Source organism: Bacillus sp. B4EP4a (assembly GCF_006680105.1).
GTDB classification, from domain to species: Bacteria; Bacillota; Bacilli; order Bacillales; family DSM-1321; genus Peribacillus; species Peribacillus simplex_E.
Genome location: NZ_VHIK01000001.1, coordinates 1 through 57,671 on the forward strand (window position 1 = coordinate 1; position 57,671 = coordinate 57,671).

Consider the following 57,671-nt stretch of genomic DNA (forward strand, 5'->3'; position numbering starts at 1 on the left):
CGCATCTTCTTCTTTGATGTTTTTTCCGCGCTTTCCAATCACCAAGGCTACTTCCCCTTCGAGTTCCACTTGGTTGGATAGATCGTTTGGAGGAAGGATAATTTTCTCCTTGTCTGCAATAAGCGAAGATAATGGCTTTAAGAAGAGAAATGGTTCTACAAGGTTTGCCTCTCCCCCGGTTTCCTTTGCATGACCTGCATATGTCCAGCCGAAATTAACAACTTTCGATGGTTTTACAGGTTCCAGAATTTTTACGTCACTATATTTCAGCTCTACCCCGTCATACTTTATTTCCTTGTTGACAAGTTCAGCAAAACTGCTAGACAGTTGTAATATCATCTCATCCTCAACAATACCGTAATGTATATTGCCTTGTTGATTCTGATAGCGAACTATTTTTTGTAGCACATGCATTATGAAAAAACTCCTTTGATAATTAAGGTATACTGACCTTAGAAAATATAAAATTCGGGTCTCCACCGAAGATTCCAACTCCATAACAGATAGCTCAACAATGAGCTCAGAAAGTGCTGCCCTGGTGGTAGATTATTTTATTCGATTTCATCGAAAAGTTCAATAATGAGCAATGAAATGTAGTTGAAGCACTGATACTTACTTTAAAACAGTCAGACGGAAACGTATGCGGTTGATAGTTAATATGTCTGAAGATCTTTTTTTATATGTTTACATGGTTTTTCTTTTTATAAAAGTGGCAGCATCTTGAGAAAACTCCCAACATTCAAGATTTTCAAGACCTTTAATGCTGTCTTTATAAAAAACAGGATCTTGACCAGCTTTTTTCTGTTTCATATAATCACTTAATGCTGCAAAAGCTACTTTTGATAATAAGAAAACAGCAATTAAGTTTACGATAACCATCAAGCCCATAAATAAATCCGCTAAATCCCATACAAGCTCGACCTTTGCAATCGAACCGAATACAATCATGGAGAACGCGCCTATTCGATATAGAACTAACCATGCTTTACCTGAGTGTAAAAATCGAATATTTGTTTCCCCATAATAATAGTTACCAATTAACGAACCGAATGCAAATAGGAAAACAAAGATAGCAAGACAACCTGATGCCCAGGAACCGATGTGTTCACTTAATGAAGTTTGTGTAAGTGCAATGCCAGTTAGCCCTGGTTGTTTATAAGCATCCGAAAGTAAAATAATAAATGCTGTGCTTGTACAGATGATCAGTGTATCCGTCAATACGCCAAATGCCTGAATAAGCCCTTGTTTCACCGGATGACTTGTTTTTGCCGTTGCGGCAACGTTTGGCGCACTCCCCATACCAGCTTCATTCGAGAATAATCCACGTTTAACTCCATTCATGAACGCAGCGCCGATTGAACCGCCTGCTAGTTGTTCAAAGCCAAACGCGTTATTAATAATAAGAGAAAGAATTTCCGGCATTTTGGTTATGTTCATTACAATGACAAATAATGTCATTCCGAGATATAACACACCTAGAATCATAACCTTGTATTCAGCAATTTTTGCAATACGCTTCACACCGCCAAAGATAATCGCAGCGAAAGCAATTGTCATGAGAATCCCTACAGTTAAACGATCTGCACCAAATGAGTTCTCAAAAGCAATTGTAACGGTATTTGATTGTACTGAATTGAATACAAGTCCGAAAGAAAGCGTAATTAAAATGGAGAATAATACTCCCATCCAACGTTTGTTTAATCCTTTTTCCATATAATAGGATGGACCACCTCGGAAACCAGTTTTATCTTTTACTTTATATACTTGCGCTAACGTACTTTCAATAAAGCTGGTTGCCGAGCTAATAATTGCAATAATCCACATCCAGAATATCGCTCCAGGACCGCCTAATGCAATCGCAATCGCAATTCCTGTGATATTTCCTGTTCCAACGCGAGCGGCCATACCGATACAGAACGCTTGAAAGGGGGAAACGCTGTCTTTAGAACCCTTTCTTCCTTCCATTAATACACGGACCATTTCCTTTAACATTCTAACCTGTACAAATTTCAATTTAAATGTGAAATAAATCCCACAAGAAACAAGCATAATAATTAATAATTTTGACCAAAGGAAATCATTCGTTACTCCAATTACATCATGTAATAATTGTTGCATTTAAACACCTCTTATTAAAATTTACTAGCTTAGAAGATACATGGTTTTTTCACTGTAAAAAAAGATCAACTTCATCAACTGATGAAGTCTGTCCAAAGTCAGGAATTTATAGCTCTCAAATATTTGAGTTAATAGACTTAATGGCAGTATTTCAAAAATTTAACGAAATATCTGCTGCAATCGTTGTTTCCATCATTTCTTTTACCTTTTTAGGATCTGTTGTTTTTCCTAGCACCCACATCAATTTCGGCACGATTGCTTCTGTGTTCATATTTTTAGAACGTACTACACGATCATGGTCAATTTTCCGACCAACTTCATATATACTCATGTCTTCTCCTTCTTCTAGACATTGAGTCGTAATGACAACCGATACACCGTGCTCTGTTAATTCAATTAATTTCGCTAAAATGTTGCGCACTTGAAAAGGTACACCACCACTTCCATAGCTCTCCACAACCACTCCTTTATACAAACCTTTTAAGCAGTCAAAAAATTCTGGTTTTATCCCAGGATGTAATTTCACAACCGCCACATCTGTACAAAGTGATGTATCTAATTGAATGTGTTTCTTTTTTTTGATATGAATGGATTTATTATATTCAATATGGTCATCATGCATCGATGCAACATACGGATAATTAATACTTTCAAAGGCATCATAGCTTTTCGTTCTAAGTTTAATCGCTCTTGTCCCTTGAATGACTTTGCCGTCAAATACAATATATACCCCACCTATTTCTTCACAAGCAAAACGAATGGCATTTGAAATGTTTCGTTTAGCATCTGTTTTACTATACGAAATTGGAATTTGCGAACCTGTAATAACAATCGGTTTTGATGCATCTTGTAACATATAAGAAAGTGCAGCTGATGTGTAAGCCATTGTATCGGTGCCATGCGTAATAATAAAGCCATCGTAATGATCGTAATGATCGTAAATTACATTTGCCAAGTCTATCCAAAACTCTGGTTGCATGTTGGTGCTATCAATGTTCATTAACTCCTTCGTATCAATACGGCAACGTACATTTAATTCAGGTATGTAACTTAATAAATCACCGGCATGCAGTTCAGGTGCAAGTCCGTTTTCTCCTTCAAGTGAGGCTACTGTTCCACCAGTTGTAATCAACATTAATTTTTTCAATGATAATGACTCCCCTATCTATTTACTACAATATGTTTTCCAAAGAAAGTATTCGGTTCGCGTGTGTTTATTCGATTCGCGTACTTTCCATGTAATTATAGTAACATAAATACAATAATTCAAGATAAAAATATTCAAATAATTTTCTTTTGCCATTTTAAAATCTTTAATTGGGACAATTGATTTTATCCCATGTCGGATAATATAACGCCTGTCCAGAATAAAAAACATACAGTTCCCTTAAAGATATTACGCAAAAAAGCGATCCATCAATTTAAGAATCGCATTTGTTCTATTTAACTATTTCTTATTCAACTAAACTGCCGCTTTAGTTCCATATAGAAAAAACTGCCTTAAAGACAGTTCCGATTTCATGATACCAAAAAAAATTTCCATAACAGCGTTATCGTAACAATTCCCTTTGTGAGACAAACTCTGCGTAATGCCATGCTCCAGGGGATTATGGTTTTAAAACGACTTTAATACATTCATCCTTACGATTATTAAAAATTTGATAACCATGACTTGCGTCTTCAAGTGACATTTTGTGTGTGATAATTTCCCTTGGGTCAATTCGTTATTTCTTATTTTTTAATACAATTCTGGCATTAAATGGATGACTGGAGCTAGTCCCATTTTAAGATTAATTATTTCTTATCCAAAATGCACCTAATGGAAATAGATTATAGTTACCCCCGTAAACACCAGTCATTTGCACTGTCCCATACTTCCGGACAGCTTTAGTAGAAATTTGAATAGGTCCTAGGGTTCCGTCCTGCAGTTTGAATTTTTGTTCCAGATACTCTAGGGGTGATTTCTTTCCGTCCATACCTACACAATCGATGACGACATCTGCCCCACCATGAGTAATCTCTTTTAAATGTTCGCCCATATTGGGGTATTTTGTGAACTCAAATACCTCAACTTTGTTCATCTTTTTCGCATGATTGATCCGGTAATCCAAGTAATCAACTGCTATCACACGTTTTGCACCTTTCATCCAGGCAAATTTTTGTACCATCAACCCAACAGGTCCACATCCAAGAACGATAACAGTATCGCCTGATTTTACACCTGCATTTATTACACTCCAATAAGCTGTTGGCAGAACATCCGATAAAAAGAGCAGTGACTCATCTTCCAATTCGTATGATTCCTCGATAACAAAGGGAGTGAAATTCCCAAAAGGGACTTTTAAATATTCAGCCTGACCTCCTGGATGGTTACCGAACTTTTCAGTATAACCAAAGTATCCTCCAGAATCATAATGAGGGTTTGAGTTATCGCATTGGCTTTTCATTTCATGTTGGCAATAAAAGCAATGTCCGCATGAAACATTAAAGGGAACACAACACGGTCTCACCTTAACTATAATATCGTCTTTTTTTCTAATTTTGCATCCTCTACTTGGTTATCTTGTACATGATTTGGTCCTTGATAAGTTACAGCCTTCATAAATGCTGGGCCCTTCTAATTCTAATATTCTCTGTTAACACTCTTAACTATGTTCAGCAAGGAAAGTAAATAATATACTTATTCATTCCTAGCATAATTTTTATGTAAGTTAATAAAGTTGCACGGTTTAATAAAAAAGGAGCACTGTCGATTGCGAAGTATTTTGGTGATAGCGTTCGAATTAGTTATTGTAAGTGTATATAGCGTGAAATAATTCGGGGAAATAAATTTCTGGTAACAAACCATTCCATAACCCTTAGTGACCTAATCTGCCCCTTTTGTTGCATAAGAAAAGGAGCTGCTGATCAGATTCTAAATAATAAAGAAAAGCCCCTAGTTCAACAAAGATTATTTTCTATTTTTGCACTTTTCACAAGTAAAGTTGCATTTCTTATTATTCTCGGAATTTTCAGGAAAATTATTGTATCGGCAGCATCAAGACTGGGATAACGGCAGTAATTACTCCAATTTTCGAAACAGCAATAATCGCTAATTGCACATATACTACTCCAATAATGCACATAAAAGCTGCCAAGGAAGTGCTTCAGAGATAGCGATCATATCTATCTTTCCAATTAAAACAACTACAATTCACATTAATAAAGTAAATTAAGTATATTATATTTTCTTAGTGGTTTAGGATATTGGCCCAGAACAATTATAGGTGTAGATGCAGGATGAGATTAGTCATTTGGACAAATCCTCTCTTCCTCTAAATGACCTGAACGTTTTATCTTTGTCTGGAGATAATTCTCATTAAACTCCGAAATATCTCCCCATAAAGGCTTTCTACCTGCAACCTCCAAACCAGCGTTTTTCAGAGCTTCCAGCTTTTTTGGGTTATTGGTTATAAGTGTAACCGGCTTGGATCTTAGTGCTTTCAGTACTAGTATCGCGTCATTATAGTTTCTGGAATCATCTACAAAACCCAGTTTTCTATTAGCATCAACTGTATCATAACCATTTTCCTGAAGGATATAAGCCAGTGCCTTACTAAAGAGACCAATTCCTCTTCCTTCATGATTGGCTAGATAAAACAACGCACCCACACCATGTTCCACAATCATTTTCATGGATTTTTTCAATTGATAACCGCAGTCGCATCGCTTACTGCCAAATATGTCTCCTGTATGACAAATGGAATGCATTCTGATAATGGCATCATCACTATATGAAAAGTCACCATATACTAACACACTTGATTGCTGCAATTCAGCTAAATTAACAGAAGATAATTTCTCAATAATTCTCTCATAGTTTTCTGTTACTTCGTCACAATTTAGCCAACAATACCATTTGAACACTACCGTCTCCCCATATAAGTTAACTGGTAGTCGAATGGGACCAACTAAATAAATGGCCTTTTTATCTATTTTAATTAACCGAATTTTATCTTCTATAACTGAAAGAACTTTCGAATCAAACTTTGTTTGGGACATAAGTTTCACTCCTTTTTTGAGTTAGTTTAAGCATCGATGCAAAATTTATCCCAATAGAATTTTTCTCAGCTTCTTAGAACTATTTTGCTTTGCATTCGTCCTTAACTCTCCATTTATTCTTATGGATACTTCAAGAAAATGTTAAGGACAGAATAATTGATTATCCCAAATGACAGCAACATCCCCACTTGTTTTTTTCTTCTTTCAAGCTTGTCAATTTGAATAATTAACATACTTCTTCTTATTTTCATTATGTATACCTATACTATTGTGTATTGTATGTTTTGTTCGTCAGTAATTAAATAAAATAGGGTAAGTACCTTTCTTAAAACAAATACAATGAATTTTGCTAAAGGGTGTTAAAGATAGGAATTCAATTAACACTTGATAAGCAAATCTAGTTAATTTTCTATACTCATTCACTTTCGCCCATTTTCAGTTCTTTGTACTAACCTGCCCCGATAGTTGCATAAAGAAAAAGCTGTCTTAAAGACAGCTCTGATTTACGGCTAACGTACCCGTTTGTTCTATAGGAAAGGCATCGGCACCAATTTCAAAAAATGCCCACAGTTAACTAAATAGGAATTCTTATAAACCTTGAGGACTGATCTTTTAAGCGAATTATTTATTTCGAACCCATTCAAAAAGTATCCAATCGTTTCAAGCTCTTCTTCATTTTTAACTTGAATTGATAAGATTTCTTTTATCTTGAAGCTCTTTTAGAAAACAATTAATTACCTCCTATTTTTAATCGCTCCCAAAAAAGTCCGCATTACTTGTTCGGCTGAAACTTCCAACAATTCAGCTCCTCTTTCCATAGCTTCCTTTAATGGCATAGGAGCGTTCACTAAACTATGAACACTAGTTACTCCATGGTCATATAAAACTTCAATTCCAGTTCCGATTGATCCTGCTAAAACAAATACTGGAATATCGTGCTTTTTGGCTTCTTGTGCAACTCCCATTGGTGTTTTGCCTGAAGCTGTCTGGTAATCAATTTGGCCCTCACCGGTAAAGACACAATCAGCATCGGACAATTTTTCAACCATTTTCGTATGCTCCAACACAATATCGATGCCCCTTTTTGTTTTTGCTGGGAAAAAGGCTTGAAATGCACCTCCAATTCCACCTGCAGCACCCGCACCTGCTTTATCATGCAAGTGTATGCCTGTCTTGATTTCCACTAAATCAGCCCATGATGATAAAGCTTTATCAAGCAATTCAACCATGGCAGGAGTGGCACCTTTTTGAGGTCCGAATACACTTGATGCTCCATCCGGACCAACTAACGGATTCTGGACATCCGAGGCAATCAAAAACTCGGAATCTGCAATTCTGGAATCAAAATCTTCCGTATTAATTTCTGATATCCGCGATAATTCGGCACCCCCGAATCCCAGCGGTTTACCATCTTCATCAAACACCCTCATTCCCAAAGCCTGGAGCATTCCAACACCCGCATCATTGGTAGCGCTTCCACCTACAGCTAAAATGAACTTTCTACAGCCATCATTCAATGCTTTTTGAATAAGCTCCCCTGTTCCGTATGTAGTAGTGATCAATGGGTTCAACTCATCTGGATCTACTAGGCACAGTCCGGATGCACTGGCCATTTCAATCACGCATGTTTCCTGATCACCCAAGATTCCATATGCTGCCTGAACGTCTTCAAGTAAAGGTCCTTTAACAGTCACTTCAACTTTTCGACCATTCGTAGCTGCCACAAGGCTATCCATCGTACCTTCCCCGCCATCCGCTACAGGAACCAATTCTGTCTCCGCATCCGGCAGTGCCTTCTTGACCCCTCGCTCGATTGCTTTGGAAGCTTCTAATGCTGACAAACTTCCTTTATAGGAATCTGGTGCAATAACAATTTTCATGCTCAGGCCCCCTTTGAATATATTATAAATTATAATCTTTGGAAATATTTTAATCACCGTTCATTCTATACGAAATTAGTATGACATGTTGTTTGTTTTTTGGCTATACCAGTAAGTATTCTGTTATTTTCCCAACTTCCTAAAGTATAAGATTGCTAAAGGCTTAAACTAACGACCATCCCCTTTTTCATTATAAGTTATAGCTTGTTTGTATGAAAACGAATACCATTCTGTTATCGAAAACTTGATAATAACTAAAAATTCTATAAGGATGACTTGTATGCAAGAAAGTACAATGGAAATTGTCAAACCAATAGAATCAACCGAAATATTATTATTATTACGGATGATAATGGAACCATCACCGCCTCTGGAAATCGTGACGCATCGTAACTACTGCGATTGCTGAAAATAGTATAGACCAAAGACTGGATACAGTCATCATACATTAAAAGCACTTTGTTATTCGAATCGGTTTGAGCTCAATTGTGGAAAAGGAATCATACAAATGTCACTCTTTCCGGGAAGCTAAATCAGCACTTTTACTAAATATACTGCGGAAACAAAGTCACTGTTGGAAAGGATAGATGACCGGACGAAACGGAAATCAGAAATGAAACTAGGCAGCTTATCAAAAGTTGGTCGAGACGCTGTAACAATTTTTCCTTAGTAACTTAAATGACCGGGTATGTGCCCTTATATACCGAATAAAAAATCAAGGTAATTACAGGGTATAATCCACAGGAGCTGCATGATGAAATAACTTTGCAGTTAGCCATTTGGGTAAGACAATCGAAAAGGAGAAATTGAAGATATTAAGAAGAAGACGGTCTATTTATATTAACTCATTCTATCCCTATTAAATCCTTGCATTGGAAATCTGTATAATTGATCGAATAACCGAGTAGATTAACAATACATGATTTTTTTTGCATATCAGGAGGGATTTTGAATGAGTGGCATCGCAAATATTTTAATTATCCTTGGATTTACCGTTATTTTCATCGTTATCATCGTCTTGGTTTTCCTATTACTTTATATGGTTTTCTTTGACCGCACGCAGAAGCATCATGCAATTTTAAGAAATTACCCCGTGCTCGGGAGAATACGTTACTTTCTAGAAAAAATTGGGCCTGAAATGCGGCAATATTGGTTTAACAGTGATAACGAAGGAAAACCCTTTTCCCGGGATGACTATGAACATATGGTGAAAAGTTCAAAATATTTACGGGATGTAATAGGTTTTGGTTCAAAACGGGATTTTGATGAAGAAGGCTTCTTTGTTAAGAATAGCATGTTCCCAAAATTGGCCGAAGAAGAAAAATATGATCGAGAAACAAAAGTGACGACTAAAAGATACATTCTAATGAAAGACCCGCTTTTCTCACAGCGAGAAGAAAAATGGGGAGATGAAGTGTCCTCTGCATTCTTATTGGATGATACAGATGCCGTGATCATCGGCCCAAACACTAAGCACCCCTTTCGATTAAAAGGTCTTATCGGCATGTCCGCCATGAGTTATGGTTCTTTGGGGAAGAACGCAATCACTGCCCTTTCTGAGGGATTGGCTGCAGCAAAAGGCACATGGATGAATACAGGGGAAGGCGGACTTTCTCCTTATCATTTAACCGGCGGTGTCGATATAATCATGCAAATCGGGCCAGCCATGTTTGGGGTTCGTGATAGTAAGGGCGAGATGGATTGGGATGAGTTAAAAAGAAAAAGTGAAATACCAGAAATCAAAGCATTTGAAATCAAATTGGCTCAAGGTGCCAAAACTCGCGGAGGGCATATTGATGCTGAAAAAGTGAATCCGGAAATCGCTGAAATCCGTAAGGTCGTTCCATACAAAGCGATCGATAGTCCGAATCGGTTCCATCAATTCAATGACGTAAAATCCATGTGCGATTTTATTGAAAGAATCAGGGAACATACAGGCATCCCGGTCGGTATCAAAATGGTCATCGGCGGCAATGACAGTGTCGAAGAGCTTGCTAGTTATATGAAAGAAACCGGGAAAGGTCCGGATTTCATTTCATTGGATGGCGGTGAAGGCGGCACGGGTGCTTCGTATCAGGAATTGATCGATAGCGTAGGATTGCCGCTAAAATCCGCGTTGCCGATTTTAGTATCGACACTGGAAAAATACGGCGTCCGAGATCGGGTTAAAATCATCGCCTCCGGTAAATTGTTCACGCCTGATAGAATCGCCATTGCCCTATCCATGGGAGCCGACCTTGTTAACATAGCACGTGGTTTCATGATTGCGATAGGATGTATTCAGACGATGAAATGTCAATCCAATGCTTGTCCGGTCGGGGTAGCAACCACTGATCCGGAACTGCAAAAGGCACTTGTCATCGATGAAAAGAAATACCGTGTGGTCAATTTTCTTGTTACCCTTAGAAAAGGATTATATCGAATCTCAGCCGCTGCTGGTTTGGATTCACCTATCCATTTTCAACCTAAGCACATTAGCTATAAGGATGATAAAGGAATTGTCACATCCCTTGAAGATATCATGAAAGAAGTAAAAGGACAAATAGGTGCCAGGCAATGAAAAAACCACCGCCCAAGTTTGATGGGCGGTGGTTTTCACTTTATCAAAAAGGATGTATCAGGCATGTAAACGAATATCCCCTGTCTGCTCTTTTCCCTTACCCATCAGCTTTCCATAGCGAAAATAAACATAAACTGCAGCTATAAAACCAGTTACAGACAGGAATGCATCAAATATGAAGATGATTGATATATTCCCGCTTCTCGACACCCAACCCGTTACAAGCGGCATAACTATAGACGCCAATCCAGCAGCTGTTGCCACGATCCCGGTCACTGTTCCTTTTTTTCTCCAGAAAAATTCCGTCATTATCGTAATGGCTAATTGAAAGATCCCCGCAGTGGAAAGTCCGATGAAAAATGCCGTGATGGAAACAATGAACGGTACTTTAACCAAAAGGATCGTAAGGATTGAAATAAAAGTTATGATCGGATAAATCATGATAACCGTTATTGGCCGGACGATCTTTTTTAATAATACGGATAAAACCAATACAGAAATAAGCGCCCCTAAACTATAATAACTCAGTAATTTGATGGAACTGGCCATTGTCATGCCCACAGCTTGCTGACCATAAGTCGGAAGCCATATCTGTGAAACCGTGAATAATCCTGTTGATGTGAAACCGATTATCACGAGAGCAAGTCCCTCTTTACGTAATACTGGTTCTGAAATGAATTTCATTCTCCCGGTACGATCGTCCACTTGTTTTTCCTTATACATATTCGTACTTGGAAAAGAAACGGTGAAAAAAAAAACATCAGATTCAATAGATAAATGGCAGCAGGAATAAAAAAGGCATATCCATAAAACATCTCATGATTCGAGAAAAATAATATCATGAACGGGAGAAGAAATGCTCCAGCAGACATGAATGCTTTCACCAGTACGCTGGCAGAACCGGAAGCTCTTGGGAAAAGCTCTGTTAAACCGGGATATGAACCGGCATCCATTGACGAATTAGCGACACCTGCAAGGATGGTAAAAACAAAAGCCAAATGATAATTTGGTGATAATGGAATACCGATCAAGAAGATACCCATTCCCATTGATGAAGCAATAAGAAATGGCTTTCGCCCGATTTTATCTGATAAATATCCCGTAAATGCATATGTAAGTAATTTCCCCACCCCTATAGCTGCGATGATATAACTTACCCCGGCACTATCTGTATCCCATTGCTCCGTTATATACGACATATTCGATGCGAGCATGATATTGTCCATACCTAACAGGAAATAATTAATATACACTCCTGATGCTGTTTTCATATACATGTTCTTCATCTCAAAACTCCCAACCTGTCTTCAGTAAACGTTCTCCACAGATTCAATATTCATAAGAATCTAAAAATAACCATAACATTTTTTCCTTTTACGTAAACAAAACCGTTTAAACTTATTCATTAACTAGTATATTTAAGACAGTGTGACTTGCGTTTTGAATGCAAAAAAAGCTCATATGACATGAGCTAGAATCAATGTTCAATATATCAAATGGATTGATAATACCATTTGCCATCACGTTTAAACTTTCTGCATTGGTCATTCAAAAGAAGGTATTCAAGGTGGGCCAATGTTTCACCAACAGCAAACCTGGTTTCGTGAATGGGCAGATTTCCAAATAAGATATGGCAAGCACTTTTTACAGAAATCGGCTCTTTCATGTTTTCATGAATTATATGCAACCTGTCCTGATGGTGGTCCAACAATTCAACAATTCTTTTATTGGCATTTTGAAACGTTTTCCCATGTGAAGGGATGACATATTCAACATTCAGCTTTTGTATTTTTTTCAAAGAAGTAAAAAACTCTTCCAATGGGTTGCAGAAACCTTTAAACCAATACGAAATATTTGGAGATACCCTGGGCAATATATGATCTGTCGAGAAAAGGACACTTTTTTCCTTATTGTATAATGATATCAGGCCATCAGAATGCCCCGGCGTGAAAATTACTTCATACTCATATTTGCCAAAATGCAGCTTCATTCCTTCTTCAAGATGATGATTTACAGTAGGATAGGGTTTTACTTGGGGCATGAATCCACTTTCGTCACTGGATAAGGCGACGGCTACCTCGTCTTCCATTCCACATGCCTTATAATTTTCTTTAAGCAGATTCAGCGAATCCGTTTCCCAATACGTAGTTCCCGCATGTTCATCCACTTGTGTCATCCAAACATCCGCACCGGTTAATTGTTGTAATGCCCCTGCATATCCGAAATGGTCTGGGTGATAATGGGTGATGATAATATTGGTAATATCGTGTTTTTCGATAATTGGGTTCCATAAATCCTTTGTCGTTTTGTTATTTAATCCCGTATCAATGATTGTCCACCCTTTTTTACCTTCTGCTAGGAAACAATGGACATGATCCAACCTAAAAGGCATTGGAATGGTAACTTGTGTAACTTTCAATTCATTCAGCAAATATAACTTCCCCTTCCGATGTAACTTTATTTACATGAACAAAAAATCAAAAAACAAAACATTTAAGTTTATTAAATAAAGGTATATCATTAATCAATTCGACGAATTCTTTCAAGTTCCTTTAATCAATATCCATAGCCATTCGATTAAAATCCAGAAGCCATGGCCTGGGGCATTGGTTAACTCAAGAAATAAAAGAACTGCCCTTAAAATTAATGGCTACAGTTTTTTTGGGGGGACTGTAAAAATATGACCGTTTATTTCCACTACAGGCACTCGCTTTCCGAGGGAGTCTCGCCACTTCCGTTCCAATCAACTTTGTTTTAACAATAAGAAAGAACTCCTTTTTTTCCTACAGTCTTTTTATAAATATAGAAGAATTAAAGCTTAATGTGATAAGGGTACTTTCTAAACATTATTCTATTCAGCGAGATCAACTTGAAATGATTACTATAGATCAACTGGTGCCATCGAAACATTTGGTCGTAAACTGGAGACGGCCATTGTTTTCTCTTTCATGTATGACTTGGTGTAAGATATGTATTCAGAGGTATGACACCCAGGTATGATCCATTTATTATTCTCTATTACTGCTTCAAATCCAATAAAAAACCAAAAAGGTTTCGGAATGAGAGCATTCCGAAACCCTTTTGTCTACAAACTGACGTATCATTAAAATTAATGGCGGTACCTCGTTTTACATATCTTCCTCGATTGTTTGAACAAGGATAAAAAGAAAATGATAGATTAAATTAAATGCTTCTTCTAATAACATGTCTTCTCTAAACCCTTTTAAGTTATCCAAGGCAAAATTCACGTCCCATAGCCCGTCGCCCTGATTAAACATTAAACTGAACGATCCAATTCCTCCTTGAAGTTCCTTAGTTAAATACGTTTTTAAAACTTCAGCCATTTTTTTCTGGAATTTCAATCCAAACATCGCGTTATATGTACCGAAAACATCATCGACTTCTAACGAAAGTGCCTCAACACCGATTAATTCGAACCATTGTGATTCAAAGTAAAGGAATTCATCTTTGTTTTTTTTCAAATACTCGATAGGTTGTGATAAAAATGCAGAGTTCTCTTCAGAGATTAATTCTTCGCTCTCTTTATTACTGCGCTCCATATAAGCATCTGTAAAACGGGATGCATTTTCTTTTTCCACTATAATGATATCATCAGCAATTAATTTATGCTTTTCTACATAATCCTTTTCTTCATTAAACAACTCAACCTTTTTATCGGTTACGGATTTTGATATGTATGATTCCATTTGTTTTTTTAACATGATTTGTCCTCCTAGTATCTTTTCAAGCTCTCGCAATTTCAATCATAGCATATTCCCTATAGATAAAATAACTTTGTGAAAGAAATTACAATGCCGATTGTAGCAATCAATTCGTGTCTTCGATATAGTAGTGGTAAGAGTTAATACATTTGAGAGAAATGAGATGTTGAATATGCAAAAAATCATTGTAGTTGGTGCAGGAATTTTGGGGGCTTCAACTGCTTATCAGTTGGCTAAAAATGGGGCTGAAGTGATCATTATTGACCGTCAAGATGTCGGTCAGGCAACATCTGCAGCTGCAGGAATCGTTTGCCCGTGGATATCGCAAAGGCGCAACCAAGCTTGGTATCTCCTTGCAAAAAATGGAGCGGCTTTTTATCCCGGTTTAATTGAAGAACTTGAACGGGACGGGGAAACAGAAACTGGTTATGCCCAAGTTGGGGCCATAAGTCTACATACAGATGAAGCTAAATTGAATGCCATGAAGAACCGGGCGGCAAAACGGAAAGAAGATGCACCGGAGATTGGGGCGATCACATTGCTTTCCGCAGAGGAGACCCGTGCCTTATTCCCGCCTCTTTCCAGTGAATATGCAGCCGTTCACGTGAGTGGTGCCGCGCGGGTTGATGGACGCGCACTTCGTGATTCCTTATTGCGGGCATCACAAAAAAACGGTGCACAACTTTTGTATGGTGAGGCTATACTTTCATATAACGGTGCACAAGTGACAGGTGTAACATTTGGAGATGAATTCATACCTGCTGATAAAGTCATTGTTTGTGCTGGCGCTTGGGCACCGGAATTACTGAAGCCACTGGGCGTGAATTTTCAAGTCACCTTCCAAAAGGCTCAAATCATTCATCTGGAAACGCCAAATGAAAATACGAATAACTGGCCTGTGGTCATGCCTCCGAGTGATCAATATCTTTTGGCTTTCGATAATAATAAAATCGTTGCGGGGGCAACTCATGAAAATACGGTAGTTTTCGATAACCGAATGACCGCAGGTGGGCTGCAGGAAGTTTTCAACAAAGCCTTGCAAACCGCTCCCGGTTTGACGGATAGTATGTTTGTTGAAGCAAGGGTCGGTTTTCGCCCATTCACGCCGGGATTCCTTCCTGTCATGGGTCCTCTACCTGACTGGGAAGGCATAATCGTAGCCAATGGTCTTGGAGCTTCCGGTTTAACAATGGGCCCATATTTAGGCTCCCTATTGGCAAACCTCGCACTTGATAGAAAAATCGAAATCGATATAGAAAATTATGATGTAAGAGGCGCACTTTTCACATAACTTCCAAATCATTACCTATTGGCTTAATAATGAATATCGACTGATCTGAAAAATACCCAGATTCAGTTTTTTTCAAATGGTCCTCTCATAAAAAATCAAGGACCTTTAATGGGTCCTTGATTTATAAATTGTTTAATTTTTCGAGCAGGACATTCTTGTGGGAATTTGACAAATTCTTCGATTCAAAACTACCGCAAATATCTATGTACCATTGAACAATATTTGCTTGTGCAGCAAACATCGTTTATACCGAATGATTTTTCTCTAAAGGAAATTGTTGAAGCCACAAATAACCATCCAAACATTTTTTCTCTCATACTTGACTGTTGATGGTTCAGTTACTTTAATCGTTTTCAATAAAGTAATGTATCTATTTATTTTTTCCATTGTATGAAATGAAAAAATGAGAATCTTCTATTTCAAATTTTTTCCTCTATTTATTAACATCAGGTCCACATACTTCTTCATAAATAACTTTTAACTCTTCTATAGTAAGTGATTTTAAAAATTCCTCTAGTTCATCCATGTTAATGCCTCCTATAATAAAGAACATTTGTTCTTATTATAATCTTCAAAATATCACTAGTAAATAGCTAATTTTACTTTTAACACTATTAGATGAATTATAGAATGCTTAATCAAATGTTTCCCCATCCTTTAATACCTATATAAGTTTCATTGAGCATAAAGTCCTCCTCTTTAACCAACGGTCATTTCCTTTGAAAAATAGTGCTGTAACATCATTTTCATTTGCTCTTTATTTGCTGCAAATTGCTTATGTCGATGACCATTTCCTCCAGATGGATGAGGAAATCCTAGAAGTATGTTGTTAGCATCCAAATAATCTTGACCCGCTAAATAGTTTAAGAGTTAAAAGAATTGGTCATTAATGTAATGATTAAATTAGGTTTCAATGATGAAACAGGAAGATTAAAGAGAATATAGATTAGAATAATTTTTACACGCTGATAGCGTTAGTTCAAGATAACAGGTAGATGCCCCATGTTTAAGGTCCTCTTTTTCCCTTCCATTAACAACATTACTCTTTAACTGAACCTTAAAAAAAAGATAAATTGCTTTCCAACCCTTCGGTTGAAAAGAATTTATCTTAAAATGGTGTTTGGGGATGAAAAAAATTTGGGTTTACAAAATGAAACTATTGATTGAATCTTCCGCGCTGGCGAAGTAATTCACGGTTCAGGTTCGGATCTTTTTCAAATGCAGCGCGTCCGTGAAGCCAGAATATATTATTTACGACAACTAAATCTCCAACAGGCAGTTCCAGTTCAAGGACACTTTCATCGCTTTCTAATGAATTGGATAAATCGCGTAAGTATTTGGCTTGTTCGATTGATTCTGGATAAACGAATTGATCGATAAAACATATACCAGGTTTGTTATTATGATTAAAGAAAGTCAATCTTTCAATCTCCTGATCAATGTTCTTGCTTTTTGGAGCATTATACTTGAATTTGTGGCTGGATAATGGATGATTCACATACATATCAAGCTCTTTCCAATCGTCTAAGTGCAATAAACGTGATTCGCCACCGCGTGCATTTTGTTCGATCATCTTCATCATTATTAACCAATCCGTCGGTTCATCTACAAAGGTGCCGTCCGTATGAAGGGTAAATAATCGATAAGCCTGACGCAAATACGAATCACTGCTATCCGTGTCTTGAACACTAAAGCGGGCATAATATTTTCCTGACATTGCATCATGGTTTGGAGTTCCCAGCAAGTATGAAATGGCCGTTGCAAAAATGACGTATTCATCCGTATTTTCCGTAACACCCTCCAAGCCTAGGGTGAAGCCGCCGGATTCCCGATCATGAACGATGTTCCGAAGCACTTCACCAAAATCTTCACCCACTTGATCCAATAGATATGAAGCAATGATGAGTCGTGCATATGGTGTATATTCCAGATGCTGAACAGACTGATTATTCTTCGATACGGTTTCTAAAAAAGCGGCAATGGCCTCTTTTGAAATTTCAATATGATATAAACGGCTGGATTGAGGGTGAACTTTCACCTCATATTTTTCTGTTTTCCTTTCGAACTTAGCTCTCTTTTTTTCTGCAATGCTCATGAATAATTCCTCCTGTTATTTGTAATATAGGTGACAAAGTTAACGGGAAATATAAAAAGCCAGTCGCACATGATCCCCAAATAAAATAGGAATCAAACTGTACAACTGGCTTATATTCACTTCACTGCTCTATGCGAATAGAGTCACAGCGAATATGCAGTTTATGTAAGATTTATTTTTCCTGTTTCCAATCATTATGATCTTTACACGATTCTGAAAAGGTATTTTCCAAAAGGTGTTAATGTCATAATATTGGCTTAATTCCATTAAAACGTTTTTTCGTAAAATTGTCAACACTTTTAACATGTTATTCTGAAAAATTATATTCCTAACTTGATAGTTTCGATTTATCTCCTGCTTTAATTTGCTGAAAATGGAGATCCAGGTCCTTCAAGGCAGCAATCAATGCATTAGCCGCCTTCCCCCGATAATAAGATTGAATTGATTCTATCGCATCATCAACACCGTCATTTAAACTGATCCCTTTTAATAAACGCCCAATAAATTCCCTGCCGTGCTCTGTTGCCAGTGTACAGGAAGCTTCCAGGACAACCCCATATTTAGCATCGACTTCTGCAGTGATGGTCAGTGTTTCAAAGACACTTTTCGCTGCCATCCCTTGAGGTAAACGTGCATGACCTGCAATAAAAATTGTTTTACCATTGAACATGAGGCTTCTTCCTCTCTCTTTAACGAATTTTATTTTGTCAATACAGCTTCCAATAAGTGTGATTGTTCCGGAATGCGGTTAACAACCTCTTTTCCAATTTCAATTGAGGCTGTTGCAGCAGGTGAAGGTGCATTACATACATGGATGGTGCGTTTCCCCATTATAATATGAAAATCATCCACCATATTACCATCATCCTGTAATGCCTGGGCCCGTACTCCAGCAGGTGCAGGGATTAAATCATCTTCTTGAATTTCCGGAATTAACTCCTGCAGGCTTTTTGTAAATTGCTTTTTACTAAAAGAACGGACATATTCATCCATCCCTTCCTTCATGAATTTACTAGCCAGCTTCCAAAAACCTTTATAGCTTAAAACTTCAGTTAAATCTTTCGCATTGAAGTCCGTTTTCTTATAACCTTCCCGTTTGAAACTTAGTACAGCGTTTGGACCGGCATCCACTTCACCGCTAATCATCCGCGTAAAATGGACCCCCAAAAATGGAAACTTCGGGTTCGGTACTGGATAAATTAAATGATTGACAAGGAAGCGCTTTTCGGGCTTCAGTTTAAAATACTCACCGCGAAACGGAACAATTTTCATATCAGTTTTATACCCAGCTGCTGCTGCGATACGGTCACTGTGCAGTCCTGCGCAATTAATGACCATTTTTGCCTTAATGGTACCGTTGTTCGTATCGATGATAACATCATCGAAACCCTCGTCAATCTTCTCAACCTTTGTTTTCAGCTTAATTTCACCGCCGTTGCCCCGGATGATATCCGCCATCTTTTCACTTACCTGACGATAATTGACAATGCCGGCTTGCGGGACGCGAATCGCACCAAGCCCATTAACATGTGGTTCGATTTCCTTTAACTCATCCACACCGATTCTTTGTATAGCCAGTTCATTTTGCAAACCGCGAGAATATAAATCATCTAAAAGGGGCAACTCTTCTGGCTTTGTTGCAACAATGACCTTTCCGCAAATATCATGTTCAATTCCATGCGTCCGGCAGAATTCCGTCATTGATTTACTACCTTGACGGGCAAACCGTGCCTTGAAACTGCCCGGTTTATAATAAATTCCTGAATGAATGACGCCGCTGTTATGTCCCGTTTGATGATCTGCAACAACAGCCTCTTTTTCAATGACTACCACTTTAGCATTAGGAAAACGCTGGTAAAGTGCCATTCCCGTCGATAATCCTACAATTCCTCCGCCAACAATTGCGAAATCATACACAATTAACACTCCTTTTATTGATGATTTTTAGTATTCAGCAACTCCATATACGTAATTAAATTGTTCTTAGTCCGTAAGATGTGAAATTCTACTGCTGCCCTTAGTTCTGCAGGATCCCCTCTTAGTGCCGCTTCATATATCATCCGGTGTTCCCGTTGCGTTTCTGGGTAATAATCAATCAGCAAATTCGGCGCAATGGGTGAGATCCCCAGCGTTTCTACCATTTTTTGAACCCTAGGCCATGGGCACCCTTTTCGGAGGGTTTCATGAAAAGCCGCATTCAAAAGGATATAATGCTCATTGGTTTCATCAGATAACTGAATTCCTTCCATTTCAATCAAAATTCCCTTTAGTTTTTCTTTGTCCTCCTTTGTTAAGTAAGGAAGTGATTTTTCTACTGCAAGACCTTCAAGCAGAGACCTGGTATGATAAATCTCTTCAATATCATCACGGGTAATCGGTGTGACGATTGCTCCTTTATGGGGAACCATTTCCACCAACCCTTCCAGTTGAAGTTGTGTAAGGGCCTCACGTATAGGCATCCTGCTAACTTCCAGGCGATCGGCCCACTCCTCTTGGATGAGTCGCTCTCCCTTTTTCAAAGTCCCATTCAAAATCGCTTTCCTAAGACTTTTGGTTACATTTTTAACGATTGTTGATTTATCTCTTCCAGAATTAGCATTATCCAATTCAGCTTCCACCTTTCGATATTGGATACAATTTTAACTATATCAACTATATAAAGCGATTACAATACTGAAAATTAAATATATTGTATCCAATCTAAAAATAAATGGATACAAAACATTAGATAACCATCTACTTGAGATCTGATTATTATTTCTGGCCCCCGTTGAAAATATAGTCTGGATTTTGAAAAGTATTATCCTGATGGAAAAGTGGAAATACATATTGTAATTATATAAGTGATAAAAGCATCTATTATGTGAAATAAGCCTTAAAAGTAGATACTTTATTTAGCTCGCCTTAAGGGCATGAACCCCGTCACCCACCGGGACTCATGCCTTTTTATTTCACCTTTGTTCATTAGGGATTTGAGATAATCCTCCTTTAGCAATATGACTTATCTTGTCCAGTCCATTATGTAGTAGTTTCTTAGAGATGGACTTCTCTTTTAATAATAGTTTTTTTGTATCAGGATGCATTAATATTTTATCTGATGGCTCCAACCGTGATAAAATCAAACAAATATAGTTATGAAACATCATATATAAAATATGAAATTGCCAAAAAGTCATTAGAATAAAGGGGAAAATATGAATGGCGGAATTAAATGAATGGAAAAATAGTGCTCGCGGGCATAAATTCATAGCTTCTTTTAGCGGAGGAAAGGATAGTGTCTTAGCTCTATATAAAGCAATGAAGATTGGCGAACCTGCAGGACTGATCGTCATGCTGGAGGAAGAAGGAAAACGTTCCAGATCCCATGGCATGCCTCCGGAACTCATACGTGCCCAAGCTGAATCTATAGGTTTGCCCGTATATACTGCAGCTGCCAGTTGGAGTGATTATGAAGAAGTATTTATGCGCCTTTTAGAAAATGCAAAAAATCAAGGTGCTGAAGTGTTAGTAACTGGAGACTTGGATATGCCCGCCCATGGCTGTTGGCATGATAAAGTTACGAAGAATGCTGGATTGAAGCTTGGAATGCCTTTGTGGGAAATGAACCATCGTGAAGCTGTCGAAGAGTTCTTGGATCTAGGATTTGTAACGATCATTGTAACCGTTAATTTATCATTGGGAATGCGTGATGATGATTTAGGGCGAAAGTTAACCCATGAATACGTGAAGGAACTTGAAGCTCGCGGCATTGACCCCTGTGGAGAAGGTGGAGAGTTCCATACCACAGTAATAGATGGGCCTATTTTTAAACAGCCAATTCCCGTTCGAAAATGTGAAATTATTAAGGACGGAGAATATGCTTTTTTGCCTTTGGAGTTAGATAAGAAGGCGGATAGGGGTACCTTTTAACTGAAACTAATTATCCATTTTCCTTGCGAGCACAATACTGCACCCCAATTATTACAAGTTCTCTAACAATTGGGGTCAGTTCATATGATGAGTCATTTGACAGTAGTAAAATTTTGAATACAAGTTAACATAATATTATTATAGTAATTATATGCTGAGACACCTTCATTCCTGATAACATCTGTTACATTAATTGTTCAAAAAGTAGAATAACAGTATTTTAGAAGACTAAATGTTTCTAATATTTTGTATTGATAAGAAATTGAATGATTTTATCCAAGAATTAGTATGGGATGATATCAACAAAAAAAGACTAAATTCGAGTCTTTTTTGAGAAGTCATTCGGTCGAGATAAGGCCCTCACCAAACTCTTATAATTTTCAAAACTCTCAGTAAGGTCGATTTCCCTAGTAAAAGACGTATCCCTTTCCGACAGGCCTTGAACGGTGAAGCTCTTTTTCTTTCACCTCTCCACACCAAAAGTAACAGTTTCTTCTACCCATTCATATATTTAAATAATGTTTAATCTGGAATAACTCCCTATTACAGGACTGTGATATCAATATAAAAATACTGAGTAATACAGGAGTTGTACTTCGTCCTGTTCAGTTAATAATAGAAATCCATTAACGTTTCGTCCATTAAATCCTGTGTGAGTCCTATATAAATCATCGTATCTTTTGGATTGGAATGATTAAGGATTTGTTGCAGTAAAGCTATATCCTTGAATTTTTGGTAATGCAAATAGCCGAAGGTTTTTCGAAGGGTATGTGTACCGACATCCGGAATGTCTGCCATTTCTGCTGCCTTGTTCAGGACCCGATAGGCCTGTACCCTAGTGATTGGACCATTACCTTTTCGACTTGGAAATAAATACTGTTCATTTTTCAGATTCGATTTCCGGACATATTTCCTTACTTCCTTACGAAGTTGAGGATTGACAAGGAACCGCTTAATTTTATCAGTTTTTTGCTCAACAATGACTATATGCGTCCCCTCAAGAATATCTTTCACTCTCAATTGTAAAAGATCCCCTATCCGTAACCCAATGTTTATCCCAATTGAAAACATCATATAATCCCTGTAGCTGCAATATTTTAATAATGACTTTTTCATCTTTTCTATGTGATCCAACCGGCGTATCGGCTGGACATTCTTTATTCTTTGAGAGGTTGCTTGCATGAATGGCTCATTCCCCTTTCCCCTTCTTTCATTGTACGTGAACAGGTGAAAAAAAGGCAAGTTTTATAAATCTTGATACCCCTATAAACCTTGATTTAACGCGTTTTTGAATGTATCAATACAGGTCCTTTGTTACATTCGGAATATTCTTATAAAAATGACCGTGAATAATGTTAAATCTAGTATTCTTCATTAACGGCATTTACAGCCTCATAGAGCGTTTTTATATCATCCTTAATGAATGACTCTAATGATTTCAACCAATACCTTTAAAAGCTAAATATGGAGCTCGTTTTTTATCTTATCTATATTTTTGTACGAAAATGCATCATATTAAAATTCACTATTTTTTAAACATTTTCTAAAATTGTATGCATTAGCCATTTGTATAGTGGCCATACCAACAAAAGGCAGGAAACATACGCTAAGAGTAATTTCTGTTTAAAAAAGCCAATTTTCCCTGTACTAAGGAATCATCGGCCTTTAATATTATTGAATGTAACTCTAGTAACTTGATTCCAACCATTTATAATTTGACCAATCCACAAAACATTCCAGATCCAGAGCTAAAAGTACGCCCATTAACAGACCATTGCCGATAAGGGGACGAATATATATAGGAATCGTAGCGAACACTTCCGCAGGAATGTTCATAATAAAGATACCAAAATGTGTCGTAGTAGCAATTCGGGCATATCGTTTTAGAATTAAATTGAATATTATGCAGCGGTACCGAATAATTGTATATAGGCCATAAATAAGACAGCACTCCCTTTTCTAACAGGAATTGTAGAAAATAAGGCTCCTAACGCAGGCACAAATCCAAGAAAAGTGAAAAGCGCTCCTCTGATAATTAAAGCTACTCGATCTAATATTTTTGTACTTTCTAAAAAACCAATAGACGAAGTATACGGTCTATATGGGATTAAACCAAGTGCAGCACCAATAGCGGACAGTTTAGTTCACGGGATCATGTCCCACGAACCCGTACGACCTATCCTGGCTACTTGACAACACAATCAAGTGAGCCGTTTCAGATAGTTGCGACAGTTATAATAACTGCAATCGTATTAAACACAGCACTTCCGAAGTTATGTAAAATATTAGGATGGAGTAGAAAAATTGCTGTTGATGGTTCGCAAAAAATAAATTATGATGTTCGTTTATTTGCCTAAAGAAAGAATTTGTTCATTCATAAACTTTCAGGGATAGAGGTTTAATAACAATGGAGAGTATAATTACGAATAAGTGGACAGTGAAAGGCAAGTACGTCGTGATTACCGGGGCAACTAGCGGCATTGGGCTGGCCACTGCCAAAGAACTCGCAATTCGAGGCGCAAACCTGGGACTCGTCGCACGTAATCAGACCAAAGCGACTGAAGTAGTGAATCGAATTAAGGCATTAACCGGAAATAGCACCACAGTGGATGTGTTCCTAGCAGACATGGCTTCTCAGCAGTCCATACGTCAGGTTGCTGCCGAAATTCTGGCTAGGTGCCCGAAAGTGGATGTCTTAATTAACAATGCTGGCGCCTTGTTCGAAACTCGACAACTAACTGTCGACGGATTGGAGATGACCTGGGCGGTCAACCATCTAGCACCCTACCTGCTTACGACACTGCTCCTTGATCGGTTAAAGGAAAGTGAGCAATCACGAGTAATCACAACCGCATCCCACGGTCACAAGATGGCCAAGAAGGGGATTAATTTTGACGATCTTAGCGCCGAGCATCTCTATAGCTTTCCCAAAAAGTTCGTTGGCGGCCCTACATTTCGCTACGCGGAAACAAAGCTCGCCAACATCTTATTCACCGCTGAATTGGCGGGGCGACTGGAAGGAACCGGAGTCACAGCTCATTGCTTCGATCCTGGGCTAGTTTCCACGAACTTTAACCAGAACAACGGACTATTGGCCCGGTTGACCATGTCCGTGATGAAGATATTCTCCCGAAGCCCTGAGAAAGGTGCCGAAACTTTGGTATGGTTGGCGGACTCAGCCGAAATTACCAGTCACAATGGCCGTTATTACACCGACATGCAAATTACAAGCCCATCTGTACCCGCTCAAAACATGGACGCGGCAAAGCGTTTGTGGGAAGTAAGCAAGGAACAGATCCAGTGCTCGGACACGATTGATAAAGAGTAGTCCTATTTTACCTGAAAATTGGAGAGTGAACAATCGTTGATGCAATTAGATGAACCTCATGATGATGCAGAGAACAGATTAACATTGCATTCTTAAAGTATTTGCACACCGAGGAATCGTAGGAACAAAAATGAGTATGATTGCTGCTGAGGCCAGAATTAGCCAAGGTCTTTCCTACCACTATTTCAAATCCAAAGAAGAGATTTTTTACTTTGTTCGCGAAAGAAGCCATGGAAGAAGCGCAGGCGACACTTGAGAACGTCCGTAATGCTATCACCCAAAAAGAGAATTTTTGTTATGTAAGCGTTCCCTTAAGGTCATTATACCTATAAGTTATTACCCTTTATCTTTCTGAATAATTTATCAATGAGAACAGAAATCCGATGCTGGATTAGCGACCAAGCAGCAATTTGGGGCTTTATTTTATTTAAGGATTTCTTAAACCGGTCCCGGGATTTCTTTTCCTCGATTGTTGTTAGATTCATCTATATTAACAATAATTACGTTATGTAAACTAATATATTTGATAAAGAGAATCTTAGTTACTTCCCTTTGTCAAATGCAACCCCAATCAATTAATGAATATAAAAACTGGCATCATCTATGATTTCTATTTCTTTGTAACCTTTCAGCTCATCCATCAATTGGAAAAGTGCTCCATCCTTTTGTTTTGCTTCAATCATGCAATCCAGCTGTGGTAAGCTTCCCTTTATTTGTTGCAAAAATTCCATGAACATTCCTGTATCCACAAAGTCAGCGTGTGCTCGGAATTCTTTATCGGACCTTGGACTTGAAATATGCATTTTCGGAGGTAGCTTGGAATTACTCCAGGTATTTAATATTCGATTCCAATGGTCTTTCCAATCTTCACTTGGTAACTGATGTGCGAGGTAATGGTGATAATCAAAAACCATTGGAATCCCTAATTTCTCACATAAATAAAGGGTTTCCGACAAAGTATAGGTAGTATCATCATTCTCAAGAATGACCATTCTTTGAATCGATTCAGGAATCAAACCCCAATTATGGATGAACTGCTCTAATGCCTGTACATGCTCCCCATAACCGCCACCAACATGCAGAACACAGCGATGCTCGGGATCGACTCCCATTTTTTTCAATAACGTATGATGCATCCTTAATGTTTTTAATGATGTCTTCAGAATATCGATATTTGTACTATTCAAGATGACGAAATGATCTGGGTGAAAATCTATCCTTATTTTTGGGTGGTCCGTTATGAATGTTTTTAATTTAGCCAGCTCTTCTGAAATAGGCTCGATGTAATCCCATTCTGGAATTTCTGGATGATTGGCTAAAGGGATAAGTTTTGAAGAAAGCCTAAAGAACTGAATATTATTAGATTCGTTATGTATCAGTAAACGCCAGCAATTATGAAGATTGGAAATTGAAATGCGTTCGAGCTTCCTTATCGCGGCATCTCTGTCCTTAATTTTCGAAAACTGAGCAAAAGTCAGCGTTTGGGATGGTGAACAGTTTGGAACATGATTACTCATGGCTACATAACCAAGGCGGATTAATGTCAATGGGATAGCTCCTTTACGGTTTTATGGTTATTGGAAGTATTCCCCTTTGCAATCAATATTATATATGTAAGCAACCATCCCTCCAAAAAATTAAAAAATGGCCTTTTTCCGAATGATTATCGGGCAAAAACCATTTTTCAAATATTCATTTTCACGCTAGAATTTCATTTCTTTTTTTGTTCTTACACTGCAGGGGTCGGGGTCGGTTTGGCATATCCACTTTTATATTTTTCATCGACCTTATTCCGGATCTCTTTGATGCTCATACCATCATTCAAGTCCAATATGGATTGTGCAGCTATTTCTAAGCAAACTCCACATCTCGTACCGTGGTCATCCCAAACGACTTCACCATTTTTTTTATTTTCATGGATAAAACAATCGTAATTATTTTTATGGTTAGCTGACTCTCCACAACCGCAGTAACAAGGTATTTTTTCAAGTAAATCTTTGTTTTGAGCAACAGCTAAATAGATTGTCTTCATATCCTCAGGTTTATCAGCCAAGAAATCCGGTGCTATTTCCTTACTGCTGGTCTCCTCCTGAAGATCTCCTGATACCGTATGCTCTGAATGTCCTTCATGACTGCTTTCTTTTTGAGCAACACTTTCCTCTTCTCCTGAACAACCTGAAAGTATTAAAGAAGTACAGATTACCAAAGATATTGTCATTAATTTTAGCTTCATTTATACACTCCTTGATCAATTTGATACTCCCATTTTATGGTACGCAAGGGATTTCTACAAGCATAAGGTTCCATAATTATAAGGATTAGAAATGACAAGTATCCATGCCACATAGACTAAATTGTCTTTCTGGTACGACTTCGTGCATATTTTTATAGTATTATCCACACTTTAAGAAAAAAAGAAAGAGGTGTCCTATTCTCACTTTTCCGCCACTTTTTGATTAAGAATATATGTAATAAAAAGCTAGTGAGAAAAATTTTGATAGTAGTTTATCACCTCACTTACCTTTTGAAAAAAGCCGATGATTTCCTATAAGGGAATCATCGGCTCGGCTTAAATATTTTGGTGGGAATTCGTCACCATCACTCAAGATAAATTCCATATCGTTCGCATTTTTACTAACATTTCAATATTCCGAATACGAACGAGCAAGGTCCTTATTTCTTACTTACTTCTCGATAAAGTTAGCGGAATGGTTATGAGTGAAACTCCTGCTGCAATCCAAAACCAGCTGGTATTTCGTTTTTTTCCTCTTCCGCCTTTACTGGGTATACTTGATCCGTATGATTTTCTGGTGGTCGGCCGTTCTATGTCTGCTGTTTCATTCGCTTTATGCAATTGCTGATTCTCTGGTAGTTGAGTGGTTCTTTCTAAATCTCTTGTATCTTCTCCCATTCCTTTAAGGAAAGTCATCAGAAAAGTCATGGCTTGTTTGACTTCTTGGTCATTCAAGGAACGCAGCATTGCTAGATAGCTTGGCTTATCAGGAGTTTTATCAGCTTCGGCCACACGGGCAATCCCTGAATTGACTTTGAGGATAAGCGGTTCAAGCTGCTGAACATTAAGTGTTCCTAACGTGCCAAGTATGAGGAGGAGATTTTTTAGCGTATTTGCCGTTTCTGGGGTGTCTGCTGTTTTGACCAGAATGTTCAGCACTTTGTCCCCTTCCTTCAACAAACTGTTAACCATTGATAATATCCCACGATCCTGCATGCCTTTCATAACTTCAAACGTTTCTTTAATCACTTCTTTATTTTCCAAAAGGTTACGCTCTATATCCTCCAGTTCAATTCTTCTTCTTTCTTCATCGCTTAAGGTGATTCGATTGATCACTTTTGTCGCTTTAGCCACGGTTCCTCTCCTCCTTTTTGATTTTCAAGAGGTCACCAGGGAATATATAATCTTCGCGGGCCCATTTTTTTTGTACTTGTACACCTATCTGTGGTTGTGGATTACCATTACGATGGTTGATGCTCGGCAATGGATTATCTCCTTTGACCATGAGCACTTCCATTTTTGCCTGAACCTCCTTATAGGCAGGGGTATCAGTATCTTTATCTGAATGACTGCTAGTCAATTGGTTGATTGCCCCGTCACCCGAATCGTTCATTGGCAGATAAACCTCTTTACCTTTTACGCGATCCGTAATCAGGCATTGCACTTTTGCATTTCCATATGGTGAAGTAAGCCGAACAAGAGTGCCATCCTCAAGCCCTCTATCTTTTGCCAATTCCCGGGATACCTCAAGGAATACTTTTGGCGTTTTGGAAGTGATGCCTTTTGATTTATAAGTCATGTTTCCTTCGTGGAAATGTTCCAACAATCGGCCATTATTCACATGTATATCAAACTCATCCCCAAAGTTAATCGGTTTGGTCCATTTGACTGGAAATAACCTTGCTTTTCCATCGGGGAATGGAAAAGCGTCCGTGAATAAAAGCGGCGTATCTTTACCATCTGGCGCCACTGGCCATTGAAGACTTTTATATCCTTCCAAGCGTTCATAACTTACTCCAGCATATAATGGTGATAGTTTAGCTGCTTCGTCCATGATTTCACTTGGGTGTTCATAATTCCAACCTGCTCCTAACGAATTAGCTACATTCATAATGATTTGCCAATCAGGCTTTGAGTCACCCAACGGTTCAAAGACTTGATATAGACGTTGAATACGGCGTTCGGTATTCGTGAAAGTACCTTCTTTTTCAAAGCTTGGGCTTGCTGGGAGGACGACATCCGCGAATTCTGCCGTTCTTGATAAGAAGATATCTTGTACCACAAAGAATTCCAGTTTTTCAAATGCTTCATGAACATGATTGATATTGGAATCGACCAGCCCCATATCTTCACCTTTTAAGTACATTGCTTTGATGGTACCTTCATGAATCCCTTCGACCATTTCATGATTATTAAGGCCAGGGTTTTCGGGTATTTTGGCACCCCAGATGTTTTCATATTTCGCGCGTACGTTTTTGTCCGTTACTTTTTCGTAACTTGGCAAGCGATCCGGCATACTGCCAAAGTCGCTGGCTCCTTGGACATTATTATGTCCGCGTAAAGGATAAGTACCTGTTCCAGGTTTACCGTAGTTACCTGTTATGAGCAATAAATTGGAAATTGCAGTACTCGTATCGCTTCCTCCGCCATGCTGCGTAACGCCCATGGCCCAAAGCGATGCAACGCTCCCCGCTTCATGAATGGCTTCTGCAAGCGTAATTAAATCTTCTTTAGCTACGCCTGTTACTTTTTCGGCATATTCCATTGTGTAAGGTTCTAAAGTCTTGATGTATTCCTCCATCCCATTTACACGATTTTTGATGAAGTCATTATCTGTCCAACCTTTGTCGACGATATATTTAGTCACGGCCGACAGCCATATGATATCCGTTCCCGGAGCAGGCTGGATGAAGAGGTCGGAACGTTCAGCCATTTCATGCTTTCTGATGTCCGCCACAATCAGCTTCTGTTTACCTAGTTTATGGGAACGTTTGATTCTGGTAGCCAAAACGGGGTGGGATTCGGATGTATTCGAGCCTATGATCAATACAAGTTCGGAGTTTTCGATATCCCTTATACCCCCTGTATCCCCGCCATATCCAACCGTTCTGAATAGTCCCAAAGTCGCCGGTGTCTGACAATACCGGGAACAGTTATCCACATTATTGGTGCCAATGATTCCCCTTGCCAGCTTTTGCATTAAATAGGACTCTTCATTGGTGCATTTGGAAGACGTAATGAAAGCCATCGAATCCGGTCCGTGATATTCTTTGATTTCGGCGAATTTACGGGAAATCAATTCAAGGGCTTCTTCCCATTCAGCTTCCCTGAACGCATCCCCTTCTCTAATTAAAGGTTTTGTGAGTCTTTCTTCACTATTCACGAAATCCCATCCGAATTTCCCTTTTACACAAGTCGAAATTCCATTTGCAGGTGCCTCCACTTGCGGTTCGATTTTTAGGATTTTACGATCTTTGGTCCATGCGTCAAAGCTGCATCCTACCCCACAGTATGTACAAACCGTTTTCGTCTTCTTGATCCTTGCATCCCTCATGGCTGATTCCATATCTGAAATTGCTAAAATCGAACCATATCCCGTTTCTACATTTTTCGTTATTTCTATCATGGGTCGAAGAGTTTGTTTAGCGATGCCGGTTAAAAATCCGGCTTCCCCTTCCATTCCTTTTTCCATCATTGCATTACACGGACAAACTGTGGAACAGTGTCCACAAGACACACATGAAGATTCATTGATTGGAACATTATTATCCCAAATGACACGTGGACGTTTAGCTTCCCAATCAATGGTCAATGTTTCAGTGACCTGTACATCTTGACAAGCTTCAACACAACGGCCGCAAAGGATGCATTGATCCGGATCATATCGATAAAATGGATTTGACCAATCCACTTCATATGGCTTTTGATCAAAAGGAACACTTTGATGATTTACCTTCATTTCCTTAACAGTATTGTGTATTTCACAGGTGCCATTATTATAATCGCAAACCGTACAATAAAGCTCATGGTTATACAATATCTTGTCCATCGCCATGACCTGTGCTTCTTTTACATCTGGTGCAACAGTATCGATTACATCCCCATTCTTGATCTTGGTGGAACAAGACCTTACGAGTTCTCCATTAACGCTTACTAAACATGTATCACATGTTTCGATAGGACCTAGGCTAGGATGGTAACAAACATTCGGGACTTCAATCGAGCTATCCGTCAGCATTTGTAAAATTGTTTGATTACCTTCCAGGCTGGCCTCAGCACCATTGATTTTTATCTGTACTTTCTCTGGCAAAATAATCGCTCCCCTCTTAAAAAACGATAAAATTCATCATTAAGTATTTTCTACCCCCGCACATTTTTTCTCAAACTTGCGAAAGAAAATAATGGAAGACTTCATTTGACCAATAATTTTCATATCAGAAAATGAAATAAAGCCGAAGTGAGACATAGTATTCACTCACTTCGACTTTATTATCATTGGTTAGAGTTTGTTTTTTAGTACAAACGAACTTAAAGGGGCAACGGTTATCTGACTCCCTTTAACCCTTTCTATTTCTTCCAGGCCCGCCCGCTGACCATCCACTAAAACGGACCAATCACCTTCGTGGGGAAGAGAAATGGTTATAGCGTCCCAATTTGCATTATGAATCACTGCAATTTTGTAATCCTTATGTTTTAAAGTAAATGCAACCGCATTTGGAGGAGCATCAATGAATTGTAAGTGCTCCTCAATTTCTTCGGGTGTGCTTAACCTAAAAACAGAATGATTTTTCCTGAGCGAAATTAGTCCTTTCATATACTCTACTTCCCGATTTAACTCCGCTCTCCTTTTCCAATCCAACCGGTTAATCCAATCGGAAGATTGATAGCTATTTTCATCCCCATCCTTCGTACGCATGAACTCTTGTCCAGCATGTATCATTGGAATTCCCTGTGACAGTAAGACGACGGCCGAAGCTAATTTATGCATCTGTTTCCGTACCTGTTCTGTCGCATCTGGATTAGTGATGAGAAGCTTATCCCATAAAGTATAATTATCATGTGCTTCAACATAATTGATCACTTGATCTGGTCTTTGATATGTTGCTATATCTTCGTCATATTTCAAACCACCAGCGATGCCCTTTTTTATAATATCTTCCATTCCTGGTTTGCCATTCACGAATCCTTTATCATGTTCATTCATTACAAACCCTTTTAAACCATCACGGATCGCATCGTTAAAGTGAGCGATTCCAGGCATTTTAAAAGCATTCTTTTGATTTGCTTTCAGCTCTTGGGCCAAGGGAGTATCCATATCCCAGCCTTCTCCCAAAACAATGAGGGACGGATCAATTTCTGCCAGTGCCCTTTTCACTTCATTCATCGTTTCCACATCATGAATCCCCATTAAATCGAAACGAAAACCATCAAGGTTAAATTCCTTTGCCCAATAGGTTACGGATTCAACGATGAATTTTCGCATCATTTTACGTTCAGACGCGGTATCATTTCCTACACCTGTTCCATTAGATAAGGTGCCGTCGGCGTTATAGCGAAAAAAGTAAGTAGGAACGAGTTTATGGAAGTTTGAGTCCTCCACTGAATAAACGTGATTATATACAACATCCATGATTACGCGTAAACCGTGATCGTGTAAACCTTGAATCATTTCCTTTAACTCCCGGATCCTGACTTTTGGTTGATATGGATCAGTCGAATAAGAGCCCTCAGGAGCGTTATAATTCTGTGGATCATATCCCCAGTTATATTGTGGTTCATTCAATTTCATTTCATTGACTGTAGCAAAATCGAATATCGGGATAAACTGAACATGGGTAACACCTAGATCTTTAATATGATCAAGACCCGTTTTCGCTCCATCTGGACCTTTGGTGCCGGCTTCAATCACTCCTAAGAATTTACCTTTATGATGGATTCCGCTTTCAGGATGAATCGACAAATCCCGTGTATGCAATTCATAAATGACTATGTCCTCAGCTTTTTCGAGAGGCGGTTTATCCCGAGTCCACCTTTCAGGGTTCGTATCAGTTAAATCTATCACGACTCCTTTATTACCATTAACAGTAACTGCACGAACATAGGGATCGACGGCTTCACTCCAGGTTTCTCCCACACTCACTTTATATGTATAAATCAAACCATTCTGATCTCCGTTCAGCTCAATGGTCCAGGTCCCCTTTTCCGAACGAACCATCTGAATCTCCATTCCATCTGTATCATCCCAATGTTTATAAGTGACTAGCTTAGCTTCAGATGCAAGTGGTGCCCATAATCGGAATGCCGTTTTATCTTTAAGATAGGAATTTCCTAAATCTTTGCCTTCATAGAAATATAGTTCATCCAATTCCGACGGGTTTACTGGATTAATATTTGCAATCGGCAGAAATTCCAACTGATTTTCCGCTTCATTATCCATAGGTTTTCGATTATTTTTATTTTCTTCTTCAAAATAAGAAAGTGAATCTTTAATAGGTCATTCCTCCATTGCAATTCCCATTTTGGAACAGGAATTATTAATTTTTATAATCATGAGCAAATCTTCCCTTATGGTATGATTCCACAGGCAATTCCCACCAAAACATTCGATCAGCAAATTATATCAAAAATTCAGAAATCTATATTTATTAAACGAAAGCTGCATGTCAATTAGCTGAACCTTACCTATCATTTTATGAAAAGTGAATTCAAAAAAAATGCCTCCATAACAGTTTTACGGTCTTGGAGGCATTTATAGTACTCTTTATGGTGTTTTAATAATTTTCACAGAGGTATCCTCAACAATTGCAGTGAAGTTCTTAACTTCAGGCTGCTCAAAGATAAAGTCAGTGATGCCGTCTTCGAGCTGTTCTTGAAGAACACGGCGGAGCGGTCTCGCCCCGAAAGCTGGGTGATATCCGAGTTCAATTAGCCTTTGTTTCGCTTCATTCGTTACATCTAAAGATAAACCATTTGCAGCAAGGGTTTCGTCTAGCTCGTGAATCATGATATCAACGATTTGCAGAAGATCTTCCTTCTTCAATGCCGAGAATTCAATGATGCTATCGAATCGGTTCAAGAATTCCGGTTTGAAGAAACTGCCTAAAGATTGTAGGATTGAAGCCTCTTCCACAGCTGAACTTGTACCGAATCCCATTACTTTTTGTTTCTCTCCGACCCCAGCATTACTCGTCATGATGATCACGGTATCTTTAAAAGTAACGGTCCGCCCTTGACTGTCGGTTAAGCGGCCATCTTCCATGATTTGCAGGAACATATGCAATACATCCGGATGTGCCTTTTCGATTTCATCCAATAAGATGATACTGTAAGGTTTGCGGCGAACTTTTTCCGTCAATTGTCCAGCTTCCTCATGCCCTACATATCCAGGAGGAGAACCGATTAATTTAGAAACACTGTGTTTCTCCATGAATTCACTCATGTCAAGACGAATCATTGCTTCCTTGTCCCCGAACAATTCCTCAGCAAGAGTTTTCGCCAATTCGGTTTTACCTACTCCCGTCGGACCAACGAAAAGGAAAGAACCGGTAGGACGATTTTTGGATTTTAACCCTGCACGACTTCTTCGAACGGCCTTGGAAACCTTTTTGACAGCCTCTTGCTGCCCGATTACTTTTTTCATCAGCTCCTCTTGGAGATGAACCATTCTTTTTTGCTCATCTTCTTGGAGCTTACCTACAGGTATACCAGTCTTTTGTTCGATGATATTTTGAATGTCTTCAACGGTAACTGTTGGCTTAATTGCATCTTCCCCAGCCTGTAAGGACTTTTCCAGTTTTTCTTCTTCATCACGGAGAAGGGCAGCTTTTTCATATGCTTCTTCTTTTAAGGCCATTTCTTTTTCTTTATAAATTTGCACCAGACGCTCTTTCATCTTTTCTACCTGGCCGTCTTCGATGGTCAAGTTCAATTTGGAACCAGCTTCATCCATTAAGTCTATTGCCTTATCAGGCAGGAATCGGTCTTGAATGTAGCGGTTCGAGAGTTCAACAGCCGCTTTTAGGGCTTCCTCACTATATGTTACACCATGATAAGATTCATAACTATCTTTTAAACCATGTAAGATGACCAATGCCTCAGCCGTTGTCGGCTCATTAACGTGTACAGGCTGGAAGCGTCTTTCAAGGGCACCGTCTTTTTCAATTTTCCTATATTCGGATAAAGTGGTTGCTCCGACAAGCTGAAGCTCGCCGCGTGCAAGTGCAGGCTTCAAGATATTTCCTGCATCCATTGATCCTTCGGCTGAACCCGCTCCCACAAGTTGGTGAATTTCATCTATGAATAAAATGACATTTTTTCTTTCCTGCAATTCGCTGATCAATTGCTTCATTCGTTCTTCGAATTGCCCTCTAATTCCAGTATTCGAAACAAGGGACGCTATATCAAGCATATATACAAGCTTATTACGTAATTTAACAGGCACTGAACCTTCAACAATCGCTAAAGCAAGACCTTCGGCAATGGCTGTTTTACCGACACCAGGTTCACCGATTAAAACGGGATTATTTTTATTGCGTCTATTTAGAACTTCAATGACGCGTTTGATTTCTTCATTTCTTCCGATAACCGGATCGATAAGTCCTGCTTTAGCAGCATCGGTCAAATTGTGGCCATACTCCTCAAGCAATCCTCCGTCCTCGCCATGTTCAGCTGAATCCGTCTTTGGTACATCATTATAATTAAATGGATTGAATGAATTTGGAAATCCATTATATTGGAATTTTCCTGTATCCATTCCGCCCATCGCTGCTCCAAGTTTGTTTCGCTCTTCTTTATAACAAGTGGAGCACAGTTTCACATCATGCTCCTGACCATTCATATTTAGATGAACTTGAATATTTGCTTGGTTTACATGGCATTTTTCACAAAGCATGTAGTACTCCTCCTTTTAAAAATTGAATTCACTATAAATCTTTGACCTTCTTTGACTTTCTGACTTTATTATACATTGACCTTCTTTGACTTTCAATAATTTTGTCTGGGAATTTTTTTGCAATAAAAAAGAAATTCCTTCGATTTGGTTTGCTAAGCATATTAAACTATCCAATTCCAGTCAAATAAAAAGATTCTATGTATGCCTCTTAGTACATTCAGATATTATTGATTACCCACTTCAGGATAACCATAACCTAATCTATTAACAAAACATCAATTCCCTTTTTCCTTGCCCATATGCCTCATCCCCTCTTATATTTAAAACAAAAAAAGAGACTTCATTAAAGTCTCTTTTTGTAGAAAACAAGGGAGCGGATTGTCTGCCTAGCAATTTGAACGTTTATAAATAAAAAACTGCAGGCAAACTCAATTATTTCGAGTTTCCCTGCAGTCAGAGATATCATTAAGTCTCTTAGTTTTTTATATTAAGGTTGATTTCCTTCTATTATATACGTTTCGCACCAATATACTTTGGCTTCCAATAACTATTATTGGTTTTAGCGTATGAAACTCCTTTAGATGATGATGAGTGTATAAATTCATTGTTTCCTATGTATATAGCCACATGTGTAGGTTTTTTCGCTTTATTTGGTGCAAAAAACATTAAGTCACCTTTTTGCAGGCTTTTAACTTTCTTTCCTTTTTTATATATGTCAGCAGCGGTTCTTGGTAAATTCTTACCAGCCTTTTGATATGAATACTTCACTAAACCGGAGCAATCAAAACCTGAAGAAGAAATGCCACCCATTTTATATTTTGTACCTAATTCACTTTTAGCCACTTTAATCGCTTTTGTATGATATGAAGCAGCTTCCACTTGGTCCCCAGCAAAAGATGCGGATACAAGCATGATAGCCAATGACAATCCGACGACAATTTTCTTAAACAAATTATTTTACCCCCTGATGTGATTTGCTAAACTTAATATACTAGAATATGCATATCACTCGCATCACAGGATCTTTACAAATATGTTACATTTAGTAGATTTAGGAAGAATGACCATATAAAACATAAAAAAAAGTCGAATCAGGTGTCCTTTCAATTTAAATTTATTTTACCTCATAGAAAAAACAGCGGTAAGCGAACCACTGTCAAAATTCTTTTGAGAAAAATGGAAGAAATAACTTTACCCCACGTTTGTTAAAAGGTAAACATTTCAAATCTGCAATTAAATGACTTATGTATCCTAATATACAAGTAGTGAAAATTCCGTCAATCCCCATAAAGGCTTCGAATTGATGGGCAATGATGCCAAAGAAAGCGATACCTGCAATCGAATGTGTATAACTTCTATGTGGTGTAAAGGATGCTAGGATAATATAAACTCCTAACAGCCACAGCCAGCTTTCCTGCAAAGATAAACCACCGCCTAAAACCGCTAATCCAGTCAAGGTCAGCATATGCCTTTGTCTGATGAAAGATGAAATGATGATGATTCCGATTCCTGCCCCTACCCCGATCCATTTTTCCGTTTTAGAGCCTTCAAAAAGACTATAAATGATCATTAGTATCCCAATCGTTTGTGCTATCGTTCGAATAAACTTATGTGAAAAAGTAATCCTATTACTTAACTTCCCATCAATATCCATATCGGGCATAAGACCTGAAACTCCCCCAATGCCAACCAAGAATAAAGTGGTAGTTGGATCTGTTTGAAGTGTGTTTGCCGTCAAGAATCCAACTGTTGCCCCTAATGCCATGTGTGCTGTACCGTTCACTGTCTCTCTCCTGTCCCACTAAGAAGTAATCTCTGTTTCCAAGAAACGAATGTTTGTTCGAACTCCTGTATTCTAACTATACAATATTTTTGGGGGAATTTCTTTATTTTTTATAAAAAAGCCGTAGTAATCATTAATTTGAGCTAATAAATCCCTCGTTCTAAATTAAAATCAATTCTTCTAGAAAGTCTTTAATTGTTTTGTTTAGGTAATTTTCATCACTTAAAACCGCAAAATATTTTTCTGTAAATTGTAGTTTTTCATGAAATTTTATCCAAAATATGAATATACTAATCTATAAGGGGAGTGATTCAGATAGCTTTTTTAAATGCCTTCAATAATTTTAAAAACGGGAAAAAGTCCAAGAAAATAAAGAACATGGATTTTCGGGAACAACACGTAAAGAAATCGTCTGAGCTCATTGGTAATAATGTAATTGTCCAAAATATAATTAACAATCACCTTTCCAAAAAAAATAACCACTTGTAGGGTGGTTTTTTTAATTATTAAGGGAAATCGTTTCATTCTTTTCCAGCTTCTCACTCGCATCGTAAATATAGTGATACTGTAAATAGTAATCGTATATGACATTTTGCAGGATCTTAAGCAGTGATTTATCGAATGTATCGAATTCAGTTTGGTAACTATTTAAGACAGTGACAAATTTCCCGTCAATGTTTTCGAAATAATGGATAAGAAAGTTCTTGTAATATTCACTATCACTATTGCTTTTATTCGTAATGCATGGATCGCCGGTTTGAATGGATTTATCTAGCATCGCTTTGATGGATTTAGGCAGCTTTGCTTTTTTGAACTGGTTCAGGGTATAGATATCGTAGGTAAATGAAAGTCCTAATTGATCGGAATAAAAATCTACGGCACAGTCCAATGTATAGATTAAGGGTGTTTTAAAGTCCTTGCTGTTAGCAATTTCCTCTGATATCTCCAATTGATATTCCTCGGATGTTAAATACGCAGCAAATTTCATTTTTGAACTGCTCATGCTGAATACTTCAAAAACGGCTGCATCTTGTTTTTCAATTTCAATTTCGATATTAAAAAATTTAAAGTGTTTTAAACGGTAAAAAGCAATCGGTGCTAATAGGAAAAGCAATATCCAAACAAGGTAAAGAAATAACGTGTTAAAGATGATTTGATAAAATTCAGACGTCACAATCGGTTCGATGATTAACGATATCAATGTATGTTCAAAGCCCTGAGATATAGGGGGATTTGTGGCAGGACCAACGGCTTCCTCTGGCCTTTTCAAAGTTTGGATACCTAAATGAGCCATTGCAACTAGCGTATAAACAAAAATTAAAATTGTCCCAATCACATAAAATTTTGGCATGAATCCTATAATCCTGTCGAAAACAGAAATTCGCTTATCTTTCTGCTCCTCTATAGCCAATGTGGTTGCTCCTTTTAAGATTATTAATATCAGGAAAAGTCTACAGGGACTTAGAACTTCCTGGAGACTATCTATTTAATTTATATGTTTATAATTATGTGAAAATACGTAAAATTCGTATAATGATTGACATATTCCAAAATACTTTCGACGTTTTCATTAAAATTAAAAATATTTCGTCGTTAAAAATGCCCAACCTCTTCATTGAAAATGAAAGGATGAGCAAAAGTTTAGGTGATTTATTTAGGACGGACCCTTTATCGCAAATTCTTCGACCTTCCTTAAAAACAACTCGATGGCTTTTGAGGCTTCGAGGTCTAACTTTTTCACGATCGAAAAAGGTCTTATAATGGGTTCATTTTTCAAATGAAAGGTTTTCAATTCATTGGACTTCAGTTCTTTTTGAACAGTCAATCGTGATAACAGGGCAATGCCAAGCCCAGCCATCACCGCTTCTTTCACTCCTTGGATACTGGTGAAAATAAACGTTTTCTTTATATTTAACTCCAGGCTGCTCAGAAGTTTATCGGAATATGTACGGGTTCCAGATCCTTGCTCCCTAAGCACCCACGTTTGGTTTTGGAGCAATGTGCCCTCGATGAGATCCATCTGTGAAAGTGGATGAACCGGGGGGACGACGACTATCATCTCGTCATTCATGAATGGTCTGACATCAATATCTTTATAATTCGTTTCACCTTCAATCAAGCCTATATCAAGCTTATTCGAACGTATTCCTTGTATGACTTCATTGGAATTCGAGATGATGATTTGTATGTCCACCATCGGATATTGAGCCGCAAATTCCGCTAAAACTTTTGGAAGGTAGTATTCCCCTATCGTGAAGCTTGCTCCTATTTTCATCGTTCCGCTAACCACGTTATTAAATTCATTTATTTCTCTTATTGCTGTCTCATAATGATCAAGCATTTGCTTTGCATGTCTATACAAAATTTTTCCCGGCTCTGTTATTTGCACTTGTTTGGGAGAACGATAAATTAATTTCGTTCCTAATTCATTTTCCAGATTTCTTATGTGAAGACTGACTCCTGGCTGAGACAAGTTCAGAATATCCCCTGCTCTTGAAAAGTTTTTCTGTTCGATTACGGTGACGAATACTTTTAACGGATCCATGGTTACCTCCCTTATTTACCTTTGTGTTTCATTTTATCATAAGTAGAAGTAATCATTGAAATAGCAAAAATATATTTCACTTATTTTTAATTAAGCTTTAAAGTTAAGGCATCAACATAGATGGAGTGATCACACTGGAACAAACAAACGTTGAAACTAAAAAACTTGGATTTACAAAAGGAATAGCATTGACTTTGCTAATTGCCATTGCTGCAAAATACTTAGCAGAGCTTCCATTCCTTCATATAATGGGACAGTTAGTCATTGCGATACTGATTGGTGTTGTTTGGAAAGCGATCATTGGCGTCCCAGCTTACACCGTTGCAGGTACAAATTATTCAAGTAAAGTCCTTTTGAGAGTGGGCATTATTTTATTGGGAATGCGCCTGGACCTAAAGGATATATTTAATGCCGGTCCGAAAACATTTGCAGTGGGTGCAATTTGTCTTGTATTTGCTATATTAGTAGTTTATGGATTGACCCGTCTTTTTAAAGTTGAGAAAAAGCTAGGCATATTGACAGCTTGCGGAACGGGAATTTGTGGAGCTGCTGCCATCCTGGCAATTTCCTCCCAAATAAAAGCAAAAGAAAAAGATACTGCAATAGCCGTAGCGACGGTTGCTGTTTTAGGTACAACCTTCACTTTCGGTTATACAATCCTATATCCATTATTGGAGTTATCCGATCAAGGATATGGTATATTCTCGGGAGCGACACTCCATGAAATCGCTCACGTGATCGCTGCAGCAGCGCCAGGGGGAAATGAGGCAGTTGACTTGGCAGTCGTGGTCAAATTGACTAGGGTGGCCCTGCTCATTCCCGTTGCCATTTTAATCGGTTTCATCATGAATTGGAAAGATCGATCAAGAGATAACGGAAAGAAATTTTCCTGGAAGTCCATTCAAATACCTTGGTTTATTTTTGGATTTTTGTTAATGAGTGCCCTCTATTCTACAGGTGCAGTTCCTGAACCCATAGCCGATAAACTTGTTATGCTTTCCTATATCCTCATGGCTATGTCCATGGCAGGACTAGGATTGAATATTGACCTTTTAACCTTTAGAAAATATGGGGGTAAACCTTTTACAGCTGGACTGATCGGCTCTATATTATTGACTTGTCTCGGGTATGTATTAGTTCAGGTTTTCCATTTAAATTAACTTTTCAATTAAAACAAGCATCCCTTAATCGGCATGCTTGTTTTTTTCTATTGGATGCGGAACATTGGCACCGTAAAAAATTTCATCCATCTCCGTTCGAAGCCTTTCTATAATTTCTTGCCTTTCATCTGTATTCAGCTTTTCCTCTGTATAGCCGAATAGGTAATTATTAATATCGAATCTTTTCAGCTTACATTTTGTATGAAATATATTTTCCTGGTATACATTCACATCAATCATGTCATATAAACCCTTCACTTCATCAGGAATATAGTTTTGAATGGAATTAATATCGTGATCAATGAACAATTTCCGCCCATCCTTATCTCTCGTAAAGCCTCTTACTCGGTAATCGATCGTGATAATGTCGGTATCGAAGGAATGAATGAGATAATTAAGGGCTTTAAGAGGTGATATTTCCCCACAAGTAGAGACATCAATATCGGCCCTGAATGTGCTTATGCCTTCATTTGGATGGAATTCAGGATATGTATGTACGGTAATATGGCTTTTATCGAGTTGCATGACCACATTATCAGGTAAAGGCCCTGGTGATTCTTCATAAGTTCCCGTAGGTACTTCTACGACAGGACCTTCCGAAACAAGAATGGTTACACTTGCGCCTTGAGGGACATAATCCTGTTTGGCCGTATTTAAAACATGTGCCCCTATTAAATCAGAAACATTGTGCAAGATCTTCGAAAGCCGCTCTGCATTATATTGTTCATCGATATAATCCAGGTAGGCCTCTCTCTCTTCCCTGGTTTTTGTGTAACAAATATCATACATATTAAAGCTTAAAGATTTCGTAAGATTATTAAAGCCATGAAGTTCAATGCGCTGCTCTGGTGTAAGTTTCATGATTGATTCCCCTTATATTTTTTTACGACTACCCTTATAGTTACCCTTTTTCTGAAATAAAAAACTAAGTCTGCCACTCTAAGCTTCTGACTTCTAATCGGTATTTGTCATTTCTGGCCATGGAAAAGCCATTGCATTAACATGCAATGGCTCTTTTGGTTTAGGCAGTATGAATTTTTTTCTTTTTTATCGGTGAAAGAATTCGTTCCAGCCAGCCGAGTATAAGATCTGAGAGAATGGCCATCAATGCCGTCGGAATTGCTCCTGCAAGTATGATCGCCGTTCCATTCGAAGCATTCGTTCCCCTGACAATGATATCCCCCAGTCCGCCTGCGCCTACGAATGTACCGACAGCGGTTACTCCAATTGCAACGACAAGCGCTGTACGTAAGCCAGCCATGATGACAGACAGAGATAATGGCAGTTCGACCATTCTCAGTAATTGGAACTTCGTCATCCCCATAGCCTTGCCAGATTCTAAATAAGCATGATCGATACTTGTAATTCCGACATAAGTGTTCCTCAAGATTGGCAGTAAGGAATATAAAAACAATGATAAGATTACCGTATTTGTTCCTAACCCCATTACTAGCATCAGGAGAGCGAGCATAGCCAATGCTGGTGTGGTTTGTATGACATTCGTTATCGAAAATACCCAATTGCTCAATTTCTTATGTTTCGCGATGAAAATTCCTATCGGGATGGCTACAATTGCTGCAAATAAAACTCCATAGGCGGACATTAAAAAGTGGCGATAAAATTCAGTAAGTACATACATCCAATTTTGGGAATAATAAGTTCCCAGCTGTTGCAAGGTTTCCATTAGTGTGCACCTCCCATTTATTCAAAATATTTATGTGCTTTAAGGAATTCAGATGCTACGACCGATGGCTCCTTCAAGTTCCCATCAACTTCATAGTTCAGTTCCTGCATGGTTTCAGTAGTGATTTCACCAATTAACTTGTTAAGCTCATCTTCAATTTCAGGATATCGTTCCAATAATTCTTCGGTAACGACCGGTGAACAGTCATATGGAGGGAAATATTGTTTATCATCTTCCAAAAGTTTCAAATCATTAACCTTAATCCGTCCATCTGAGGAATATGCAAGGACAATATCCATCTGACCACTTTTGACTGCATCGTACACCAAGCCAATCTGCATCGGAAAAGTTTCCCCAAATTCCAATCCATATGTATCGACGAATCCTTTATAACCATCCCCTTTTCTTTTCAGCCAAGCACTGTCTACACCTAACCTTAAATTATCTGCATCCTTTTCCAGATCCGATATTTTCTGATACCCCTTTTCCTCTGCCAATTCATTTGAAATCGTAAAGGCATAAGTGTTATCGAATCCGTAAGAATCAAAAAATTTGAACCCATATTGTTCTTTGAATTCCCTTTGAACAATTTCCATCGCCTTTACTGGATCCTTTTCAATTTCCTGTCCCAGTACACTCGTTAAATCAGTCCCTGTATATCGAGTTGCGGCTATGTCTATGTCACCGGTCTCCATCGCCTTTTGCTGAACGAAATTGGAACCTAGATTTTTAATGATTTTCGTATCAACTTCCGTATTCCTTTCAAGGAGTTGAGCGATCATGTTCGCCAAGATCTCGGATTCGGTCATGCTTTGGGCCCCGATCTTTATAGTAGTTTCAGAAGATGACCCTAAACCAGGCAAGGAGCAGCCGGTGATCACTAATGAACAAACTATAAGGGCCTTTAAAATTGTACGTCGCATTTTTTTATACATGGTAATCCTCCTCAAGCAACTTCCTTCATACCTTTCAATCCTTTTGGTACGACTTTTCGTTCAATGATCGAGAATACATAATCCACCAGGATAGCCATGATGATTACCGGAACTGCACCTGCGATGATATATTCTGTTTGGTATAAATTCAAACCGATAAATATGTAATCTCCAAGTCCCCCGCCTCCAATAAAGGAGGCTAAGGTGGCCCATCCAATTAAATAGACGGAAGCCGTACGGATGCCAGCCATAATGACGGAAAGTGCAAGCGGGAATTCAACCAGACGAATTCTCTCCCAGCTTGTCATCCCGATGCCGCGTCCGGATTCCAGAAGATTTCCATTTACGCCTTTAATGCCTGTGTATGTATTTCTGAGTATGGGTAAAACGGAATAGAAAAATAACGCAATGATTGCGGGTGTTTTCCCAACTCCGAGGAAAGGAATGAAAAAGGCTAGGACCGCTAAACTCGGCAATGTCTGCATGATGTTTGCTATTCCGATTATTATCGAAGCGCTCTTTTTCATTCGCGTCAACATGATCCCTAGTGGTACGGCAACTATTATTCCAAGGAAAACAGCGATCAAGGATATATATAAGTGCTCCCATGCCTTAAAAACCAATTCTTGCCAGTTCATTTGTAAAAAATCGAGCAAAGTTTCCATCTCATTCACCTCCTAAAACATTTCTGCCATTTCTGCCATTTGATTTTCTTCCTCTCCCCAGATGCTGTCATATACGATGTCCACCAATGTGGCCCTAGTGACAATTCCGACCAAATGTTTATTGTGGTCAACTACCGGCACGTATTTGAATCCTCGTTTTAAAATCTTCTGAACGGAATCACGGATTAAAGTATCCTGTTTCACTGAATAGAGTTCAGTATTGATGACTTCACTGATAAATTTAGCCTTTTTTCGATATTCACTGATCGTTTCAACATCCACGAACCCTTTCAACACATTTTGCTCATCGACCACAAGTAAAGAATCTACCCTTTTCTCGCGCATGATCGTAATAGCATCTGTAAGGGATTTTTCCTCTGTTATGGATATTGGATTTCGACTCATGATCTGTTCAACCAACTCAACATTTGGTCTTGTTTGAAGCAGGCGATCTTTGCCGATGAATTCTTCCACAAACTCATTGGCTGGGTTTCTGAGGATTTCATCCGGTGTTCCCACTTGGACGATTTCCCCAGCTTTTAAGATGACGATCCTGTCGGCTAGCTTAATGGCTTCATCCATATCATGGGTAACAAAAACGATAGTTTTATCAAGTGTGCGCTGTAGATTTTTAAATTCCTCCTGAAGGGCATCGCGGGTGATTGGATCTAGTGCGCCAAAAGGTTCATCCATTAAAATGAGTGGAGGATTGGAAGCTAGTGCTCTGAGAACGCCTATCCTTTGTTGCTGCCCGCCGCTCAATTCGTAGGGATACCTTTCCAGGTATTCAGGTCCCATATCGACAAGCTGAAGCAATTCCAGTGCACGTTCCTTTTTCTTCTGTTCATTCCATTTAAGAAGTTTTGGAACGAGGGTGATATTTTCAAGAATCGTCATGTGAGGGAAAAGTCCGATTTGCTGGATAACATACCCGATTTGTCTTCTTAGCTCGACTGGATCTTTATCCATTATATTTTCACCATTAATAAGTATCTTGCCTTCCGACGGTTCGATAAGACGGTTAATCATTTTCATTGTCGTTGTCTTACCGCATCCACTCGGACCAATGAAGCAAATGAACTCCCCTTTTTTAATATCCAATGATATATTTTTTACAGCTTTCTTTCCTCCCTTATAGATTTTCGATACATTTTCGATTTTTAACATAACAAGCACCTCCATCATTCGCATACAATTACAAATTTTACAAATATATTAATTTTCATTTGCACAGTCTCTTATACCCATATAGCAAACTTTATAAACCTTTTATTTTAAAAAACTAGTTCGTTGGAATTATATTGAATAAATGGTATAAAAAAACCACCTCATGTTAATTGAGGTAGTTGAAAGATTTTTAAAAGATGAATTAAAACCCAATATTTTTAGCAATCAGGGTTTTTACGGTTTCATCTGTCCCTGTAAAGAAAGTTGTTAAAGGAATGTCCCGGTGACGCTGGGCAATTTTATCGTCTCCTATATTTCCGTAGCCATCATGTAATTGCATGCACTTATCGGATATTCGCTTAGACATTTCCGTTATCCAATATTTGGCCATCGATACTTCAGCTATGATATTCTCCCCAGTCATATGTTTACAGATCAAACCATCAACAAACGTTCCTCCCAGATGAATATCTGTCGCTATTTCAGCAATGGTAAACTGTGCATTTTTAAATTTACTTATTTTCTTATCAAATGCTTTTCGTCCACTTATAAAATTCATCGTTAAGTGAAGCATATCTTTCGCTGCCATTAAAGACCCAATCGCACACATTAGTCTTTCCTGCTGCAGTTTTTGCATGATATATGAGAGACCCTTCCCTTCCTCCCCAAGGAGGTTGCCAACAGGAACTGAAGCATCATCGAAAAATAGTTCGGCTGTGTCTGAGCATCCCTGTCCTGTTTTACCAAGCTTTCTTCCCCTTGAAAATCCTGGTGTATCTTTATCAATGAGCAGCAAACTGATTCCGCACTGGGAAGGAACAGCATTAAGATCAGTTTTGCATGCCACTATCATGAAGTCAGCTTTAAAGCCATTTGTGACAAACGTTTTGGCTCCATTGACAATATAATACCCATCTTTCTTGATCGCTGTGGTTTGAATATCCCCTAATTCCGAGCCCATTCCCGGCTCTGTCAATGCAAAAGCTGAAATCAATTCACCAGTAATGAACTTTGGTAAATATCTTTGTTTCTGATCTATTGTTCCGAATGAGGCAATATAAGGGGCTACAATATCAGAATGAATGGATATTCCTCCTAACGCTGATCCAACCATTTCCAATTCCTCTGCCAGTACAACTGAATATCCAAAATCTGCTCCTATTCCTCCGAATTCCACATCAAGCCATGGACATAAAAAACCATTATCTCCAATCTTTCTCCAAAATGAGCGAGGTATTCCCCCCTCCTTTTCCCATTGATCATAAAAGGGGACAGCCTCCTTGGCGAGAAATTCGCGAATTGATTGTTTAAATAATAAGTGTTCTTCCGTTAGGAAGGAACGAGAATCATCCTTATTGATTGCCATCGAGCTAACCATGGGTTAACCTCCATTCTCTAACGATTTTGTACTTATAATCCACTAACATGATCAAGTTAAATATCTCGATGTAAACGGTTACAACCACAAATCTAAAACTGTTAAAATGACCCACAATATTCTTGTTCAACAAAAGTATTGAATTCCCTTTTATAAATCAATTTTTTACCATTTTAAATCTTGTTTGTTTATTACTTAACTGCTTGGAATATGGGTTTATCATATATTCTGTCGAGGTTATTTTTGGAATACACTTGGTATTTATTTAACAAAATTCCTTTTATAATTGCATAATAAAATGAGTGCTTTAACAAGGGCTGTTAACGCATTAAACCATCTAAAGGTTGTCAATATCTTTGTTTTTTCTCCTCTACTTATTAACCAGTACCCCTGGCCCTCCCTACAGTGTCATAGCTTTTGTATGTTATACGATATCTAATTCCCAACCAACCTCCAACATGTTTCTACAAGTAGAGGGCGGACAGTTTTCTTCACGAAATCATGTCCCGCGTACCCGTACGTCCTGCCCAGGCTACTGATATATTAGAATTTTTTTATAAAAAGAATCCCACATAATCTCCATTCGTTTATATTTGAAGCTTGAAATAAATCCAAGTATCCTCTCAAGCTCATTTAAGAGTGTTTTGCATTTTACCCGTAGCACTTATCTATGTAAAAACAGAAGCGAAAGTATATAACCTAAACTTTTCATAAAGCAAAAAATACTCTGGAGAATATCTCATCCCAGAGTATTTTTTTACGCAATACTACTTTTTCATTTAGCCGCCTCTTTTCCTTATCCGGTTTAAAAGCAGTAAACTTTGGAAGCAGCAATTTGAATTTCTTCCCCTGTATGTGGGTTTCTAGTTTGGTCTGCTCGGTCGTACACTTCAAATGTACCAAATCTAATCAAATTACAACTCATAAAAGTAAGGACTCGAGATTTATTACACTATCTGAAGCACGTTAATAAACTTTGTTATGGCCTTGCACCAATTACTGTGGTCCAGCCGCTATATACCTTCGCCTTCTATAATGTATATTCTATATTCCTTCACAAATTTTAATGTTGGATTTTTCCATTAATGACAACACACTTCCCATTTGTAGGTTGCTTTATTATCCTTCCATCCTTGATGTATACAGTGTAAGTATTATTGACTTTAGCATCTAATCTTGCTAAATCTCCCGTTCTTGCTATGATATTTTTGACAGCTTCCCTCTTCAGATTATCCATGACTTTCTTTTTCCATTGTTCCCGTTTGTTTTTTTGCTTATTTTCATCAACCATCAGGATCCCATCCTTTTTGTTTGATTTATGTCTTCTCCGATAATAGTGTATTATATTTTTATCATCTTGTTACCTTTATGCTTTTCCTAATTGAGTCTTTTTTTATTTTATAATGTAACAGGTAAGTAAAGAGGAAATTAATAAAATGGCTCACGCTAGTGATAGCAAGAAATGAACACACATAAAAACAGGATGCAACTGAATGTTGCACCCTGCTTGAAAAAGGGGTTTGCTTCATTTCGAATCAGCATAAATTCTCTGCGATAAACACCTCATCTACATTAGAGTAAATACCGGTATCTGACTAGAGTTTACCATCCAAAGCAACCATCCCCTATATCTTAAAAGTTTTATCAACTTTCAAAGCATAATTGACAATTATTGAATGAGTTTTCTGCTTTTACGTGCAAGCGAACCATCTCCTTGCTCGAAACGATTTTTTAATGAAGCTTTCAGTAGTTAAGTTAAACGTCTTTAACTGACACCTCATTTACTATGATAAGAATCATACGTAAATCACTAGCCCCTTCTTCTTTATTTATTATGACCATCTGCTGGCAAAATATAATTGGTTGTTTATGGATATCAACAATTGTTTAAATCAAGTTATTCATGGTAGTTTAAGTACAAATCATTCGCAATCTCAATGGCATAACAAATGCTTAGTTCCCTAACCTTCCTTTTTATAAAAAAGTAGCGGAATTAAGCTAAACGACACAGATAAAATCTACACTAAGATCGACGTTCTCCGTGGAAAGGGCGGAAATGCGCAAAAATAAAAAGACCGGCAGTCGTTAGTTTTCACAAACTTTCTGCACACCCCCTTGCATTCCTACTGCATAATTAATAAAGAAACGACAAAGCGAAAAACTCGCTTTGTCCATACCTCAAAGCATTATGAAGACTTCATTTGGATTATTGTGCATTATACTCTGAACGATATTCGTCTATAATCGCTTGTACCTCCGAATCAGCTGGCACATTTGTGACGTCGTAGAGGAATCCATCGGATTCGACTAACGTCATTTTGCCGTCAACAACTTCAAAAGTCAAATCTAGGCGGCCCAAATAATGTTCTTGTTCTCCGCCGGCTTGAGTAATTGGCACCATCACCTCCCCGTTGAATTCGTATTCGGGCGTTTGGATGACCTTGTGTGTATCTGCTCCGATTACCGCTGAAACTCCTGGAACCTGAGCCAACTTGTGGTCTTCAGTATTTCCGGCATGCGAAAGGACAATATTAATGTCCGACTTTTCACTCACTTCAGGAAGCAACTCATTCAACGCCTCAACCGGTTCGATGAAATCGAGGTCTGCAACATCATTCCAACCGCGAATTTCCGGCTTCATCGAAGTAAGGCCGATCATGCTGACTTTAACGCCATTGAAAGTAAAACTCTTCCAAGGCTTGACATTCTGAATGTACTTTCCTGTTTCCCTGTCAATGACATTACCAGTAAGGATGGGGAAATTGACGTTGCGGTGGTAATTCTTTAACTGTTCATAACGGCTGTCCTGTGTTCCCTCTCCGGCAGGGTAAACGCGGAAGTCGTTGTTTCCGAGAACCATTGCATCATAGCCCAAAGCTTTCAAAAGAGACGTCTCCAACTCTCCTTGACCCGCCTGAAACTCGCCGCGCAGGAAGACATCCCCGCCATCGACGAGAAGCAGATTCTCCTCTTCATTGCGCACATTTTCAATGATGGTGGCATACTTCGCAATAGAATTGTGATGAATGGTTCCATCATCCAGCGTGACGATGTCATCCAAATGACCATGAAAGTCATTCGTCTGGAAAATGGTGAGTTCAAACTTCTCTCCCTCCTTGAGCTTTTCCTCCGCAGCTGCTGTTACGGGCTTTCCGACAAAAGCAGCTGCCATCGCCAGCGAAAAGCAGCCCGTCAATAAATTCATTACCATTTTATTCATACTATTTCCTCCAAGCAATTACACTAAAAAATGGTAAAACAAGTTATTTAGTTTCCAGTTTTTTCGTTTTTCTCAAGAGCGACTAATTTAGTTTTTTCTTCAGAGTTAGATTTTTCTTCTTTGTCATTACTGATCAAATCATTTGTTGCTTTTTTAAATTCATTTAAAGTTTTCCCGAAAGCTCTTCCAATTTCCGGTAATTTAGAAGGACCAAAAATGATTAACGCTATGACTAGAATGAGAATTAGGCCAGGAATTCCGATACTAGATAACAACCTTCTCACCTCCTAAACCATGATGGTTTGTTCGTACTCAAAAATGCGATCATTACTTATAAAATTGGCATACCATGACGCTCTAAAGCTGCTGCTTCTAATATAGACATGCCTTGTTCATCTGCAAATGCAGTAAGTTTATCCGAAACAACAGGAGCAAGACTTGCTGGCGGCAGAGCCTGGTTCATAGCTCGTCTACGGGTTGAATTTCTGCGTGCAAATGGTCCCCAAATCGCAAAGGTGATACCTGGTGTTTGCATATTTACAAAGAAAGTATTTCCATCTGGAGAAAATGTAGGTCCAGCAAATTCAGAACCGTTCATCATATTTTCAGCGAAAGTATAAATATTTCCTTCAGGAGTTAATCCGACAATACGATCATTACCGCCACCATCTTCGGCGATCCATAAATCTCCCCAAGGAGTGATTGTAATGTTATCTGGTGCTTCTAAATCATTTTTATCCGTAGACTCATAAAATAGTTCTAAGGTGTTTGTCGCTGGCGTGTAGCGATAAACACGGCCAAGGCGTGCTGAACCTGCACTTGTATCATCAAACCATAAAGTACCTTCAGAAAAATAAGCCCCTTCTAAGCGGCTAAACTGAATACAGCCTTTTTCCTTAGCGTCTTGCTGTGCGATTTCAGGATTTAATTTTTTCCAAACAATCCCGAATTTTTGTCTAGTACTAAATTGACTTGCAGCAGCAGCTGGTAATTCATCAATCGCTGCGGCTTCAAGTGTACCGCCCTTTTGCAGAGAACCTAGTTTTTGACTTCGGTCATTTGGTGTAAAACGGTACAAGAAGCTTGGACTTGCGTCTTCCGTTAAATACCAAATCCCTGTTGAAGGGTCAACATGCCCAGCTTCATGGGAGAAATAACCCATATCACGGATCGGTGTTCTTGACATTTCGTTTTCAGGATCAAGCGGATTTACTTCAAATACAAAGCCATGTCCCATATCACGAGTTTCTTCCATTGTTAACCAGGTACCCCAAGTCGTAGCTCCACCCGCACAGTTACGGATTGTACCTGAACTTGATACATACTGATCAATGACTTTATTATTTTGTCCAACGATTAATGTGGTTGTTCCGCCCGCAGCACCAGCGCTCCAAGGTTTTTTTCCGTTTACAGGGTAATCAGAATTTGTCCCATTTTCATGGTTTCTTACAAGAATGGTTGTACCCTTCTCCCCTTTATAGGCAGCCATTCCATCGTGAGCAGAAGGGACAAGATCACCATTAGGCATGACATCACCAGTTCGTGAAAGCATTTTGTAATGAAATCCGCTTGGCAGATCAAGAACTCCATTTGGATCCTTTACTAGCGGGCCATAGCCACCAAAACCGCTTGTTGGATTGCTAGATTCCACTGCAAATCCTTTTGTAGCTCCCGCAAGAGAAAATACCCCAGTTGAACCAAGTGTTAATGCTAGAGTGCTCATTCCACCAACTTTTAAGAAATTACGTCTGTTTAAACCACTATTGCTAGATATCATTAACATTACCTCCAAATTTTTTTTGAGGGATGCTATATTCCTTATAGCAAACTCTACCCTCAAAATTAACAGACCTTTTTAAATACTCTGTTAATACCATGTGATTTTATTCCTTCGCATGAAAAATAAGCCAGAAGTCACAGTTTGTACGAAAAAAATGGAGGTTATTACCACATTTGCAGCATGCATAAGGTGGAAATTGATGGTATGAGTCCAAAGTGAAGAAAAAACTAAGGATTTTGTCATAAAAAGATTGATGCAGATTATTAAAGCTTATTAATAGTTTGTAAATAATCCACTATGACAAACTTGTTAACCTGATTATTTTACTTAACATTAGAACTCTATTATTGACAAGGAATTGCTTCTTTTCATTTCAATTTTTAATCCACATTTTTGTATGAGTAAGCTACAGAATCACGCTACCTCCAGCTCAACATGGAATTTTTTTCAATGTAAGTTAAAAAAGCAGGTAAAACGAAGCGCGAGGCTATAGAAACTAAAAGCAGGGATTATGACTGGGGAATACAGCAATCCTTCGATTCAATTAAGGATTATATTAAAAGTGGCTGTACGAGATCCATAGGTTTGAGAAGATTACACAGGTAAATGAAAGGAGACTTATTGTAGAGTTTCCGATTCATAAGAGCACATATAGTTTTATTTAAAGATGCATAAAAAAACACCCCAGTCTTAATACGGATGAATCTCCCCCACCTGAGCAATAATTTAATACGAATATGGCCTAAAAAAAGAGTTGACACGAAACTTGTACCTAACTTAAAGTATAGCTTATACAACAAAAAGTTTCCTTGAGGAAACTTTTTAGAAGGGGGTCAAGTAATGTCTGAAGAGAAAAAGGTTTCCCGCAGAGATATTTTAAAGATGGGGACTGCAGGTGCGTTTGGAATAGCTGGATCTTATTACTTAAATAAAATGACACAAATTCCAACTGTGGCTCAGGCATCCAATGATTCGTCTCATAAGAAGGGCAATCATTCCAATCATGCAAATATGAGTGATAAGACAATAACAACCGGTTATAAAATGGCTGAACGACTCCTTACTGAGTTTGATTACGGAAAAGTTACCAAGTTGCCAAATGGCCAAACACTCCGGGAATATGAAGTCGTGGCAATTGATAAGGAAATCGAAATTGCCAAAGGAATTAAATTCCCAGGCTGGACTTATAACGGAACTATTCCAGGACCAACTTTTCGATGTACCGAGGGGGACCTTTTGCGGTTTCACTTTATTAATAAGGGCAGCCATCCCCACTCTATTCATTTTCATGGAATCCATCCTCCAGAGATGGACGGTTTAACTTCCATTTATCCTGGACAACAATTCACGTACGAATTTGAAGCAAATCCATACGGATTACAAATTTACCATTGCCATGTACTCCCCCTAGCCCGCCATATCCATAAAGGCTTATACGGTAATTTTATTATTGATCCAAAGAAGCCAAGAGAACCGGCATTAGAGTTAAACATGGTTATGAATGGATATGACTTGGATTTAGACGGCGAAAACGAGTTTTATACGGTGAATGGCTATGCTTTCGCATTTATGAATCACCCTATTAAAATCAAAAAAGATCAACTCGTAAGAATTTATCTAAGTAATTTAACAGAATTCGACTTATTAAATTCGTTTCACTTACATGCGAATTACTTTACGTATTATCCAACAGGCAGAAACGATAACCCCTCCCAGTTCACAGATACCATTATGCAATGTCAAGGAGAGCGTGGAATTATTGAAGTTCGGTTTCCATACAAGGGTATCTATATGTTTCATGCCCATGTAAGTGAATTTGCTGAGTTAGGCTGGATGGGATTCTTTGAGGTCGAGTAAAAAAGGAGGGATAATATGAAGGGCAAATGGTTAATTACTGTTTTAATACCGTTAGTATTACTTATAGGGGTGCTAGGATGGGTGCTAAAGAATGGTGCAGGTGTAGAAAAAGATCCCGCAGCACCGATTGAAGTCTTGAACATTGAACGCATCAAGGTAACTAAAATCGGTTTCGAATTATTTGTTAGTAATACCGGACCCAAACCTTTAACGATTTCTCAAGTGATGGTTAATGATTCAGTGTGGAATTTCAATGTCGCTCCTCAAGCAAAACTTGAACGATTTGATGAGGGAAAGGTGACCATCTCTTACCCATGGGTGGAAGGTGATCCACATACCATTAAGTTAATCACAGAGAATGGGATTATCACGGAAGGTGAAGTTGCAGCTGCCACACTCACTCCAGAAACCACCTGGAGCAACTTTCTTAATTACGGCTTAATCGGCTTTTACGTTGGTATTGTCCCGATTACATTGGGGTTGTTGTGGTATCCCTTTATGAAACGCTTCTCACGAAAATCCATAAATGGGATTCTTGCCCTTACCGTTGGGCTCCTTTTATTCTTATTTGTTGGGACTCTGGCTGATGGATTTGAAATTGGTGCAGAAGCACCTTCAGTCTTTCAGGGAAATATGGTTGTCATAATTGGGGCTTCCTTAACCTTCTTATTATTGATCGGTTTTGATCAGTATCAACAAAGAAAACAAGAAAAGAAAGGATATTCTCCTTTTGGCCTGGCTTTGTTGATGGCTACCGGAATAGGGCTTCATAACTTTGGAGAAGGTTTGGCAATTGGTTCTTCCTTTGCACTAGGTGAAGCTGCTTTAGGGACCTTTTTAATTATCGGGTTTACCCTGCACAACATTACGGAAGGGATTGGAATCGCTGCTCCTTTATTAAAGACCACACCTCGATTTAGAGACTTTCTATTACTGGGAGTTATCGCAGGTGCACCCGCCATTGTAGGTACTTGGGTTGGCGGATTCATCTTCTCACCAATTTGGGGAGCTTTGTTCTTAGGTATTGGGGCAGGGGCAATTGTTCAAGTAATTTATGTAATAACGAAAATGCTCATTGAAGATCATAGAAAACATAATGAAGCATCTGTTTCATGGTTAAACCTTTCGGGATTCGCAATTGGACTATTAATCATGTACTTTACTGCATTTTTTGTGAAATTTTAAGGGATGCCTTAATCTTGTTTGGACGCATAAACAATTCGAACTTGGTAGAGCTGTGGGTTCAACATTGAAGAGGAAAGAAACGGTAATTAAAATAAATCTAGTTTTAAAAAAACTTGATAAGAAAATGGATTCAAACGATTTTATTTACTGAGGTTATTCTAAAAATGAGCTAAAGGAATTACAAAATTTAATTACTTGGGGGAAGCATTATGTTTCAAAGTATAGGTATACCAGGTTTAATTTTAATACTTGTCATTGCCTTGATAATTTTTGGACCTAAAAAGCTGCCGGAAATCGGTAGAGCCTTTGGACGTACTTTAACTGAATTCAAGAGTGCTACCAAGGGATTAGTAAATGATGAAGATAAGGATGAAGGGGAAAATCCTGAGTTAACGACTGTTGAAAAGAAGCAGGATAAATCAACAGTTTCATAAGGAATGGATAGGCGAGGCAACTCGTCTTTTTATTTTTCATTTTAAAAGGATACATCCACCCATGAAAACAATGAAATAAATCTTATTGAACATTTGGAGAACTTGGTCCACGTTACTTAATTAATAGTATGGATTTGTGGGGTTTAATGCTAGCATCCTTATTTGATTGATAAAGATCACATAGGACTTCTCAGTATTGTAACCTATTGGTAGAACAATTTAAAAAAATAAAAGCCAGTATCTAAAAAAAGAACTGGCAACTTTCTCTATTACATTCTTTTTGCTCCTAAATATCTTTTCTTCCAATAACTATTATCCATAGAGGAAATGCTTACACCATTTGATGAGGAGCTGTGTATGAATTGATTACCACCGATATAAACACCAGCATGTGAGGCACCAGGTTTATAGGTTTCATAAAAGACCAAATCTCCAACTTGTGGTTTGGACACCTTTGTCCCCTTTTTATAAATTTCAGATACCGTTCTTGGTAAAGTGACATCTGCACCTTTATCGAAAACGTATTTTAGGAATCCACTGCAATCAAAACCTTTTGGTGTAGTTCCACCCCATACATACCGTACATTCAAATGTTTTTTTGCTTCTTTCACTATCGCAGAAGATTTATTGCTTGCTTTATTCACATTAGATACGTTGGATGTCTGCTTTTTTACACCCAATGCTTTATATGTATTCGGACCTACAATGCCATCAGCTTTTAAGCCTTTACTTTTTTGGAACTTTACAACTGCACTTTTAGTAACCGTCCCAAAATATGTAGTTGTATTCTTACTCTTAAAATATTCTTTTTTCTTTAGAACCTCTTGTAATTGCTTTACTTCGGTATGGGTCATTCCACTTTTTAATGTACGATCGCCCAATGCAGCATTACTAACCAACGGATTTGATAGTAACAATCCAGACACGACAAAAGATGCTATAATTTTTTTCATTTTCTCCCCCGATAAAATCCTTTTTTTTGATTTTATCAGCTTTAAGTGACAAACATATTTACCTAATTTTACATTATGATTACAAATTTATGCATAAAGTGTGCAAAAAATACAAAATGCCTAAAATACCCCTAAAATTCTTTTTCTTTTTTCTTTTGACTACCAACAAAGCCGTAAAAAATTGAAAGTATAATCCCCATAATTTTAGCTCTTCTAATAAAATTCATTAATTTAAAGTTACCATATATCGGTAATAACAATTAGGCCTGTAACGTAGTTCAACAGAGCCAGTTTTAAATTAACAAACAAAAAAGTTCGTAAAAGTAAGTAAACTTTTACGAACTTGTTTTTCCTTGTTTTACTAACCTTATTTTTATGGAATATTGTATTAATGGGGCAGTATCTATCTTATAAATGAGTATTGGTGTCTAGCTCCCCTGGACAGAACATGCTTGCGTTTACTTATTAATCACACCGATATTTCTTTTGATATGTGTTTTGAAGCGTTGGGAACTTTTCGGGTTTCATAATTAATCATATCCGAAGAATACACCGTGATGTTCATAATTCCTCCTTGTGTTGTAGCTCGGATTAGGATAGGTTGATTGTACTTGTTTTTAAAGCTAAAATCAGGACCATCCCAGCTTACTGTAGCATCCCGACCAGATGGAACATAAGGAACGCTCCTAGTATGGGAATAGCGTTGAATTGTTTGCAATCCTGCATTGTCGATAGCGTTAAACAGGGTGGATGACACCTGACAGATCCCTCCACCGATCCCTTCAGAAAACTCTCCTTCGACTATGACCCGAGCAAGCATATATCCTTTGTCTCCTGTCCTCTTGCCAACGGCTTGGTTAAAAGAAAACTTCTCTCCTGGAAACACGACATAATTATTAATGGCTTTTGTAGCGAGCAAGATATTATTTGAACGATTTTTATTATTCTGATTAAAATAGGTTCTATATTCACCTATTTTTTTCACACGAATCTGAGCAAGCAATTCGATGTCAACTTTTGGATAAATAGCAAGCAAAGGCACTTCCAATTTGTATGCTTTACTATTATACAAAAAGG

The 57,671-nt window shown here is 38.2% G+C and carries 43 protein-coding genes and 5 pseudogenes (1 of these 48 running past the window's edge); 10 read left to right on the top strand and 38 right to left on the bottom strand.

The features are described 5' to 3' along the window. From FNK51_RS00005 to FNK51_RS00035, 6 genes and pseudogenes are all read right to left on the bottom strand, one after another. Nucleotides 1-414, bottom strand: a 414-nt coding sequence (locus tag FNK51_RS00005; RefSeq protein WP_141992059.1) for a fumarylacetoacetate hydrolase family protein, incomplete at its 3' end; no start/stop codon positions are given. Between the two features lie 270 nt (nucleotides 415-684). After that, nucleotides 685-2,118, bottom strand: coding sequence for an alanine/glycine:cation symporter family protein (locus FNK51_RS00010; protein WP_141992060.1), 1,434 nt, complete (start codon nucleotides 2,116-2,118; stop codon nucleotides 685-687). Between the two features lie 151 nt (nucleotides 2,119-2,269). Continuing rightward, nucleotides 2,270-3,265 (bottom strand): asparaginase, encoded by a 996-nt coding sequence (locus tag FNK51_RS00015; protein WP_141992061.1) that lies wholly within the window; start codon nucleotides 3,263-3,265, stop codon nucleotides 2,270-2,272. Nucleotides 3,266-3,725: 460 nt separating this feature from the next. Further along, nucleotides 3,726-4,720, bottom strand: a pseudogene (locus FNK51_RS00025) (zinc-binding dehydrogenase). Nucleotides 4,721-5,403: 683 nt separating this feature from the next. Further along, nucleotides 5,404-6,159, bottom strand: a complete 756-nt coding sequence (locus FNK51_RS00030; RefSeq protein ID WP_141992062.1) for a GTP cyclohydrolase II — start codon at nucleotides 6,157-6,159, stop codon at nucleotides 5,404-5,406. Nucleotides 6,160-6,893: 734 nt separating this feature from the next. After that, entirely contained in the window at nucleotides 6,894-8,039 is a 1,146-nt protein-coding gene (locus FNK51_RS00035) for a glycerate kinase (protein ID WP_141992063.1), read from the bottom strand. A 280-nt stretch (nucleotides 8,040-8,319) separates the two neighbouring features. On the opposite strand from FNK51_RS00035, the gene FNK51_RS27020 reads away from it, so the two are divergent. After that, a complete protein-coding gene (locus FNK51_RS27020) occupies nucleotides 8,320-8,448 on the top strand; it encodes a hypothetical protein (RefSeq protein ID WP_260399867.1) in 129 nt (42 codons plus the stop codon). 543 nt (nucleotides 8,449-8,991) lie between these two features. Continuing rightward, nucleotides 8,992-10,599, top strand: coding sequence for an FMN-binding glutamate synthase family protein (locus FNK51_RS00040; RefSeq protein WP_141992064.1), 1,608 nt, complete (start codon nucleotides 8,992-8,994; stop codon nucleotides 10,597-10,599). Nucleotides 10,600-10,656: 57 nt separating this feature from the next. Here the strand turns inward: FNK51_RS00040 and FNK51_RS00045 are convergent. From FNK51_RS00045 to FNK51_RS00055, 3 genes and pseudogenes are all read right to left on the bottom strand, one after another. After that, nucleotides 10,657-11,885: pseudogene (locus FNK51_RS00045) on the bottom strand (MFS transporter). Between the two features lie 206 nt (nucleotides 11,886-12,091). After that, a complete protein-coding gene (locus tag FNK51_RS00050; RefSeq protein ID WP_141992065.1) occupies nucleotides 12,092-13,030 on the bottom strand; it encodes an MBL fold metallo-hydrolase in 939 nt (312 codons plus the stop codon). 697 nt (nucleotides 13,031-13,727) lie between these two features. Beyond that, on the bottom strand, nucleotides 13,728-14,321 hold the full coding sequence (locus FNK51_RS00055) for a branched-chain amino acid aminotransferase (RefSeq protein WP_098373304.1): 594 nt from the start codon (nucleotides 14,319-14,321) through the stop codon (nucleotides 13,728-13,730). A gap of 172 nt (nucleotides 14,322-14,493) precedes the next feature. Here FNK51_RS00055 and FNK51_RS00060 point away from each other — a divergent pair, with 172 nt between their 5' ends. Then, nucleotides 14,494-15,612 carry an NAD(P)/FAD-dependent oxidoreductase gene (locus FNK51_RS00060; RefSeq protein WP_141992066.1) on the top strand — a complete coding sequence of 373 codons (1,119 nt, stop codon included), beginning with the start codon at nucleotides 14,494-14,496 and terminating at the stop codon, nucleotides 15,610-15,612. Nucleotides 15,613-16,768: 1,156 nt separating this feature from the next. On the opposite strand, the gene glaH is transcribed toward FNK51_RS00060, so the two are convergent. The 4 genes from glaH to FNK51_RS00080 all read right to left on the bottom strand — a co-directional run bounded on the left by glaH (nucleotide 16,769) and on the right by FNK51_RS00080 (nucleotide 20,313). Further along, nucleotides 16,769-17,707 carry a glutarate dioxygenase GlaH gene (gene glaH, locus FNK51_RS00065; protein ID WP_141992067.1) on the bottom strand — a complete coding sequence of 313 codons (939 nt, stop codon included), beginning with the start codon at nucleotides 17,705-17,707 and terminating at the stop codon, nucleotides 16,769-16,771. Nucleotides 17,708-18,035: 328 nt separating this feature from the next. Then, nucleotides 18,036-18,377: a DUF3870 domain-containing protein gene (locus FNK51_RS00070; RefSeq protein WP_076369363.1), complete on the bottom strand. Its 342-nt coding sequence runs from the start codon at nucleotides 18,375-18,377 to the stop codon at nucleotides 18,036-18,038. 29 nt (nucleotides 18,378-18,406) lie between these two features. Further along, nucleotides 18,407-19,624: an L-2-hydroxyglutarate oxidase gene (gene lhgO, locus FNK51_RS00075; protein WP_098373301.1), complete on the bottom strand. Its 1,218-nt coding sequence runs from the start codon at nucleotides 19,622-19,624 to the stop codon at nucleotides 18,407-18,409. Between the two features lie 14 nt (nucleotides 19,625-19,638). Further along, entirely contained in the window at nucleotides 19,639-20,313 is a 675-nt protein-coding gene (locus FNK51_RS00080; RefSeq protein WP_141992068.1) for a GntR family transcriptional regulator, read from the bottom strand. Between the two features lie 592 nt (nucleotides 20,314-20,905). On the opposite strand from FNK51_RS00080, the gene FNK51_RS00085 reads away from it, so the two are divergent. After that, the gene (locus FNK51_RS00085; protein ID WP_141992069.1) at nucleotides 20,906-21,616 is read left to right on the top strand and encodes a Dph6-related ATP pyrophosphatase; all 711 of its coding nucleotides are present in this window, start codon (nucleotides 20,906-20,908) and stop codon (nucleotides 21,614-21,616) included. A gap of 609 nt (nucleotides 21,617-22,225) precedes the next feature. On the opposite strand, the gene FNK51_RS00090 is transcribed toward FNK51_RS00085, so the two are convergent. Together FNK51_RS00090 and FNK51_RS27490 are read right to left on the bottom strand one after the other, a co-directional pair. Continuing rightward, nucleotides 22,226-22,798 carry a site-specific integrase gene (locus tag FNK51_RS00090; protein ID WP_194719377.1) on the bottom strand — a complete coding sequence of 191 codons (573 nt, stop codon included), beginning with the start codon at nucleotides 22,796-22,798 and terminating at the stop codon, nucleotides 22,226-22,228. A gap of 719 nt (nucleotides 22,799-23,517) precedes the next feature. Then, nucleotides 23,518-23,754, bottom strand: coding sequence for a solute carrier family 23 protein (locus tag FNK51_RS27490; protein ID WP_141992094.1), 237 nt, complete (start codon nucleotides 23,752-23,754; stop codon nucleotides 23,518-23,520). A 269-nt stretch (nucleotides 23,755-24,023) separates the two neighbouring features. Between FNK51_RS27490 and FNK51_RS00100 the strand changes: the two genes are divergently transcribed. Together FNK51_RS00100 and FNK51_RS00105 are read left to right on the top strand one after the other, a co-directional pair. Further along, nucleotides 24,024-24,944: an SDR family oxidoreductase gene (locus FNK51_RS00100; protein ID WP_141992070.1), complete on the top strand. Its 921-nt coding sequence runs from the start codon at nucleotides 24,024-24,026 to the stop codon at nucleotides 24,942-24,944. Between the two features lie 136 nt (nucleotides 24,945-25,080). Continuing rightward, nucleotides 25,081-25,200, top strand: coding sequence for a TetR family transcriptional regulator (locus FNK51_RS00105; protein WP_286178534.1), 120 nt, complete (start codon nucleotides 25,081-25,083; stop codon nucleotides 25,198-25,200). 319 nt (nucleotides 25,201-25,519) lie between these two features. Here FNK51_RS00105 and uvsE read toward each other — a convergent pair whose 3' ends face one another. From uvsE to FNK51_RS00155, 10 genes and pseudogenes are all read right to left on the bottom strand, one after another. Continuing rightward, nucleotides 25,520-26,491, bottom strand: a complete 972-nt coding sequence (gene uvsE / locus FNK51_RS00110; RefSeq protein ID WP_141992071.1) for a UV DNA damage repair endonuclease UvsE — start codon at nucleotides 26,489-26,491, stop codon at nucleotides 25,520-25,522. A 182-nt stretch (nucleotides 26,492-26,673) separates the two neighbouring features. Beyond that, nucleotides 26,674-27,177, bottom strand: a complete 504-nt coding sequence (locus FNK51_RS00115) for a PCYCGC motif-containing (lipo)protein (RefSeq protein ID WP_141992072.1) — start codon at nucleotides 27,175-27,177, stop codon at nucleotides 26,674-26,676. Between the two features lie 612 nt (nucleotides 27,178-27,789). Next, nucleotides 27,790-28,311, bottom strand: a pseudogene (locus tag FNK51_RS00120) (helical membrane plugin domain-containing protein); the annotation flags it as partial. Further along, nucleotides 28,304-31,267: a formate dehydrogenase subunit alpha gene (gene fdhF / locus FNK51_RS00125; protein ID WP_141992074.1), complete on the bottom strand. Its 2,964-nt coding sequence runs from the start codon at nucleotides 31,265-31,267 to the stop codon at nucleotides 28,304-28,306. The gene fdhF and the pseudogene FNK51_RS00120, both read right to left, overlap by 8 nt. A 189-nt stretch (nucleotides 31,268-31,456) precedes the next feature. Further along, nucleotides 31,457-33,337 (bottom strand): annotated as a pseudogene (gene pulA / locus FNK51_RS00130) (type I pullulanase); the annotation flags it as partial. 381 nt (nucleotides 33,338-33,718) lie between these two features. Then, nucleotides 33,719-35,848 (bottom strand): ATP-dependent Clp protease ATP-binding subunit, encoded by a 2,130-nt coding sequence (locus FNK51_RS00135; RefSeq protein WP_141992076.1) that lies wholly within the window; start codon nucleotides 35,846-35,848, stop codon nucleotides 33,719-33,721. Between the two features lie 507 nt (nucleotides 35,849-36,355). Continuing rightward, entirely contained in the window at nucleotides 36,356-36,799 is a 444-nt protein-coding gene (locus FNK51_RS00140) for a C40 family peptidase (RefSeq protein ID WP_260398190.1), read from the bottom strand. A 205-nt stretch (nucleotides 36,800-37,004) separates the two neighbouring features. Next, nucleotides 37,005-37,631, bottom strand: a complete 627-nt coding sequence (locus FNK51_RS00145) for a metal-dependent hydrolase (RefSeq protein WP_141992077.1) — start codon at nucleotides 37,629-37,631, stop codon at nucleotides 37,005-37,007. 499 nt (nucleotides 37,632-38,130) lie between these two features. Further along, nucleotides 38,131-39,042: a hypothetical protein gene (locus FNK51_RS00150; protein ID WP_141992078.1), complete on the bottom strand. Its 912-nt coding sequence runs from the start codon at nucleotides 39,040-39,042 to the stop codon at nucleotides 38,131-38,133. Between the two features lie 243 nt (nucleotides 39,043-39,285). Beyond that, a complete protein-coding gene (locus tag FNK51_RS00155) occupies nucleotides 39,286-40,176 on the bottom strand; it encodes a selenium metabolism-associated LysR family transcriptional regulator (RefSeq protein WP_098373286.1) in 891 nt (296 codons plus the stop codon). 134 nt (nucleotides 40,177-40,310) lie between these two features. On the opposite strand from FNK51_RS00155, the gene FNK51_RS00160 reads away from it, so the two are divergent. Next, nucleotides 40,311-41,336 carry a YeiH family protein gene (locus tag FNK51_RS00160; protein ID WP_141992096.1) on the top strand — a complete coding sequence of 342 codons (1,026 nt, stop codon included), beginning with the start codon at nucleotides 40,311-40,313 and terminating at the stop codon, nucleotides 41,334-41,336. 24 nt (nucleotides 41,337-41,360) lie between these two features. On the opposite strand, the gene speD is transcribed toward FNK51_RS00160, so the two are convergent. The 11 genes and pseudogenes from speD to FNK51_RS00215 form a co-directional block, all read right to left on the bottom strand. Next, complete coding sequence (gene speD / locus FNK51_RS00165; protein WP_098373285.1) at nucleotides 41,361-42,197, bottom strand: adenosylmethionine decarboxylase; 837 nt, start codon at nucleotides 42,195-42,197, stop codon at nucleotides 41,361-41,363. Between the two features lie 160 nt (nucleotides 42,198-42,357). Next, on the bottom strand, nucleotides 42,358-43,020 hold the full coding sequence (locus tag FNK51_RS00170) for an ABC transporter permease (protein WP_098373284.1): 663 nt from the start codon (nucleotides 43,018-43,020) through the stop codon (nucleotides 42,358-42,360). A 17-nt stretch (nucleotides 43,021-43,037) separates the two neighbouring features. Further along, the gene (locus FNK51_RS00175) at nucleotides 43,038-43,955 is read right to left on the bottom strand and encodes an osmoprotectant ABC transporter substrate-binding protein (RefSeq protein WP_141992079.1); all 918 of its coding nucleotides are present in this window, start codon (nucleotides 43,953-43,955) and stop codon (nucleotides 43,038-43,040) included. An 11-nt stretch (nucleotides 43,956-43,966) separates the two neighbouring features. Next, on the bottom strand, nucleotides 43,967-44,620 hold the full coding sequence (locus FNK51_RS00180) for an ABC transporter permease (protein WP_141992080.1): 654 nt from the start codon (nucleotides 44,618-44,620) through the stop codon (nucleotides 43,967-43,969). Between the two features lie 12 nt (nucleotides 44,621-44,632). Beyond that, a complete protein-coding gene (locus FNK51_RS00185) occupies nucleotides 44,633-45,787 on the bottom strand; it encodes a betaine/proline/choline family ABC transporter ATP-binding protein (protein WP_141992081.1) in 1,155 nt (384 codons plus the stop codon). A 202-nt stretch (nucleotides 45,788-45,989) separates the two neighbouring features. After that, entirely contained in the window at nucleotides 45,990-47,165 is a 1,176-nt protein-coding gene (locus tag FNK51_RS00190; protein WP_141992082.1) for an acyl-CoA dehydrogenase family protein, read from the bottom strand. 805 nt (nucleotides 47,166-47,970) lie between these two features. Next, nucleotides 47,971-48,078, bottom strand: a pseudogene (locus tag FNK51_RS00195) (HU family DNA-binding protein); the annotation flags it as partial. 150 nt (nucleotides 48,079-48,228) lie between these two features. After that, on the bottom strand, nucleotides 48,229-48,456 hold the full coding sequence (locus FNK51_RS00200; RefSeq protein WP_141992083.1) for a hypothetical protein: 228 nt from the start codon (nucleotides 48,454-48,456) through the stop codon (nucleotides 48,229-48,231). 915 nt (nucleotides 48,457-49,371) lie between these two features. Continuing rightward, nucleotides 49,372-50,385 (bottom strand): bifunctional metallophosphatase/5'-nucleotidase, encoded by a 1,014-nt coding sequence (locus tag FNK51_RS00205; RefSeq protein WP_286178532.1) that lies wholly within the window; start codon nucleotides 50,383-50,385, stop codon nucleotides 49,372-49,374. A 47-nt stretch (nucleotides 50,386-50,432) separates the two neighbouring features. Beyond that, on the bottom strand, nucleotides 50,433-50,660 hold the full coding sequence (gene tatA, locus FNK51_RS00210; RefSeq protein WP_141992084.1) for a twin-arginine translocase TatA/TatE family subunit: 228 nt from the start codon (nucleotides 50,658-50,660) through the stop codon (nucleotides 50,433-50,435). Between the two features lie 56 nt (nucleotides 50,661-50,716). After that, the gene (locus FNK51_RS00215; protein ID WP_141992085.1) at nucleotides 50,717-52,162 is read right to left on the bottom strand and encodes an alkaline phosphatase PhoX; all 1,446 of its coding nucleotides are present in this window, start codon (nucleotides 52,160-52,162) and stop codon (nucleotides 50,717-50,719) included. Between the two features lie 843 nt (nucleotides 52,163-53,005). Here FNK51_RS00215 and FNK51_RS00220 point away from each other — a divergent pair. The 3 genes from FNK51_RS00220 (at nucleotide 53,006) to FNK51_RS00230 (ending at nucleotide 55,641) form a co-directional block, all read left to right on the top strand. After that, nucleotides 53,006-54,022 (top strand): multicopper oxidase domain-containing protein, encoded by a 1,017-nt coding sequence (locus FNK51_RS00220; protein WP_141992086.1) that lies wholly within the window; start codon nucleotides 53,006-53,008, stop codon nucleotides 54,020-54,022. A gap of 15 nt (nucleotides 54,023-54,037) precedes the next feature. After that, nucleotides 54,038-55,207: a ZIP family metal transporter gene (locus tag FNK51_RS00225; protein WP_141992087.1), complete on the top strand. Its 1,170-nt coding sequence runs from the start codon at nucleotides 54,038-54,040 to the stop codon at nucleotides 55,205-55,207. Between the two features lie 209 nt (nucleotides 55,208-55,416). Then, nucleotides 55,417-55,641, top strand: coding sequence for a twin-arginine translocase TatA/TatE family subunit (locus FNK51_RS00230; RefSeq protein WP_179891178.1), 225 nt, complete (start codon nucleotides 55,417-55,419; stop codon nucleotides 55,639-55,641). A 269-nt stretch (nucleotides 55,642-55,910) separates the two neighbouring features. Here the strand turns inward: FNK51_RS00230 and FNK51_RS00235 are convergent, their stop codons facing one another. After that, a complete protein-coding gene (locus tag FNK51_RS00235) occupies nucleotides 55,911-56,594 on the bottom strand; it encodes a C40 family peptidase (RefSeq protein ID WP_141992088.1) in 684 nt (227 codons plus the stop codon). A gap of 469 nt (nucleotides 56,595-57,063) precedes the next feature. Continuing rightward, a protein-coding gene (locus FNK51_RS00240; RefSeq protein WP_286178533.1) for a VanW family protein crosses the window boundary here: on the bottom strand, nucleotides 57,064-57,671 show its 3' portion. Its footprint extends 298 nt past the window's final position; the window shows 608 of its 906 coding nt (coding positions 299-906); the start codon falls outside the window, past its right edge — the gene reads right to left on this strand; the stop codon is at nucleotides 57,064-57,066.

Coding starts and splice junctions, on each gene's coding strand:
- FNK51_RS00060 (WP_141992066.1), top strand. CDS start 14,494: ATGCAAAAAATCATTGTAGTTGGTGCAGGAATTTTGGGGGCTTCAACT.
- FNK51_RS00190 (WP_141992082.1), bottom strand. CDS start 47,165: ATGGTTAGCTCGATGGCAATCAATAAGGATGATTCTCGTTCCTTCCTA.
- FNK51_RS00070 (WP_076369363.1), bottom strand. CDS start 18,377: ATGTTCAATGGTAAAACAATTTTTATTGCAGGTCATGCACGTTTACCT.
- FNK51_RS00235 (WP_141992088.1), bottom strand. CDS start 56,594: ATGAAAAAAATTATAGCATCTTTTGTCGTGTCTGGATTGTTACTATCA.
- FNK51_RS00155 (WP_098373286.1), bottom strand. CDS start 40,176: ATGGATCCGTTAAAAGTATTCGTCACCGTAATCGAACAGAAAAACTTT.
- glaH (WP_141992067.1), bottom strand. CDS start 17,707: ATGAGCATTGCAGAAAAAAAGAGAGCTAAGTTCGAAAGGAAAACAGAA.
- FNK51_RS27020 (WP_260399867.1), top strand. CDS start 8,320: ATGCAAGAAAGTACAATGGAAATTGTCAAACCAATAGAATCAACCGAA.
- FNK51_RS00175 (WP_141992079.1), bottom strand. CDS start 43,955: ATGTATAAAAAAATGCGACGTACAATTTTAAAGGCCCTTATAGTTTGT.
- speD (WP_098373285.1), bottom strand. CDS start 42,197: ATGAAACTTACACCAGAGCAGCGCATTGAACTTCATGGCTTTAATAAT.
- FNK51_RS00170 (WP_098373284.1), bottom strand. CDS start 43,020: ATGGAAACCTTGCAACAGCTGGGAACTTATTATTCCCAAAATTGGATG.
- FNK51_RS00035 (WP_141992063.1), bottom strand. CDS start 8,039: ATGAAAATTGTTATTGCACCAGATTCCTATAAAGGAAGTTTGTCAGCA.
- FNK51_RS00185 (WP_141992081.1), bottom strand. CDS start 45,787: ATGTTAAAAATCGAAAATGTATCGAAAATCTATAAGGGAGGAAAGAAA.
- FNK51_RS00230 (WP_179891178.1), top strand. CDS start 55,417: ATGTTTCAAAGTATAGGTATACCAGGTTTAATTTTAATACTTGTCATT.
- FNK51_RS00030 (WP_141992062.1), bottom strand. CDS start 6,159: ATGTCCCAAACAAAGTTTGATTCGAAAGTTCTTTCAGTTATAGAAGAT.
- FNK51_RS00040 (WP_141992064.1), top strand. CDS start 8,992: ATGAGTGGCATCGCAAATATTTTAATTATCCTTGGATTTACCGTTATT.
- FNK51_RS00100 (WP_141992070.1), top strand. CDS start 24,024: ATGGAGAGTATAATTACGAATAAGTGGACAGTGAAAGGCAAGTACGTC.
- FNK51_RS00215 (WP_141992085.1), bottom strand. CDS start 52,162: ATGATATCTAGCAATAGTGGTTTAAACAGACGTAATTTCTTAAAAGTT.
- FNK51_RS00200 (WP_141992083.1), bottom strand. CDS start 48,456: ATGGTTGATGAAAATAAGCAAAAAAACAAACGGGAACAATGGAAAAAG.
- FNK51_RS00225 (WP_141992087.1), top strand. CDS start 54,038: ATGAAGGGCAAATGGTTAATTACTGTTTTAATACCGTTAGTATTACTT.
- FNK51_RS00115 (WP_141992072.1), bottom strand. CDS start 27,177: ATGAAGCTAAAATTAATGACAATATCTTTGGTAATCTGTACTTCTTTA.
- FNK51_RS00010 (WP_141992060.1), bottom strand. CDS start 2,118: ATGCAACAATTATTACATGATGTAATTGGAGTAACGAATGATTTCCTT.
- FNK51_RS00090 (WP_194719377.1), bottom strand. CDS start 22,798: ATGCAAGCAACCTCTCAAAGAATAAAGAATGTCCAGCCGATACGCCGG.
- FNK51_RS00135 (WP_141992076.1), bottom strand. CDS start 35,848: ATGCTTTGTGAAAAATGCCATGTAAACCAAGCAAATATTCAAGTTCAT.
- FNK51_RS00180 (WP_141992080.1), bottom strand. CDS start 44,620: ATGGAAACTTTGCTCGATTTTTTACAAATGAACTGGCAAGAATTGGTT.
- FNK51_RS00205 (WP_286178532.1), bottom strand. CDS start 50,385: ATGAATAAAATGGTAATGAATTTATTGACGGGCTGCTTTTCGCTGGCG.
- FNK51_RS00220 (WP_141992086.1), top strand. CDS start 53,006: ATGTCTGAAGAGAAAAAGGTTTCCCGCAGAGATATTTTAAAGATGGGG.
- FNK51_RS00105 (WP_286178534.1), top strand. CDS start 25,081: ATGATTGCTGCTGAGGCCAGAATTAGCCAAGGTCTTTCCTACCACTAT.
- FNK51_RS00055 (WP_098373304.1), bottom strand. CDS start 14,321: ATGTTAAAAAAACAAATGGAATCATACATATCAAAATCCGTAACCGAT.
- FNK51_RS00085 (WP_141992069.1), top strand. CDS start 20,906: ATGGCGGAATTAAATGAATGGAAAAATAGTGCTCGCGGGCATAAATTC.